At 52.3% G+C, this 57,671-nt stretch carries 43 protein-coding genes (1 of these 43 running past the window's edge); 26 read left to right on the top strand and 17 right to left on the bottom strand.

The window, feature by feature from the left end:
* The 7 genes from VGN67_RS06925 to VGN67_RS06895 all read left to right on the top strand — a co-directional run.
* A protein-coding gene (locus VGN67_RS06925) for a TonB-dependent receptor (protein WP_327486065.1) crosses the window boundary here: on the top strand, window positions 1-1,175 show its end. It extends 1,909 nt beyond the left edge of the window; only the last 1,175 of its 3,084 coding nucleotides appear in the window; the start codon falls outside the window, past its left edge; its stop codon occupies window positions 1,173-1,175.
* A gap of 54 nt (window positions 1,176-1,229) precedes the next feature.
* On the top strand, window positions 1,230-2,591 hold the full coding sequence (locus VGN67_RS06920; protein WP_327486064.1) for a RagB/SusD family nutrient uptake outer membrane protein: 1,362 nt from the start codon (window positions 1,230-1,232) through the stop codon (window positions 2,589-2,591).
* Window positions 2,592-2,885: 294 nt separating this feature from the next.
* Complete coding sequence (locus VGN67_RS06915; protein WP_327486063.1) at window positions 2,886-5,921, top strand: TonB-dependent receptor; 3,036 nt, start codon at window positions 2,886-2,888, stop codon at window positions 5,919-5,921.
* A 57-nt stretch (window positions 5,922-5,978) separates the two neighbouring features.
* Window positions 5,979-7,397, top strand: a complete 1,419-nt coding sequence (locus VGN67_RS06910; RefSeq protein WP_327486062.1) for a RagB/SusD family nutrient uptake outer membrane protein — start codon at window positions 5,979-5,981, stop codon at window positions 7,395-7,397.
* A gap of 32 nt (window positions 7,398-7,429) precedes the next feature.
* Window positions 7,430-8,242: a Calx-beta domain-containing protein gene (locus tag VGN67_RS06905; protein WP_327486061.1), complete on the top strand. Its 813-nt coding sequence runs from the start codon at window positions 7,430-7,432 to the stop codon at window positions 8,240-8,242.
* Between the two features lie 37 nt (window positions 8,243-8,279).
* Complete coding sequence (locus VGN67_RS06900; RefSeq protein ID WP_327486060.1) at window positions 8,280-8,771, top strand: hypothetical protein; 492 nt, start codon at window positions 8,280-8,282, stop codon at window positions 8,769-8,771.
* Between the two features lie 64 nt (window positions 8,772-8,835).
* On the top strand, window positions 8,836-11,202 hold the full coding sequence (locus VGN67_RS06895; protein WP_327486059.1) for a M43 family zinc metalloprotease: 2,367 nt from the start codon (window positions 8,836-8,838) through the stop codon (window positions 11,200-11,202).
* Window positions 11,203-11,325: 123 nt separating this feature from the next.
* On the opposite strand, the gene VGN67_RS06890 is transcribed toward VGN67_RS06895, so the two are convergent.
* The 4 genes from VGN67_RS06890 to nirB all read right to left on the bottom strand — a co-directional run bounded on the left by VGN67_RS06890 (window position 11,326) and on the right by nirB (window position 16,594).
* Window positions 11,326-11,997, bottom strand: coding sequence for a response regulator transcription factor (locus VGN67_RS06890; protein WP_327486058.1), 672 nt, complete (start codon window positions 11,995-11,997; stop codon window positions 11,326-11,328).
* A gap of 32 nt (window positions 11,998-12,029) precedes the next feature.
* Window positions 12,030-13,451, bottom strand: coding sequence for a histidine kinase (locus VGN67_RS06885; protein ID WP_327486057.1), 1,422 nt, complete (start codon window positions 13,449-13,451; stop codon window positions 12,030-12,032).
* A gap of 3 nt (window positions 13,452-13,454) precedes the next feature.
* Entirely contained in the window at window positions 13,455-13,808 is a 354-nt protein-coding gene (gene nirD / locus VGN67_RS06880; protein ID WP_327486056.1) for a nitrite reductase small subunit NirD, read from the bottom strand.
* 263 nt (window positions 13,809-14,071) lie between these two features.
* Window positions 14,072-16,594: a nitrite reductase large subunit NirB gene (nirB, locus tag VGN67_RS06875; protein WP_327486055.1), complete on the bottom strand. Its 2,523-nt coding sequence runs from the start codon at window positions 16,592-16,594 to the stop codon at window positions 14,072-14,074.
* A gap of 289 nt (window positions 16,595-16,883) precedes the next feature.
* On the opposite strand from nirB, the gene cobA reads away from it, so the two are divergent.
* From cobA to VGN67_RS06845, 6 genes are all read left to right on the top strand, one after another.
* Window positions 16,884-17,636, top strand: a complete 753-nt coding sequence (gene cobA, locus VGN67_RS06870) for a uroporphyrinogen-III C-methyltransferase (protein WP_327486054.1) — start codon at window positions 16,884-16,886, stop codon at window positions 17,634-17,636.
* Window positions 17,637-17,967: 331 nt separating this feature from the next.
* On the top strand, window positions 17,968-19,332 hold the full coding sequence (locus VGN67_RS06865; RefSeq protein WP_327486053.1) for an alginate export family protein: 1,365 nt from the start codon (window positions 17,968-17,970) through the stop codon (window positions 19,330-19,332).
* Between the two features lie 77 nt (window positions 19,333-19,409).
* On the top strand, window positions 19,410-20,726 hold the full coding sequence (locus VGN67_RS06860; protein WP_327486052.1) for a NarK family nitrate/nitrite MFS transporter: 1,317 nt from the start codon (window positions 19,410-19,412) through the stop codon (window positions 20,724-20,726).
* Between the two features lie 147 nt (window positions 20,727-20,873).
* Window positions 20,874-24,506 (top strand): molybdopterin-dependent oxidoreductase, encoded by a 3,633-nt coding sequence (locus VGN67_RS06855; protein ID WP_327486051.1) that lies wholly within the window; start codon window positions 20,874-20,876, stop codon window positions 24,504-24,506.
* Between the two features lie 84 nt (window positions 24,507-24,590).
* The gene (locus tag VGN67_RS06850; protein WP_327486050.1) at window positions 24,591-26,057 is read left to right on the top strand and encodes a rubredoxin domain-containing protein; all 1,467 of its coding nucleotides are present in this window, start codon (window positions 24,591-24,593) and stop codon (window positions 26,055-26,057) included.
* Between the two features lie 40 nt (window positions 26,058-26,097).
* Entirely contained in the window at window positions 26,098-26,568 is a 471-nt protein-coding gene (locus VGN67_RS06845) for a nitrate reductase associated protein (protein ID WP_327486049.1), read from the top strand.
* A 5-nt stretch (window positions 26,569-26,573) separates the two neighbouring features.
* On the opposite strand, the gene VGN67_RS06840 is transcribed toward VGN67_RS06845, so the two are convergent.
* Window positions 26,574-27,386: an XRE family transcriptional regulator gene (locus VGN67_RS06840; protein WP_327486048.1), complete on the bottom strand. Its 813-nt coding sequence runs from the start codon at window positions 27,384-27,386 to the stop codon at window positions 26,574-26,576.
* Between the two features lie 65 nt (window positions 27,387-27,451).
* Here VGN67_RS06840 and dinB point away from each other — a divergent pair, with 65 nt between their 5' ends.
* The gene (gene dinB, locus VGN67_RS06835) at window positions 27,452-28,591 is read left to right on the top strand and encodes a DNA polymerase IV (protein ID WP_327486047.1); all 1,140 of its coding nucleotides are present in this window, start codon (window positions 27,452-27,454) and stop codon (window positions 28,589-28,591) included.
* Window positions 28,592-28,600: 9 nt separating this feature from the next.
* Entirely contained in the window at window positions 28,601-31,540 is a 2,940-nt protein-coding gene (locus VGN67_RS06830; RefSeq protein WP_327486046.1) for a DNA polymerase III subunit alpha, read from the top strand.
* A 27-nt stretch (window positions 31,541-31,567) separates the two neighbouring features.
* Here VGN67_RS06830 and VGN67_RS06825 read toward each other — a convergent pair whose 3' ends face one another.
* The 3 genes from VGN67_RS06825 to VGN67_RS06815 all read right to left on the bottom strand — a co-directional run bounded on the left by VGN67_RS06825 (window position 31,568) and on the right by VGN67_RS06815 (window position 33,610).
* On the bottom strand, window positions 31,568-32,158 hold the full coding sequence (locus tag VGN67_RS06825; protein WP_327486045.1) for a molybdenum cofactor guanylyltransferase: 591 nt from the start codon (window positions 32,156-32,158) through the stop codon (window positions 31,568-31,570).
* Between the two features lie 114 nt (window positions 32,159-32,272).
* On the bottom strand, window positions 32,273-32,866 hold the full coding sequence (locus tag VGN67_RS06820; protein ID WP_327486044.1) for a bifunctional precorrin-2 dehydrogenase/sirohydrochlorin ferrochelatase: 594 nt from the start codon (window positions 32,864-32,866) through the stop codon (window positions 32,273-32,275).
* Window positions 32,867-33,001: 135 nt separating this feature from the next.
* Window positions 33,002-33,610: a hypothetical protein gene (locus tag VGN67_RS06815; RefSeq protein WP_327486043.1), complete on the bottom strand. Its 609-nt coding sequence runs from the start codon at window positions 33,608-33,610 to the stop codon at window positions 33,002-33,004.
* A gap of 277 nt (window positions 33,611-33,887) precedes the next feature.
* On the opposite strand from VGN67_RS06815, the gene VGN67_RS06810 reads away from it, so the two are divergent.
* Window positions 33,888-35,831, top strand: coding sequence for an ABC-F family ATP-binding cassette domain-containing protein (locus VGN67_RS06810; RefSeq protein WP_327486042.1), 1,944 nt, complete (start codon window positions 33,888-33,890; stop codon window positions 35,829-35,831).
* Window positions 35,832-36,000: 169 nt separating this feature from the next.
* Window positions 36,001-36,228: a type II toxin-antitoxin system MqsA family antitoxin gene (locus VGN67_RS06805; RefSeq protein ID WP_327486041.1), complete on the top strand. Its 228-nt coding sequence runs from the start codon at window positions 36,001-36,003 to the stop codon at window positions 36,226-36,228.
* Window positions 36,229-36,231: 3 nt separating this feature from the next.
* Here VGN67_RS06805 and VGN67_RS06800 read toward each other — a convergent pair whose 3' ends face one another.
* Together VGN67_RS06800 and VGN67_RS06795 are read right to left on the bottom strand one after the other, a co-directional pair.
* Window positions 36,232-36,810, bottom strand: coding sequence for a Uma2 family endonuclease (locus tag VGN67_RS06800; RefSeq protein WP_327486040.1), 579 nt, complete (start codon window positions 36,808-36,810; stop codon window positions 36,232-36,234).
* Window positions 36,811-36,889: 79 nt separating this feature from the next.
* Window positions 36,890-38,176: a M20/M25/M40 family metallo-hydrolase gene (locus VGN67_RS06795; RefSeq protein ID WP_327486039.1), complete on the bottom strand. Its 1,287-nt coding sequence runs from the start codon at window positions 38,174-38,176 to the stop codon at window positions 36,890-36,892.
* Window positions 38,177-38,414: 238 nt separating this feature from the next.
* Between VGN67_RS06795 and VGN67_RS06790 the strand changes: the two genes are divergently transcribed.
* Both VGN67_RS06790 and VGN67_RS06785 read left to right on the top strand, forming a co-directional pair.
* Window positions 38,415-39,704: a DUF5103 domain-containing protein gene (locus VGN67_RS06790; RefSeq protein WP_327486038.1), complete on the top strand. Its 1,290-nt coding sequence runs from the start codon at window positions 38,415-38,417 to the stop codon at window positions 39,702-39,704.
* A gap of 296 nt (window positions 39,705-40,000) precedes the next feature.
* The gene (locus VGN67_RS06785) at window positions 40,001-40,426 is read left to right on the top strand and encodes a hypothetical protein (protein WP_327486037.1); all 426 of its coding nucleotides are present in this window, start codon (window positions 40,001-40,003) and stop codon (window positions 40,424-40,426) included.
* Window positions 40,427-40,520: 94 nt separating this feature from the next.
* On the opposite strand, the gene ychF is transcribed toward VGN67_RS06785, so the two are convergent.
* Window positions 40,521-41,621 carry a redox-regulated ATPase YchF gene (ychF, locus tag VGN67_RS06780; protein ID WP_327486036.1) on the bottom strand — a complete coding sequence of 367 codons (1,101 nt, stop codon included), beginning with the start codon at window positions 41,619-41,621 and terminating at the stop codon, window positions 40,521-40,523.
* 125 nt (window positions 41,622-41,746) lie between these two features.
* Window positions 41,747-42,067 (bottom strand): DUF3276 family protein, encoded by a 321-nt coding sequence (locus VGN67_RS06775; RefSeq protein ID WP_327486035.1) that lies wholly within the window; start codon window positions 42,065-42,067, stop codon window positions 41,747-41,749.
* 265 nt (window positions 42,068-42,332) lie between these two features.
* Between VGN67_RS06775 and VGN67_RS06770 the strand changes: the two genes are divergently transcribed.
* The 3 genes from VGN67_RS06770 to VGN67_RS06760 all read left to right on the top strand — a co-directional run bounded on the left by VGN67_RS06770 (window position 42,333) and on the right by VGN67_RS06760 (window position 45,025).
* Complete coding sequence (locus tag VGN67_RS06770) at window positions 42,333-42,830, top strand: septal ring lytic transglycosylase RlpA family protein (protein ID WP_327486034.1); 498 nt, start codon at window positions 42,333-42,335, stop codon at window positions 42,828-42,830.
* A gap of 81 nt (window positions 42,831-42,911) precedes the next feature.
* Complete coding sequence (locus VGN67_RS06765; protein WP_327486033.1) at window positions 42,912-43,826, top strand: DUF58 domain-containing protein; 915 nt, start codon at window positions 42,912-42,914, stop codon at window positions 43,824-43,826.
* Window positions 43,827-43,876: 50 nt separating this feature from the next.
* Window positions 43,877-45,025 (top strand): hypothetical protein, encoded by a 1,149-nt coding sequence (locus VGN67_RS06760; RefSeq protein WP_327486032.1) that lies wholly within the window; start codon window positions 43,877-43,879, stop codon window positions 45,023-45,025.
* Window positions 45,026-45,267: 242 nt separating this feature from the next.
* Here the strand turns inward: VGN67_RS06760 and VGN67_RS06755 are convergent, their stop codons facing one another.
* Entirely contained in the window at window positions 45,268-46,737 is a 1,470-nt protein-coding gene (locus VGN67_RS06755; protein WP_327486031.1) for a thioredoxin-like domain-containing protein, read from the bottom strand.
* A gap of 72 nt (window positions 46,738-46,809) precedes the next feature.
* Between VGN67_RS06755 and VGN67_RS06750 the strand changes: the two genes are divergently transcribed.
* Window positions 46,810-47,583 carry a YdcF family protein gene (locus VGN67_RS06750; protein ID WP_327486030.1) on the top strand — a complete coding sequence of 258 codons (774 nt, stop codon included), beginning with the start codon at window positions 46,810-46,812 and terminating at the stop codon, window positions 47,581-47,583.
* A 33-nt stretch (window positions 47,584-47,616) separates the two neighbouring features.
* Here the strand turns inward: VGN67_RS06750 and pfkA are convergent, their stop codons facing one another.
* Complete coding sequence (gene pfkA / locus VGN67_RS06745; protein WP_327486029.1) at window positions 47,617-48,591, bottom strand: 6-phosphofructokinase; 975 nt, start codon at window positions 48,589-48,591, stop codon at window positions 47,617-47,619.
* Between the two features lie 279 nt (window positions 48,592-48,870).
* Here pfkA and VGN67_RS06740 point away from each other — a divergent pair, with 279 nt between their 5' ends.
* Window positions 48,871-51,360 (top strand): hypothetical protein, encoded by a 2,490-nt coding sequence (locus VGN67_RS06740; protein ID WP_327486028.1) that lies wholly within the window; start codon window positions 48,871-48,873, stop codon window positions 51,358-51,360.
* A 112-nt stretch (window positions 51,361-51,472) separates the two neighbouring features.
* Here VGN67_RS06740 and VGN67_RS06735 read toward each other — a convergent pair whose 3' ends face one another.
* Both VGN67_RS06735 and VGN67_RS06730 read right to left on the bottom strand, forming a co-directional pair.
* Complete coding sequence (locus VGN67_RS06735; RefSeq protein WP_327486027.1) at window positions 51,473-52,234, bottom strand: patatin-like phospholipase family protein; 762 nt, start codon at window positions 52,232-52,234, stop codon at window positions 51,473-51,475.
* A 74-nt stretch (window positions 52,235-52,308) separates the two neighbouring features.
* On the bottom strand, window positions 52,309-53,151 hold the full coding sequence (locus VGN67_RS06730; protein WP_327486026.1) for an MBL fold metallo-hydrolase: 843 nt from the start codon (window positions 53,149-53,151) through the stop codon (window positions 52,309-52,311).
* 299 nt (window positions 53,152-53,450) lie between these two features.
* Between VGN67_RS06730 and VGN67_RS06725 the strand changes: the two genes are divergently transcribed.
* Together VGN67_RS06725 and VGN67_RS06720 are read left to right on the top strand one after the other, a co-directional pair.
* Window positions 53,451-55,757, top strand: coding sequence for a GH92 family glycosyl hydrolase (locus VGN67_RS06725; protein WP_327486025.1), 2,307 nt, complete (start codon window positions 53,451-53,453; stop codon window positions 55,755-55,757).
* A 381-nt stretch (window positions 55,758-56,138) separates the two neighbouring features.
* Entirely contained in the window at window positions 56,139-56,549 is a 411-nt protein-coding gene (locus VGN67_RS06720; protein ID WP_327486024.1) for a phospholipase D family protein, read from the top strand.
* Between the two features lie 85 nt (window positions 56,550-56,634).
* Here the strand turns inward: VGN67_RS06720 and VGN67_RS06715 are convergent, their stop codons facing one another.
* Entirely contained in the window at window positions 56,635-57,456 is an 822-nt protein-coding gene (locus tag VGN67_RS06715) for a carbonic anhydrase family protein (protein WP_327486023.1), read from the bottom strand.
* Between the last annotated feature and the right edge of the window lie 215 nt (window positions 57,457-57,671).

The following is a 57,671-nucleotide window of genomic DNA, read 5'->3' as shown; positions in this document are numbered from 1 at the left end:
CTCTGAGCCTTCTGAAGCTCCGCGCCAGCTATGGTCTGACGGGTAATGCCGAGATTACCAGCGTTAGCCCTGCAGGAGTTACGTTCCTTAATAACTTTGCTGCAAGAGGCTTATACTCCGGTGGTTCGGGTTATGCGGGTGTACCGGGCCAGAGTCCTTCTCAGATCGAAAACCCTGACCTGCGTTGGGAACAAACGGCTCAAACAGACATAGGACTGGACTTCGGCTTTTTCGGGGGTCGCCTGTCCGGTGAAATTGACTACTACACCAAGAATACCCGTGACCTGCTCCTGAACGTAAACGTGCCGGGTACATCCGGCTTCCGTACCCAGCTCCGAAATGTAGGACGCCTCGAGAATAAAGGCTGGGAATTTGTGCTGAATACGCAGAACACAACCGGAGATTTCCAGTGGAATACTTCCCTGAACCTGTCGGGCAACCGGAACAAAATTCTGGACCTGGATGGTCAGATTATTACCGGCGGCTACAACAACCGGGCCATGGAAGGACAGCCCATCGGTGCGTTCTTTGATATTGAGTACGCTGGTGTAGATCCTAACAATGGTGATGCCCTCTACTATCTTAACAGCGAGCGCCCCGACGGAAGCCGTGACCGCACCACTACCAACGATCCTAATGCGGCTGAGCGGGTTATTATCGGAAACCCCAACCCTACCCTGATTGGTGGTTTGACCAACAACTTCTCCTACAAAGGTTTTGAGCTGAACGTGCTGTTTCAGGGACAAGGTGGCAACCAGATCTACAACGCGGGCGGTAAGTTCCAGTCGGCCAACGGTGACTTCTTTGATAACCAGACCCGCGACCAGCTGAACCGCTGGCGCCAGCCGGGCGACATCACCGATATACCGCAGGCCCGTCTGTTCGGTGCTAATGGTACGGCGGAATCGTCGCGTTACCTACAGAATGGTGACTTTGTTCGTCTGAAAACACTTACACTGGCTTACACTTTGCCGACCGCTATCTCAAGCCGGGCCAAACTGGAGCGCGTGCGCCTGTACGTAACCGGCCAGAACCTGCTGACGTTTACCAACTACACCGGCTGGGATCCGGAAGTGAATGCTGACTTCCTGGCAGGTAACATTGGCCTAGGTACCGACTTTTACTCCGCTCCGCAGGCCAGAACCATCATAGTGGGTATTAACCTGGGTTTCTGATATAAGGCGTAACCTGTTGTAAGCTTCTTCCAAAAGACTTTAACTATTTTCTCTATGAAATATAATTTCAAAAAAATACTTCCGCTATCGCTCGCTACAGCCCTGCTGCTTACCGCCTGCGATAGCCAGCTTGACCTGAATCCAGTAAATACCATTGACGCCTCCTCGGCCGTGGCTACGTCGGGTGACGTGGAGGCCCTGCTGGTAGGTGCTTACGACTCAATGGGTGATATTGACCTTTACGGTGGTAACATTGTACGCAATGCCGAACTGCTGGGTGACAACGGAGAAATATTCTGGGATGGTACCTTCGTAGCCCCGGATGAGATATTCCGCAAAAACTTGCTGGTAAATAACGATCAGGCCGCCTCCATGTGGCTGGACGCCTACCGTACTATTAATATTGCCAACACGGTACTGGCAAACCTGAGCGTAGTAACCGAAGCCAACCGTAACCGGGTGGAAGGTGAAGCCAAGTTTATCAGAGGCATGATGTACTTTGACTTGGTACGATTCTACGCCAAAGCCTGGACCGACGGCACGCCCGCCAGTAACCCCGGGGTACCTTTGATCCTGACCCCAACCAGCGAGATTACAGAGCAGTCGAAGGTGAGCCGCGATAACGTCGCGGCGGTGTATACCCAGGTAATCGCTGATTTGACCGAGGCTGAGGCCAAACTGCCCGTTTCTAACAGCTTTTTTGCTACCAAGAATGCCGCCGCCGGTATGCTGGCGCGGGTATACCTGAACCAGGGCCGGTACGCCGATGCTGCCACTGCCGCTACCCGCGTTATCAGCTCGGGCCGGTACTCACTGGTACCTACCGAAGATGTATTTGACGTGCGGGTGAATCAGAACGGCTTTAATACCGCTGAGGACATCTTTGCGGTACAGATTACCGACCAGGACGGTATCAATGAGCTGAACACCTTCTTTGGTGGAGCCAGCTACGGCGGACGCGGTGATATTCTGATTGAAGATGCTCACCTGGACATGTACCAGCCCGGCGATCAGCGTGCTGAACTGTTTTACGAAGATGGGGGTGGCGTGTATACGGCCAAGTGGATTAACCAGTACGGCAATATCAAGGTACTGCGCCTGGCCGAAATGTACCTGACCCGCGCCGAAGCGAACTTCCGTAACAATTCAGCCATTGGCGCTACACCTGCCGAGGACCTGAACCGGGTTCGCACCCGCGCCGGACTGGCTCCTATCGCGCCTGCCAACCTTACGCTGGCGGCAATCCTGAAGGAGCGTCGGCTTGAACTGGCTTTTGAAGGTCAGCTAGTCCACGACATCAAACGCACCAGAGGCACCGTAGGATCACTTCCTTTCAACTCTCCCAAGCTCATCTTCCCGATTCCACGCCGGGAGATTGATGCCAATCCAAACCTGACTCAAAACGAAGGTTACTGATTTTAAATACCTATATTCAGCACCACGTTCTACCCAAAACACCCCGGCAAAACCGGGGTGTTTTTATTTATTGCCAAAAACATAAACCAAAATCGCAGGTTTTACTTATATTTCACAGTCCGGTTCCCAATTATCTAGCTTTCATTTCGTTTTACCAATAATAAACCTGTTAGCTCAGGCGCAACAGGAGCGTGGGATTCCAGCGTACTTTACTATATGAATCGTCGCTGATTATTTATTTTTTAATTACAAATTATCTTCTATTCAAGAAAATACTTCTACAATCTATCTCCAATGAAGAAAATTGGTCGTTTTTTAGGACTGTGGATATTCCTATTGGGAATCCTGCACAGTGCATGGGCTCAGCAACGAGTCATAACAGGAAAAGTAACTTCAGCAAGCGATAATTCGGCCCTACCCGGTGTAAACGTAGTTCTGCAGGGAAGTACCACGGGGGTAAGCACGGATGCCGAAGGCAATTACCAGATTGGCGTACCTTCCGGTACCGTTACCCTGATCTTCTCCTTCATTGGACTCACGTCCCAGGAAATCACCGTTGGTCCCAACCGGAACGTCGTGAACGTGGAAATGACCGAAAGTGCTACCGAGCTGAATCAGGTGGTAGTAACGGGCTACAACCAAACCCAGCGTAAGGACGTCATCGGCTCTATTGTTTCCATTAAGAGTGATAAATTCAGGGATATTCCGGTCACGGGCATCGACCAGGCCCTGCAGGGGCAGGCCGCCGGGGTCCAGATCTCTCAGTCATCGGGTACACCCGGGGGGGGGATATCGGTCCGCATCCGGGGCAATACCTCAATCTCAGCTTCTAACCGTCCACTGTTTATCGTGGATGGCGTACCGGTTTACGACGGTCCGGTTTCCGGACGCGACTTTGGTGGCCAGAATGACAACGCCCTGGCGGCCTTCAACCCGAACGATATTGAATCCATTGAGGTACTTAAGGATGCCTCCGCCAAGGCGATCTACGGCTCACGCGGAGCCAACGGGGTGGTTATTATTACCACCAAGCGCGGCCGAAACAACCGTACTACCATAACCGCCGATGTACAGCGTGGCGTTACTGACATTGTGCGCCGCCCGCAGGTACTTAACGCTACGCAACTTCTGGAACTCCAGCGCGAAGCCGTTACCAACGCCGGTCAGGACCCCGACCAGCTGGGCCTGATACCCGGCGTAACCGACGGCGTCAATACCGACTGGGTTGATGCCATCCTGCGGCAGGGGGTACTACAGCAGTACCAGTTGTCGGCGGCTGGTGGCAACGACCGCACCCGCTTCTATATGAGTGGGAACGTGCGCGACGAGGAAGGCGTCCAGATCAACAACCGCTTTACCCGCTACAGCGGCGTACTTAACCTTGACCATAAGGCCAGTACCCGCCTGAACGTAGGAGCCAATGTCAACATAACCATGGCCCAGAACGACCGGGTAAAAGGAGATAACTTCCTGGATGGGGTGTACTCGGGGGCTATTAAAAGCCTTCCCTACTACTCGCCCTACAACGAGCAGGGTGAACTGTATGTACCGGGTAGCGCCAACTATCCCGGTTTTCCAAACTTCAACCCGGTAGCGCAGGCGCTGCTCCCCCGCTTCCGTACGTACGCGCTCAAGTTGCTGGCCGGTGTCAATGCCGACTACGAAATTATCCGTAACCTGCGCTTCCGTACCAAGTTCAGTATGGACTATAACAACAGCGAAGAAGATCAGTACGAGCCCTCGGGTACGGCCATTGGTGGTTTTCTGCCCAGCGTAGGGGGCCGGGGCTACGGGGTATACCTTACAGGTACTTCCTATACGCTCATTAACTCCAACGTACTGACCTACTACCTGACCCTGAACGACAAGCATCATTTCAATACATTGCTGGGTAATGAAATAATCCATTCGCAGGGTCGCTCCTCGTCGGTACAGGGCCGGGTGTTTCCCAGCGATGATTTTACCTATATAGGTTCGGCGGGGATTGTGGATGCCGGTAGCTCGGGCTTCGGACAAAACGGTCTGGTGTCTTTCTTCGGGGAAGTAAAATACGACTTTGACGACAAGTACCTCCTGGGCCTGACCGCCCGCTACGATGGTTCGTCCCGATTCGGACAAAACCGCCGTTACGGCTTCTTCCCGTCCCTGTCGGCGGGCTGGCGCATTTCGCAGGAAGAGTTCCTGAAATCAGTGGACTTTATAAATGACCTAAAGCTCCGGGGAAGTTTTGGCTTTACGGGTAACGAGCGCATTGGTAGCTTTGCTTTTCTGGGTACCTGGGCTAGTGTCACCTACAACGGTGCTTCGGGCGTGGGACCAGCCAACCTCAGTAACCCCAACCTGCAGTGGGAGCGAACGCGGGAAGCCAACATTGGCTTTGACGCTTCGCTATTTAATGGCCGCCTGTCGCTCATCGCGGATGTATACAGCAACCTGACCGACAACCTGCTCTTCGCCGAGCCCATACCCCTTACCACCGGTTTTGGAAGTATTCAGGGGAATATTGGTGAAATCGCCAACAAAGGAGTTGAATTTACGGTCTCCACAGTCAATGTGGACCGCGCCGTTCGCTGGACCACCGATTTAAATATTACCAAAAACATCAACAACGTAGTATCCCTGGCCAACCAGGACACCCTGTTCCGGGGCTACTCGGCCAATGGAGTTGGAGCCACCAACGCTATCCTGCAGGGACAGCCATTGGGTACCTTCTGGGGGCTGAAATACCAGGGAGTAGACCCGGCTACCGGCGACGCCATTTATGAGGATGTCAACGGCGATGGCCGTATTACGCCCGACGACGGTCAGGTCATTGGCACGGCCCAGCCCAAGTTCTTTGGTGGCTTTACCAACCGGGTATCGTGGAAAGGATTTGACCTGAGTGTATTTTTCCAGTTTATGTACGGCAACAAGACGCTTAACTTTACCAATACTACGCTGGTCAACACCGGAGCTGATATAGAAAACAACCAGGGAGTAGCCGCGCTGCGCCGCTGGCGTCAGGAAGGAGATATGACCGATGTACCCCGCTATGTATTTGGCAACACCTACAATAACTTCCACAGCAGCCGTTTTCTGGAAGATGGCTCGTATCTGCGGCTCAAGAACCTGTCGTTGGGGTACAATTTGCCAACCCGTTGGGTAAGCCGGGCCAAGCTCAATACCGTACGCATTTTTGCCTCGGGTACTAACCTCCTTACGTTTACTCCCTACTCGGGCGCCGACCCGGAAGTAAGTACTTTGGACGGGTCAACGGCTGCTCAGGGAATTGATTTCTTTACCTTACCCCAGGTCAAGACCATGCTGCTGGGTGCAACTATTACGTTCTGATAAAGAGCTACTTGATTGTAGCAGCCATTACCATACTCAAAGCTAATAATTACCTACATGACTATCCTTCCAAATACTATTATACCTAAGTGGCTACGCCGGGTCGGCAAGGTACTTGTCCTTGGGACGATACTGCTGTTTCCGGCTACCTCCTGTCGCGAAATTCTGGAACCCGAACCGGTAGACCTGCTCGTGGATGAGTTTGTCCTGAACGAACCCGCTGATGTACAACCCGTGCGGCTCGGTCTGTACAACGCCTTCCGGGGTATGGGGTCTCCCATAATCATAGCGGGTGACTTCACCGCCGACTTTATCCAGCATAACGGTACCTTTACGGTATACAATGAATTGGGCAATAAGCAGATTACATCGGCTAATGCCGCCGCGGCAGCCCTGTGGGGAGCCATCTATAATACGGTCTATATGGCCAACTTTATCGAGGAGCGCCTGGGTTCGGTTGCCGGAGTACCCGAAGCAACCCGCAAACTGGTACTGGCCGAAGCACGGTTTTTAAGGGGGTTTGCCTATTTTATCGGAGCCTATACCTTCGGTGGCATTCCTCGCGTAACCACCACCAACGTAGCCACCAACCGCAACATACCCCGGGCCAGCCGCGAGGATATCCTTCAGGCAGTATTGGCCGACTACCAGGCGGCCCTGGTCGACCTGCCCAACACCGCCCAGGACCGCATTACGGCTAAAACCTTCGCTACCAAAAATGCCGTACGCGCGGCTCTGGCTCGTTTTTACCTCTACCAGCAGGACTGGACCAAAGCGGAGCAGTTTGCCACTGAGGTAATCAGCAGTGGTCAGCAAACCCTGCCTCCGGCCTTTGCTGATGTTATTCTTACCGAAAATGACGACGAAACTATTCTGGAAGCAGCCTATGCCAACAACGCCAGCGACGACCCCGGTACCGGTACCTTCGGGCTAAACAATGTTCTGGTGGGACGCCGCGAGGTAATCCCTTCCAACAAGGTAATTCTGGAACTGATTTCGGCCCCTGCCGGGGAGCGGCGGCAAACCATAAGTTTTAGTTCTGATCAGCAGCGTGGCAACGACAACGGCTGGACCGTCCGGAAGTACGGCGCTCCTGACGACGCCAACAACAATATCCATATATTCCGGCTGGCCGAAATGTACCTGATTCGGGCCGAGGCCCGCGCCCGCCTGGGGCGAATTACCGGCTCCAACAGCGCGCAGGCTGACATTAATATACTGCGCACCCGCGCCAAGGCACCTACCGTAACGCTTACTACCCAGGAAAATGCCCTACTGGTCATTGAAAACGAGCGGGTGTATGAGCTGGCCTTTGAAGGACACCGCTGGTACGATTTGAAACGTACGGGCCGTCTGCAGGCGGTCATGCAGGCTTTCTCACCCAACTGGAACCAGAAATATGAATTGTGGCCTATTCCACAAAGTGAGGTACAGCGTAACCCCGCCCTGTCCGGTGCCCAAAACCCCGGATACTAAACTAAAGTCTGAATTTAGATAGACAGCATAAAATGAAAAAATTACATACATTCCTCGTATTCAGCTTCCTGGCGGGCATGATAGCACTGGCCTCCTGCGAAGAGCAGCGGATTCTTTTTGAGGGTCCTGCTTACGTACGCTTCACGGATACTACCCTTAATTTCAAAGAAAGCATTGGACGGATGGTTGAAGTAAAGGTCCACGTGGTGGGAAAGCCCCTGAACCAGTCGGTTACGGTCAATTACACCATAAGTGGTAACGCCCGCGAAGGCCGTGACTATATAATTGAAGGTACCAAAGGGACGGTCACGATTCCGGCCAACAAGTCGTTCGGAACCATTAATGTACGGCTTATAAATAATGCGAATAATATTCTTAATTCGCAGGAAATTATTTTTACGCTGACGAATGTCAGCAGCAATGAACTTCAGGTAGGTTCGGGCCGGGACAATATTATCGGTAAGCAGCTCCGCCTGACCATCCAGGACGACTGCCTGTTCAGTGGCTTCTACACGGGTTCCCGCCAGGGAGGCACCCGAACCGTCCCTAATGTTGAGATTACCAGCCAGGACTGCCGCGAGTACCTGATCTCCAACTGGAACATTGATATTTTTGATTTTAATGCCATTAAACCCACCTTGAACTTTATTGATAACGGCGACAATACGCTCACAATTCCGGCTCAGGTATCGTCCGAATTATCGACGCCTTATGATACCCTCCGGGGCAGTGGCATCTGGAATCCTCAGACCCGGGCTATTCTGCTCAATGTCCGGATTAAGGTACCCCTCAGTGCTACTAAAGATACCGTTATAACCGTACCATTCACCTTTACACCCCGGTAAGTCTGTTTGCTGGCTCCCTAAAACTACTATACCTACCATGAAACTACATAGACTCCTGTACATGGCTATTCTTACCTTGCTGATGGGAATGGCAGGATGCTCGGAAACAATTGAACCCAAGCCCCTCACCTACTCGCAACTGCTTACCGGCACCGAAAAGAAAGCCTGGTCGCTTACCTCTTTCCAGGTTATTGACGAAGGGGAAGAGTCAAGCCTGGTACCCGCCCGCAACCTTTTTAACGGGACCTGCGAGGCCGACGACCAGTATGTGTTTTATGCCAACAGTGAGCGCCGGTACGAGTTCACCAACGGAGCTTCGAAATGTGCTCCCAGTGAGCCGGACGTACTCCTGACCGACCAGTGGACTTTTACCAATGCCAATGCTACGCTCGAGTTTGCTTTTCCGCTGTTGAACGCCAAGTTGCCTTTCATTGTCAAGTCGCTGACCGCTACCAATATGACACTGGAAATTTATTTTGGAGATATAGACGCAAGCTACCGCTTCGTATTTACCTCCTCAACCCAGTAAACTTCGACTGAACTATATAAAAATAACGTAGGTACCTGATACCTGTTACCTGATCCCAAGGTCCATGAATCGTTTTTACGTCTACTTAGTATCAATTTTAGCGTTTCTCGTAGCCCTGCCGGCTGCGGCCCAGCAGGAGCCCTGTGCTACCATGCACATGGACAGCCTGCTACGGGCTAAGTACCCTCAGCTAGGTACGCTGGATGAATTTGAAAGGGTACTCCAGAACAAGATTGCCGAACGCCGGGAACTGGAAAAAAAGGGCCGCACAACCCTGGAAGTACTTACTATTCCAATTATTGTACATATTGTTCATAACGGCGAAGCTGTAGGGCAGGGTCGTAACCTGAGTATGGCCCGGGTGCAGGCCCAGATAGAAACCCTCAACGAAGATTTTCGGCGTATACCGGGTAGTCCGGGCTTTAATAACGACCCCCGCGGTGCCGACGTTGAAATAGAGTTTTGTCTGTCCCAGCTTGACCAGCAGGGCCGTACAATGGCTGAGCCGGGGATTAACCGAATTAACGGAAACCGTACCAACTGGACTCAGAACGATATTGAGAATGTGCTGAAGCCTACCACCATCTGGGATCCGGATAAGTACTTTAATGTTTGGGTACTTGAATTTGCCAGTACGGAGTTGCTGGTGGGGTACGCGCAGTTTCCGAGCCAGTCGGGTTTGCCGGGTATCCCCAACAACAGCCCGCGCAATACCGACGGCGTGGTAATTCGTTACCAGTCGTTTGGAAACGTACTGAAAGGCAATTTTCCCAACATGCCCGCTCCCTATAACCAGGGACGCACACTTACGCACGAGGTAGGTCACTGGCTGGGTCTTCGGCATATCTGGGGCGACGCCAACTGCGGAAACGACTTCGCGGACGATACTCCTCCCCAGGCCAGCGAAAGCCGGGGCTGTCCGATAGGGCGTACCAGTTGCGGCACCGTCAACATGGTCCAGAACTACATGGACTACTCCGACGACGCCTGTATGAATATATTTACAAAGGACCAGAAGTCCCGGATGCGGGCGGTAATGGACCTGAGTCCCCGGCGCAGTACCCTGGCGCGCTCTAACTTGTGCGGTATGCCTACTGCCGGTCCGCCGCGAGCTAATTTTATGGCCGAAAACCGGCAGATCTTACTGGGTGCTCAGGTTCGCTTTTTTGACCTTTCTTCAAACTTCCCCACCAGCTGGGAGTGGACATTTGAAGGCGGAAATCCCGGCAATTCTACCCAACAAAACCCCACGGTACAGTACAATCAGCCGGGGCGGTTCCGGGTGAAGCTGGTAGTTAAAAACAGCCTGGGCACCGACAGCCTGGTACGGGAAAACTACATAGAGGTGCTTAACGTGGGCCTCTGCGCGGAAATGACGAATTTTTCGGGTACCCGCACGCTTATCCGGGACACTACCCGCATCGGCTACGTGTCCGGCCATAACGGCAGGTTGGTCCGGGCGGTTTCAGAGAAATTTGATAACCAGCTTGGCTACACCACCATGACCAGCGCTTCCATCCGGTTTGGCCGGGCCTTTGCCAAAGCGGGAGCCGATACCGAATCTACGGTAACCGTAACCGTCTGGAACGCACGCGGTTTCCAGGGTGGTCCGGGTGCTATTGTGGAAGAAAAAGAAGTACCGCTGCGTACCATTCTGAACGACGTTGCCAATAACCGCGCCACCGAAGTAGGCTTTGACCGGCCGGTACCGCTGTTTGGCCTGGGGTACCACGTGGGCGTGCAGTTTGACTACGACGGTGATTCGGTAGCCATAGTTACAACCCGCAACGGTGAAGCCCTGAAAGGTACCTCCTGGGAACAGGCCGCTAACGGCGAATGGGACCTTTTCCTCCGCCGCACGGGATTGAACATCGCGCACGATATTACGGCCCGGGTAGGTATGAAGTCTTCGGTACAGCTGGCGCCCTCTACGCAGTTTATTGATCCGGGCGAGGCCGTGACCTTACAGGCGCGGGGCGCGAGTATTTATAGCTGGACACCCGCCACCAACCTTAATACCACCATTGGTCCGCAGGTGATAGCCCGGCCCAGCCAGACTACTACCTACTACGTCAAAGGAACGGGAGCAGATGTGTGTATTGACAGTGCGGCCGTAACTGTGTATGTACGAAGCAGCCAACCGGTCTTGGGCAACGAGCCCACGCCCGTGGCTTTATTTGATAAATCGGTGCAGGTAAGTCCTAATCCGAGCGATGGGCTGATGACCGTAGCCATGAAAAACGGGTGGCGGGGGCAGGCTAACCTGACGCTGTACAGCCCGACCGGCGTAGCCCTACTGCAGCGTACATTCCAGAAAGACACCGACACGGTATCTTATCCGGTTGATATCCGGCAACTACCTTCGGGTACCTACATTGTAGAAATAACCATCGGGGATGTAACGGCCCGTAAGCGGGTGGTGAAGTTCTAAACGGCCTTAGTACCCGCTGGAAGTTTTCATTTATTCTTAAACATAAGTCAGGGAAGGTACTTTTAAAAGTACCTTCCCTGACTGTTATTGAAGCATCTGATAAATATCCGGAAACCTGATTTATTACCCCTGGTCGCGTAGCGCTATGCTTACCAGCTCGGCGGTATTTTTTACCCGGGCTTTACGAATAATGCTCGCCCGCTGGTTGGCCACTGTATGGGGGCTCACGTCGAAGCGTTCGGCTATTTCTTTGCTGCTCATCCCCTTGGTCAGGCACTGTAAGATTTGATTCTCGCGGGGCGTAACTTTATTCCAGATGGAAGAAATAGCGCTGGTACCCCTACTGGTTTCGCTGGTGCGGAAGTTGTTTTTGGGTACTACCAAATGCCGGATAATGACCGAAGAAGCATTGGGCGGGTAGTATAGCTCACCGGCGGCTACGGTACGCACTGCCCGCAGAATCTCTTCCTGGTCGGTATCTTTGAGCAGGTACCCGGCCGCACCGTTCTGCACGGCATTCAGGATATAGTCGGGGTTATTGTGCATACTGAATACCAGTATCCTGACCTCCGGGTACAGCCTGGACACTTCTTTGGTTACCTCAATCCCCGACATACGTGGCATGGTAATATCCAGCAGCAATACGTCCGGAAGCGTAGCCGGAATCAGGTCGATGGCTTCGTCGCCATCCGATGCTTCTCCTACAATCGTAATGTCGGGTTCATCTTCCAGTAAATTCAGGATTCCCTTCCTCACTACGGAGTGGTCATCGGCGATTAGTACTTTAATTGGCATATTTTCGGTTGTGATGGAGTGTAGTTCCTGTATTAAATTTTAACCAAAATCTTTGTTCCTTTTCCCAATCGGGAAGCAATAGTCATTTCACCTCCCAACAAATCAGCCCGGGTACGCATGTTTTCAATGCCGCTGCCAACGAGGATGCGACCTTCTTTTTCTTTACCCCCTTCCAGGCTAAACCCTTCCCCCTCATCTTCAATAGTTAACTTAATTCTTCCCCGGCTCCGGTCCATCTTTACTACGATCCGGCTGGCCTGCGCGTGCTTGACGGCATTGTGCAGGGCTTCCTGTACAATCCGGTACAGCCCGATTTCGGTAGCGGGCGGTAAGCGTTTTTCTTCACCCGAACCTTCGTACTCAATCTGAATACCCGACGACGCCGCTACCTGGTCGGCCAGTAGTTGTAATGCGGCTTCCAGCCCAAAGTCACCCAGCACCGACGGCATCAGGTTAAACGACACCTGCCGGGTGGTTTGGATGGTTTCCTGAATCAGCTCCCGCAAGTCTTCAAACCGCTTTCGCTGCTTCTCTTCCGGAAAGGAGACCTGCTTCAGCTTTTCGGCGTGCAGCTTTACCCCCGTCAGCATTTGTCCAATGCCGTCGTGTAATTCCCGGGCAAAGCGACGCCGCTCCTCCTCCTGCCCTTCCAGCAAGGCCGCCGACCGTACTTTCTTTTCCGCCACCTGCAGCTGGTACTTTTCTTCGGTAGTCCGCAGCAGTTCCTGCTGGGTCGTTACCAGTACCTGATTCGTGGCGGCCAGGCGCTCGTTGGTATGCCGTAGCTCCTCCTCCGAGCGCGTCAGCATTTTTATAACCTCCTGCGTGTACCTCACCACGGGCCTAAAAATAAATAGTCCCTCAATCAACAAAATCAGCAGGGTACCCAGCCCCAGCAGCCACTCCATGCGCTGCAGGTACTGTACCCGCGCCAGGCTTTCGGCATCATACTGAAATACCAGCTCGTCCATTTGGCGCAGAAACGCCGGTTCCTGCGCCAGTACTATCCGCAAGGCCCCGGCTTTTTCCGCGGCGGTAGCCTCCCCATCGCTAATAGTACTGAACCCCCGGTATATTGACCCAAAAGTCGGTTCCAGCCGCCTGAACATACTATCCAATCGTGGACTTTTACGAACTACGTACCTCTTTTCCATTCGCAGCTCCCCGTTGCGCAGTTGCTCGTGGTTCTGGTGCCAGGTCTGTAGCAGGGTACTAAAATTGGCCCCGTCGGCATGGGCCAGTGACTGGGTGCGCAGCAAGGCCAGCTTGGTCAGCTGCTGACTCAGCATACGTTGTCGCCCCGCTACGTTCACCACTCTGCCGTCGTCGTTGAGGTCTGCCAGCGTTCGACGGACCAGCACCAGCCCGCTTACCGTCAGCAGAGCTACCATCAGGAGCGCTATTACATAAAACCGCGTAAGACGACGGGCTACCTGACGGTCCAGTTGCTGCATTCTTTACAAACCTACGTACACCAGCCCCTCCTTCACCAGGATTGGATAGGTGTTGATCTTATAGTCTTCCCCGGTCAGGCAGGAGCCATCCTGCAGGGAAAAGGTTTTCTTATGAAACGGACAGGCCACTTTTGGTTCTCCCTGCTGGCTGCCAATCATTCCCCGCGACAGCGCCATTTGCTGCCGGTGCGGACATTCGTTGTCGGTAGCGTACCATTCGCCCCGGCGGGCAAAGTGATAAATGGCAATCTGCCTGCCTTCTATCAGCGCGCAGGCTCCTCCGTCTTCGGGTACGTCTTGCTGGTGGCACGCCAGGTGCCAGGTAATCCGGTCTTTTATATCTAGTCTTGGTTCCATGAGTAGCTTGTTAGGTATTAGCAGTTAGGTGTTAGTTCTACGAAGTACTTACCTTCCTGGGTGTTATAAATTATTCATTATCAATAGTATATAAAAACCAAAAAGGTATCGCTCCTACGGAGCTTTTCTATAATGGATGCTATTATTTCTACTGAAGTTATACCCCTCCGGGGCCAGTACCCGTCATAGATTCAATAGCCTTGATAATAAAATTTAATTCTTCGTACCGTTCTTCATTATTCATTTTTCATTTTACATTACTCCTACACCCACTCCTTGGCGCGTATCTGGCCGCGCATGGGGTCAAACCGGATGGAGGGGTCCTTTTGCTCGGGGGCATTAACAAAGTGGGTAAAGCGTTTCTTGAGCTCCGGGTTGTCCACTACCTCTTTCCATTCACACTTATACACATTGACCAGCGTCTGCATTTCTCGCTCCAGCTCCTCGCCTATACCCAGTACATCGTCCACTACGACGGCCTTCAGGTACCTGATACCCCCTTCCATCTTATTGAGCCAGGTGGCAGTGCGGGTGAGCGGGTCGGCGGTTTTGATATAAAACATCAGGAAACGGTCAATGTAGCGGATACAGGTTTCCTTGTCCACATCAGTAACCAGTAGCTGCGCGTGCTGGGGCTTGGAGCCGCCGTTACCACAGACGTACAGGTTCCAGCCTTTCTCGGTAGCGATGATGCCAAAGTCTTTACTCTGGGCTTCGGCGCACTCCCGGATACAGCCCGATACCGCCGACTTGAGTTTATGGGGCGAGCGCAGCCCTTTGTACCGGTCCTCTACCTCAATGGCGAAGCTTACGGCATCCTGCACCCCAAACCGGCACCAGGTAGAACCCACGCAGCTTTTAACGGTACGCAGGGCCTTGCCGTACGCGTGGCCGCTCTCAAAGCCCGCCGCGATGAGTTCTTCCCAGATAATGGGCAAATCACTTACGTGTGCCCCGAAGAGGTCAATCCGCTGTCCGCCGGTAATTTTAGTATAGAGACCGTACTTTTTGGCTACTTCTCCAATGACAATCAGCTTGTCGGGGGTAATCTCGCCGCCCGGTATGCGGGGTACTACCGAATAGGTACCTCCCTTTTGGATGTTGGCCAGGAAGCGATCATTGGAATCCTGAATGGTAGCCCGGTCTTTTTCCAGTACGTTTTCGTTCCACAGACTCGCCAGCAGCGACGCGACCAGAGGCTTGCAAGTTTCGCAGCCGTCGTCTTTACCCAGGCCGGAAAGTACTTCGCTGAACGTCTTAAAGCCGTTCATCTTTACCATATCCAGCAGTTCCTGGCGGGTATAGTCAAAGTGCTCGCAGATAACGTTGCGCAGGTACAGGCCCTGCTCTTTCATAAGCCCCTGAATAAGGTCCTTGACCAGGGGCGTACAGCCGCCACAGCCCGTACAGGCTTTGGTAGCTTTTTTGATGCCGTCTACACTGGTATTTTTGTTTTCGGTGATTTCGTGGCAAATCATGGCCTTCGTTACGGCCTCGCACGAGCAGATTAGTGCTTCATCGGGCAGAGCCGTGACTCCCGCGCCCCCAGCCTCTTCGCCCCCCCGCGAACCCAGAATCAGGTCTTCCGGATCGGGCGGAAGTATGGTTTTGTTCCTGCAGGTCTGCAGCAGCATGTTGTACTGCTCCGCTTCACCCACCAGTATGCCTCCCAGTAGCTCTTTGCCGTCCAGAGTTACGTTAATTCTTTTATAGATACCCTTGGCTTTATTTTCGTAGCGAATGGTACGGCAGGCGGGTTCTTCCAGAAAGGGCTCCCCAAAACTGGCTACATCGGTCCCGATTAGCTTGAGCTTGGTCGACATATCAAAGGGTTTGAACTCTTTCTCTTCGCCCGTCAGGCGGGAAGCGACCACATCGGCCATTTCGTAACCGGGCGCTACCAGTCCGTAGATCATGTGGTGAGCCAGGGCGCATTCGCCGATAGCAAAAATGGTCGGGTCGGAAGTCTGCATAAAATTATCCACCACGATTCCTCCGCGCGGATGCGTATCCAGACCGGCCACTTTGGCCAGCTCGTCGCGCGGACGGATACCAGCCGAAATCACCAGCATGTCCACGTCCAGCGTAGTACCATCGGCAAACTGCATTCCTTCAATAGTGTCTGCTCCCGTAATCTGCTGGGTACTTTTGGCGAGATGTATCTGCAGGCCCAGGGACTCCAGCTGGCGCTGTAGGATACCCGAACCAGCCTCGTCGATCTGCCGGGGCATCAGGCGCGGAGCAAACTCCACCACGTGGGCTTCATCCAACCCCAGGTCCAGCAGCGCTTTGGCGGCTTCCAGTCCCAGTAGTCCACCGCCCAGTACCGCCCCCCGGCGGGCTTTCCGGGCGTGCGATTTGATCAGGTCCAGGTCCTCTATAGTACGGTATACAAAGACCCCTTCTTTTTCAACGCCCGCTATGGCCGGCACAAAGGCACCTGAGCCGGTAGCCAGCACCAGGTAGTCATAAGGTACTACAATTCCATGGTGCGACCGCACCAGCTTTCGCTGGCGGTCAATATCCACCACCGGGTCAGAAAGATACAATTTTATACCGTTTTCGGTATACCAGCTGACAGGAGCCATTTGCAGCTCCCCGGCCGTTTTTCCGGCAAAGTACTCGCTCAGGTGGACGCGATCATAGGCGGCACGCGGCTCTTCACCAAAAACGGTCAGCTCAAATTTTTGCTCATTTTTTGCCTTAGCCAGCAACTTTTCGCAGAATTTGTAGCCTACCATCCCGTTGCCTACTACAACGATCTTTTTGTTTGTGTTTCCGTTCATAGTTAATACTAACTATTAAAGTTGAATAACCCTGTTCTTTTATTACACTATTTAAATATTATGATGATTTGCCTCCCCTAAATCATCAATCAAATTTAAATGGTATTTTTTATAATTCCTAATGTTTTATTCTTCTTTATCGTGTTTTTTAAACCTAATTTTTGGAAAAATTATTGTTTTTTAAAATTACATCCATAAATTTGAACCAACCATTAGGCATAACCACAATTTACTATTCTTAGTATAATTCTAATATTCACCCTATATTATATAGAAGATGACAAAGCCAATGCTGACACTCGTGGGGGCGGGTCCGGGCGACGAAGAGCTGATAACCTTAAAGGGTATCAGAGCGCTGGGGCAGGCCGATGTAGTTTTGTATGATGAATTAGCCAATGCGGCTCTGCTCGAATACGCACCCGCCCCGGCCCTGAAAATATACGTAGGAAAGAGCGCGGGCAACGCTTCTTTTTCGCAGGAGGAAATCAATGCGCTGATTGTACGGCTGGCAACCCGAAAAGGGCACGTGGTACGCCTGAAAGGCGGCGACCCCTTTGTATTTGGCCGGGGACACGAAGAGCTGGAGTACGCTAAGCGATATGGTATAGAGTGTAAAGTAGTACCTGGTATTTCCAGTTGTATAGCGGTACCCTCTTCGCAGGGCATAGCCGTCACGCGCCGGGGCGTCAGCGAAAGTTTCTGGGTGATTACGGGTACTACCCGTAGTGGAGAAATGTCAGAAGACCTACAGCTGGCGGCTCAGTCGAAGGCGACGGTTGTGGTACTGATGGGTATGAGTAAGCTTGCTGAAATATGCGCAATGTATACCCGGTTTGGCCGGGGACATATGCCCATGGCTGTTATCCAGAATGGTACCCGCCCGGATGAGCGGTGGGTTGTGGGTCAGGCCTGGGAAATGCCAAGACTGGTCGCGGAACAAGGCGTGGGGGCGCCAGCGATCATCGTAATCGGCGAAGTAGTGGCTTTGCATCCGTCCTACGTGTCGGAGTACCTGCAGAGCCTTTCGGTAGCTGTTCACTAACAAAAAAAGCCGATCCGGTGTGGGGGCACCATGTGGATCGGCCTTACAGGGTTGTCTATGTTAAACACAAACGATTCAAAGAAAATGAAAAAATTCAGGTAAAACAAATCTTAGGCTCCGGCTCCGGGCGGAAGTAATTCCGCCAACCGACCCGACCCGTACTTCTGCCTTTCGGAAACAAGTACCTGCTCTCCTCCCTTTGGTCTGCCCGACCGGGTACTTTCCGAATCCCTGATCCGGCTTCTATAACCGGAACATGTACCGCACTTTAATACCGTTCAGACGTGGCCGCTCGTCTGTCCCTGTCACTACTTTTTTTCAATTCTCACTTATGCAAAAGGTATACAACATACTTTCAATAGGATTCCTGCTGACCAGCCTGCTCGTGGCGAAGGAATCAGCGGCTCAATTCAGCCTCACCGGACAACTCCGGACCCGCACCGAACTCCGCGATGGCTTTGGCGCTCCCTTACAAGTTGGCCAGGATGCAGCCCTTTTTACTTCCCAGCGTACCCGCCTCAACGTGGGCTACACCGGCTACCGTACCAAATTCTTTGCGGCTATTCAGGACGTGCGGGTATGGGGGCAGGATGCCTCCACCAACAACCGCATCACGAATCCGGCCCAAAACGGATTGATGCTCCACGAAGCCTGGGCCGAAATCAGCCTCCTGGACACAGCTTTCACCAAAACAGGTAATGATTTCTCTTTAAAAATAGGTCGGCAGGAACTCGTGTACGACGACAGCCGTCTGCTCGGCAATCTCGACTGGCTCCAGCAGGCCCGCCGCCACGACGCCGCCCTCCTGAAGTACAGCCACAACAGCTACATGGCGCACCTGGGGGTAGCATTTAATCAAAATGGCGAGTATAAAAGCGGTACGCTGTACAACGGTGTTCCGGTGGGATACCCGGCTGGTACCAACGCCATAGGTACTATGTACAAATCCATGCAGTACCTGTACCTGGGCAAAAAACTGAAGGCCGGTAACGCTTCCTTCCTGGTGCTGAAAGATGATTTTAACCAATATACCCTGACCGAAACCGGAGCCAAAGTACCTGCGCCAGGTACCTGGAGCCGGGTAACCCTGGGCCCCTACCTGAATACCCGGTTGGGCAAAAACCTTGGCCTGACGGCCAGTGCCTATATGCAGCGCGGCAAAGACAAGGATGGTACTAACCTGAAAGCCTATACCTACTCCCTAAATACCCTCTACTCAGCCAGCAAACGCTTCGCCATTGGTCCCGGTGTGGACTACCTATCCGGCAATAGGGCCGGCTCGGTGGGCAACCGTCGTTTTGACCCGCTCTACGGTACGCCGCACAAGTTCTGGGGCCAGATGGACTACTTCTACGTAGCCGATGGCTTCGGCAAAGGCGGACTGGTGGACTACTACCTGAGCAGTATCATCAAGGTTTCGTCCCAATTTTCAATCAACACGGACCTGCACGAGTTTGCCAGCGCCGCGGCCGTTACGGGCAGCGATAACAACCGGTTAAGCCGCAGCTACGGCACCGAACTGGACATAATCATGAACTATACCCTCACCCGGACTATAGGTTTCCAGGGTGGGTACTGTACCTTCTTTACCACACCTACGCTGGCGGCGGTAAAAGGCGTTACCGCCGCCCGCCGCAACGCCAACTGGGCGTACCTGATGATTAACATAAAACCTGATTTCCTGGCGAAGAACTAAGCCGGCTGTCCTCCCCACCGCTTGCTGGTTCGGCACCAGAGCTGAATCTATTTTTTAACCTTTAAACTGATCTACTCATGTCAGCTATACATAACAAACCACTCGAAAAGCTCAACATATTCAGCGTCCACGGCATTCAGATGAAGACCTTTCACCTGACCTGGGTAGCCTTCTTTTTCTGTTTCTTTGGCTGGTTTGGTGTCGCGCCGCTAATGAAGGTCATCAAAGACGATCTCGGCCTGACCAAAGAGCAGATTGGTAATACCATTATTGCCTCCGTAGCGGCTACCGTCATCGCCCGGGTACTAATCGGTCGCCTGTGCGATAGCTGGGGTCCCCGCAAAACGTACTCGGCGCTGCTGGCGATATCGGCTATACCCGTCATTACGATTGGTTTCGCTAAAAGTTACGAGGCATTCCTGCTGTTCCGTCTGGCCATCGGGGTCATTGGTGCCTCCTTTGTCATTACACAGTACCATACTTCGGTAATGTTCGATAAAAAGATTGTGGGTACGGCCAACGCCGTAGCCGGTGGCTGGGGTAACCTGGGCGGTGGCGTTACGAACATGCTGATGCCGCTCATCTTTGCGGCCTTTATCGGTCTGGGTTACTTACCGGCTTCGGCCTGGCGGTTGGCGATGGTGGTACCGGGCGTTATCCTGCTGGTGCTGGCGGTGCTGTACTACTACAATACCAAGGACACCCCCGCCGGTAACTTCGAGGAAATAGAAGCCAGCCATGTTTCTGCTTCGCCCAAAGCCAAAGGTACCCTGGCCCTGGCCGCCAAAGACCCCCGCACCTGGATTCTGTTCCTGGCCTACGGCGCCTGCTTCGGAATCGAAATTACCTTCGACAACGTAGCCGCCCTCTACTTCGCCGAGAACTTTGGTGCTACCCTGACAACGGCCGGACTACTGGCGGGTACCTTCGGTTTCATGAACCTCTTCGCCCGGGCCATGGGCGGCATTATGGCTGATAAAATAGGCAACAAGTACGGCATGCGGGGCAAAGGCATCCTGCTCGCGCTGCTGCTGGCCCTGGAAGGCATCGGTATTGCTTTATTTGCGCAGTCCGGTGAAATAGTCTACGCCGTAATTGCCATGCTGGGCTTCGCACTATTCCTGAAAATGGCCAATGGCGTTACCTACGCCATCGTACCCTTTATCAACCGCAAAGCCATGGGTTCGGTAAGTGGTATCGTGGGAGCCGGTGGTAACGTGGGAGCCGTACTGGCGGGCTTCCTTTTCAAATCAAGTACCATTAGCTATTCCGAAGCATTCCTTTACATCGGTCTGGCCGTAGCCGTGGTGGGTGCCATTGTAGCCCTGACCCGATTTGAGAAAGAAAGCGTGGAAACCGAGAAAGTCGGCAAAGCCGAGGTGGCGGTGGCATGACCTCACCGCAACGGGAGGCGCTCCTCCGGCGGACCGCCCCCAACCCTTCTCCTCCAAGGAGAAGGGCTATTTAATTAACTTACTGCTTATCCTCTCCCCCTCTCCTGACAGGAGAGGGGGCCGGGGGGTGAGGTAAACTTAAAATCTATGAATTCACAAACCACCCGACATAAAACCACTTGTTGCTACTGCGGTGTGGGCTGCGGAGTGGTGGTAAAGCAGGAGCCCAACGGACGCCTGACCGTAGAAGGCGATAAAGAACATCCGTCCAACCGCGGGATGCTGTGCTCCAAGGGTATGAACCTGCACTATACCGTCATGGACCAGTCGGACCGGCTGCTGTACCCGCAGATGCGCCTCAACCGCTCCATGCCGCTGCAACGCGTTAACTGGGATACCGCTCTGGAACGTACGGCTGCGGTGTTTCGGGCACTTATTCAGAAATACGGCCCCGACTCCGTAGCATTTTATGTATCGGGACAATGCCTGACGGAAGAGTACTACCTGGTCAACAAGCTCATCAAAGGATTTATTGGCTCCAATAACATTGACACCAACTCCCGGCTCTGCATGAGTTCGGCGGTGGTGGGCTACAAGCTGACGCTGGGTGAGGACTCGGTACCGGTATGCTACGATGATATTGAGGAGGCCGATGTTTTCTATGTGCAGGGAGCCAACCCGGCCTGGTGCCACCCCATTATCTGGCGGCGCATTGAGGCGCATAAGGCGGCCAATCCGGCCGTAAAAATCATCTGTATAGACCCCCGCCGCACCGACACCGCCCGCTCCTCGGACCTGCACCTACCCATTCGCCCGGGTACTGATATAGTACTCAACAATGCCATCGGCCGTCTGCTGATAGAGAAAGGGTATATCCATGAGGAATTTATCGTCAACCATACCGACGGTTTTGCCGCCTACCGCGAGCAGGTGATGCAGCGAACGCTATCCGAAGCCGCTGACCTCTGCGGGGTACCGGCGGAAGACATCGAAAAGGCCGCCGATTGGATTGGCCGTTCAAAGGGTTTCCTGTCACTCTGGACTATGGGGATGAACCAGTCGGTAATAGGGGTTAACAAAAACCTTTCGCTCATTGACCTGCACCTCATCACGGGGCGCATAGGTACCCCCGGCAACGGCCCCTTCTCCCTGACCGGCCAGCCCAACGCCATGGGGGGCCGCGAGGTAGGTGGTCTGGCTAACATACTCCCCGGTCACCGCGACGTTACCAACGCCGCCCACCGGGCCGAAGTAGAGCAGTTCTGGAATACACCCGTTCACATCGCGGCAAGGCCCGGCCTGACGGCGACCGAGATGTTTGAGGCACTGGCTGATGATAAGCTGAAAGCCATCTGGATTATCAATACCAACCCCATGGTGAGTATGCCCGATGCCAACGCCGTAGAGAACGCTTTGAAAGGGGCTCGGTTTGTGGTGGTGCAGGACGTATCCAGCCGGGCCGATACCGTGCAATTTGCCGACGTGGTACTTCCAGCCGCCGCCTGGCTCGAAAAAGAAGGTACCATGACCAACGCCGAGCGCCGTATCACGCACCTGCCCAAGGTACTTGATGCCCCCGGCGAAGCCCTGCCCGACGCCGAAATCATCTGGCGATTTGCTCATAAAATGGGCTTTGGCGAAGCCTTCAACTACACCAGTGCTTCGCAGGTATACGAAGAGTACACCAAAATAACAGCGGGTACCAACATAGACGTAACGGGCGTGAGTTACGAGGTACTCAAAGAGCTCCGTAGTGTGCAGTGGCCATTTCGGGAGGCGGCCGGAGGAGCGCCTCCCGCCGCTGCGGAGGAAGGAAGGAAAGGAGAAAGGGAGGAAGGGTTAAAAGGAGGAAAGGCGGAAGGTGATTATTTCGTAACAGGTAATGAGCAGAGTTCTGTGGGGACGAAGCGGCTATTTGCCGATAAGGTATTCTATACCCCCAACGGACGGGCGCAGATTCAGGCTGTACCGGATGAGAATAAATCCGAAGCTACCGATGCAGATTTTCCACTAGTACTGACTACCGGCCGCATCCGTGACCAGTGGCATACCATGACCAAAACGGGCCGGGTCACCAGGCTCAACCAGCATACGCCTAAGCCTTTCCTGCAGATTCACCCGGAAGATGCCAGAAACCGGGAGATTAAGGAGGGGCAACTGATAGTAGTAAAGGGCCGACGTGGGGAGGTTCGGGTGAAGGCCCAGCTTTCTGAAGACGTACGGCCGGGCGTATGCTTCCTGCCTATGCACTGGGGCAAAATCCTGAACAGCAACCTGGGCCGGGCCAATAACCTGACCAGCTCGTTGGTAGACCCTCGTTCCAAAGAACCCGATTTCAAGTACTCGGCGGTACAGGTAGTACCTTACTGCAAACCTGCCGAGAAAATCATCGTGATCGGAGCCGGTTCGGCTGGCTTGGGCTTTATCAACGCCTACCGAGCTATCAATCAGGAGGACGAGATTCACGTATTTTCCAAAGAGATTTATCCTTTCTACAACCGGGTACTCCTGCCCGACTACATCAGTGGGGCCCAGCCCTGGGAGCAACTGGTAAAGCTGCGCGAGGAGCAGTTTGCCGAGGCCAATATTACAGTACATAAGGGCGTGGGCATCGTCCATATTGACCGGAAAAATAAAGTAGTGACCGACACCGAGGGACGGGAACATAGCTACGATAAACTCCTGCTCGGTACCGGTAGCCGGGCTTTTATGCCGCCGGGCGTACCCCGTATGGAGGGTATTTTCAACATGCGCTCGCGCCTGGATGCCGACTCGCTCCTCCCCTTCCTGCAGCAGCCCAATCCGCACGCGGTTATTGTGGGAGGTGGTTTGCTGGGGCTTGAACTGGCCGCCTCTCTTCGTCAGATTAACGTAAGGGTAACGGTTATCCAGCGCATCAGCCGGTTTATGGAGCGTCAGCTCGACCCGCTGGCCGGTGAACTGCTGTACCAGGAGCTGGTGGACCGGGGCATTGAGGTATTTTTCAATGACGAAGTTCAAACCTTTCAGGGTACTGATAAGCTGGAAGGCATTCAGCTAAAATCCGGCCGTCGTCTCGACTGCCAGGTGGTAGTTATTGCCATTGGTACCATACCCAACATAGAACTCGCCCGCGAAGCCGGACTGGAATGCAACCGGGGCGTGGTGGTCAATGATTACCTGCAAACCTCCGACCCTTCTATTTTTGCCGCTGGCGAAATAGCGCAGTGGCGCGGCCAGATGTGGGGAATCACGCTGGCCGCCGAGCAGCAGGCCGAAGTGGCCGTCGGCTATATTCTGGGTGATATTACGACGCCTTACAAGGGAAGTGTTTCGATGAATATCCTCAAAATGGAAGGCCTGCACCTGTGCAGTATCGGTCTGGCCGAGGCCCCTCCCGACGACCCCGACTATGAGGAGATTGTCTTTATTGATAAATCGCAGCGCTACTACAAAAAGTGCATCGTCTACCGCGACAAGCTCGTAGGAGCCATTATGGTGGGGGATAAGAACGAGTTTCAGGAGTTCCGTGACCTAATTGCCAACGGCGTGGAACTATCGGAGAAACGCCTCCAGCTGCTACGCTCGGGCAAGCAGGCCGACCCGGTGGAAGGAAAACTGGTCTGCTCCTGCAACAACGTCGGCCAGGGCAACCTCGAACGGGCCATCCAGGCCGGATGTACCGATTTCCAGCAGTTGTGCAGGCAAACGGGCGCCGGTACCGGCTGCGGCTCCTGCCGCCCCGAAGTACGTAGTATTCTGGAAAAAATGAACGAACCCGTACTGATAACAGGTACCTAAGGCAAAGGCCAGGATAAGGTGAAGACACTTCACTCATCCACTCATTCACTCATTCACTCATTCACTCATTCACTCTTTAAGCCCATGCGTGATTACTATAACGTAAAGATAAACATACCTGGCGGCATTGTATCGCCGGGTACGCTGCACGAAATCCTGTCGATGGCTTATGAAGCAAAGGTGAGAAAGGTGCGCTTTGGCTCCCGTCAGCAGCTGCTGATGACGGTCCACTACGAAGACATGCGTTTTCTGGAACAGGACCTAAAAAAGAAACAGATTAACTACGAGCTGAACACCGAAAGGTACCCCAACATTATCAGCTCCTACTGCGCCGAAGAGGTATTCCGGACGGGGCAGTGGCTGAGCGAAAGTGAGTACCATACGGTACTGGATGGTTTCGACTACCAGCCCCTGCTGAAAGTCAACCTGTCGGATTCCAGCCAGAGTTTTACCCCGTTTTTTACCGGAAACTTAAACTTCATAGCCTCGGAAGTACCCCACTTCTGGTACCTATACGTGCGGCCCAGGCAGACTAATCTGGTATTCCGCTGGCGCGAGCTTATTTACACCAATGATATCAGCCGTCTGGCCCGCTGTGTAGAAGATGCCATGCTGACGGAGGGCCATCGGGAGGAGGAGTCGCTGTACCGGTCCGTTACGGGGCAACGTACCTTTATTACTCAACCCGCGACCGGCGAGGTAGAACTTCCGGACTTTACCCTGCCCTACTACGAAGGCTTCAACCGCTACGGCCCCCGTACGTGGCTGGGCCTGTACCGCCGCGACGAGCAGTTTTCCATCCGGTTTTTGCAGGAAGTATGCGCGCTTTGCCTGAAAACGCGCATTGGTGAAATTTGTATTACGCCCTGGAAATCCCTGATAATAAAAGGAATTGAAGAAAAAGACCGTACGCTGTGGAGTAAGGTACTGGGTCGGCATAACATCAACGTCCGCCATGCGGCCAGTGAACTGGCCTGGCAAACCGAAGACCATACCGACGAAGGTACCCGGCTAAAAAACTACGTAGTGCGCTATTTTGACAAACACGATACCCGCACCTTTGGCCTGTGCTTCGGTGTACAAACGCGCCCCAAGTCGGAGGTATTCGGCTCGGTACTGGTACGAAAGCGCCCCCTGCTTCAGATTGGTCAGCTGTCACTTTTCAGCGTGTACGACATTTATTTTACCGAAAACTTCAACCCCAACAGCCGTACCTACTACCTCTTTGAGAAAGGCCTGCTGCGGCTGCACGTACCGGGCCAGCTCGAGCGACTTTGCCGCCGGTTCAGCGCCCGTAGTTCCATGGAGAGCCGGGAAGCCATACGGTTTGAGGGCGAAGAACCGGTAAGTACTCTCCCATCCGGGGTACTTGCCCACCAGTGCCTCCACTGCTTCACGGTCTACGACGAGCGTTTTGGCGACGTACTTAATGACATACCCGCCGGAGTCTCCTTCGACCAGTTGCCCGACCACTACGCCTGCCCCACCTGCGACGCCCCCAAAGCAGACCTGCTGCTGGTTGAGTTAGGAAATGCAATGGAAGAAGTGTGACATTAGAGAAATAGTTTTCATATTTTAGCAAAGAGAACCAATGAACGCAATAGCCATCGACACCTACTTTTTCCGGTTTGAAAGCGACTTTGTGGATACCTTCCGGTGTATCCCGATGATCGTCCGCTACAAGCTCGATACCTGCGGCATTAAGCTGAAACTACCCGAATGGGTGAAGCTAAGCGTGGAGGAGAAAGAGCAGCTGGCCTACCTGCCCTGCCACAGCGAAGCCGAAATAGCCGCGTATCGTAAGTACCTGCAAGACCTCGTCCTGCGCCGGACCGGACACGAAGCCAGCCAACTACCGCCCGTAGAAGCAGCCTGGGAGGTACTTCATGAAGTACCCGACGAAGTACAGCAAAAAGCCGTGGAGTGGGAATGCGCACCCCTGACGCTGGAGCAGTGGTTGCGGCTGGATACCCTGCATCGCTTCGCGCTGGTCAAACTGAGCCGCTCGGGACACGAAGGCAAAAACTTCCCCCGCGCGCTACGGGAGTTTGGGGTTGGATAGGTGTATCACCTCCTCATCCCCTTCATTTCCCTAATCTCCCTCCCGACCAGCGTCATCAGTTTCAGGAGTTGTTCCATATTCGATTCGGCGGAGGGTATCTCGCGGCTCTGGTAGCTGTGGAATTTCCATATTTCCAGTACCTCCTCGGCCCGTACCGTGTAGGGTTCGTAAAGCATATTATACGACCGCAGCAGCAGGCCTCCGTCCGGCTGTACCGTTACCTCCTTGAACACGAAGTCCTGGTCGCCTTTCAGGATCAGGATGCAGGGCGTACCGGGCCTGATGCTTTTCCAGTCCTCTACGTACTGCCCTACCACATCGCTGCCTTCGGGAATGGGCAGCATTGAGTCGCCGGTGATGGGAAACATGCGATAGGTGTGGCCCTGGGGCAGGTTGGGCAGGCTGAACCGCGGCAGGGCCGCCAGGTACTCCGGGTCGGCGTAGCCGCTGCGATAGCCCGCCTTCGCCTTCACCGGTACGTACTCTACATTTTCCCGGTTCTCCTTATCAACTGTGATGGCCAGCACCCGGATCTGACTACCCGTCATGTACACGTCGTTGCCTGCCTCCAGCTCCCGCAGTTTCAGCTCCGACAGCCGCGACAAATCTATTTTCAGCAGACTATCCACGCTGATTTTAAAGAAGTCCGAGAATTTAAGATAATCCTCCGGCTGCGGTGCTTTGGTCTGTCCGTTTTCCAGCGCGTTCAGCTTGGAACGTGTCAACCCCAGCTGCTCGGCCAGCGCTTCCTGACTTAACTTCCGACGCTCCCGCAGAAACTTAATGTTGGCCCCAAAAAAAACTTTTTGCGGTTTCATATAGTCTTTGTTATAATTACGGTCAACACTTTGACACGATTAATGTCAAAGGTACTAAAATAAAGATGGAACGCCAAATCGTACACTGCGACTTAGACACCTTTTTTGTGTCGGTGGAACGGCTCCTCAACCCCAGCCTGGTGGGTAAGCCCATGCTGGTGGGAGGAACGTCCGACCGCGCCGTGGTGGCGTCCTGCTCGTACGAGGCCCGGCGCTTTGGCGTGCATTCGGCCATGCCCATGCGGCTGGCCCGGCAGCTCTGCCCCGAAGCGGTGGTAGTGCGGGGCGATATGGAGATGTACTCAAGGTACTCGGGTATGGTGACCGAGATCATCTCGGAGCGGGCGCCCCTGGTCGAAAAAGCCAGCGTGGATGAGCACTACCTGGACATTACCGGGATGGACCGTTTTTACGGCTGCTGGCAGTGGACGCAGGAGCTGCGTCGCCGCATCATGCAGGAAACGGGGCTGCCCATTTCTTTTGGTCTTTCGGTCAATAAAACCGTGTCGAAGATAGCGACCGGAGAGTCCAAGCCCTGCGGGGAAAAGCGGGTGGAAGGCGGCAGCGAAAAAGCCTTTCTGGCCCCCCTGTCTATCCGCAAGATTCCCATGATTGGTGAAAAGACTTATATGCAACTGAGGAACATGGGTATTTCGCGGGTAGCTACCCTGCAGCAAATGCCGCAGCTTAGCCTGCAGAAGGTACTCGGTGCCCACGGCAGTACCATCTGGAAAAAAGCCAACGGCCTGGACGACACCCCCGTAGTACCTTATCACGAGCGCAAGTCTGTCAGTAAAGAGCATACGTTTGAAAAAGATACCATTGATATGCACCGGCTACGTAAAAGGCTGCTCCTTATGATAGACGAGCTGGCTTTTGACCTGCGGCAGGACCAGAAACTCACCAGCTGCCTGACCCTGAAAATCCGGTACAGCAACTTCGATACCCACACCAAACAGCTGCACCTGCCCTATACCTGCTCGGAGCGGCTCCTGTACGAGCGCACCATGGAACTGTTCGGGAAGCTGTACACCCGGCGCATGCTCATCCGGCTCATTGGTGTCCGGCTCAGCGGACTGGTCAGCGGCCATCACCAGGTACATCTGTTTGAGGATACCGAAACAGAACTAAACCTATCCCGGGCACTGGACACGATACGGTCCAGGTACGGGTTCCGGTCCGTTACCCGGGGCATTTGTTTATAAAGTAAATCTATGCTGCTCAATGTACACAGCTATTACAGCCTCCGCTACGGCACCATGAGCCTGGATGAGCTGGTGCAGCAGATGCTGCGGCACGGCTACGATACGGCGGTCCTGACGGATATTAATAATAGTACCGGCACGCTGGACTTTATCCGGACCTGCCGGGAGCAGGGGCTCAACGGCCTGGCGGGTATGGAGTACCGCAACGGCGACGAGTTGCTCTATATCGGTATAGCCCGGAACGCCAAAGGCTTTCAGGAGCTCAACGAATGGATGACCCGGCATAACGAGAAGCAGAGTATCCTGCCCGAAACACCCCCGCTGTTTAACCACGCTTACATAATTTATCCCTACGGCAAAAAAGAAGTAGAGCAACTACGGGAGAATGAGTACCTGGGCATCCACCCCCGGCACCTGAACCTGATCCGTCTGGAGCCCCGTTCCCGCCGGGAGCGCTATGTGATGTGGTACCCCGTGAGCTTTCAGGACAAAGCAGCGCACCAGCTGCACCGGCAGTTGCGGGCTATTGAGCACAATCTGCTCATTTCCCAACTGGAGCCCGGGCAGGTAGCTCCTGCTTCGGAGCGGTTCATTGCCAAAGGTACGCTCATGCAGTACTACCAGGAGTTCCCGGAAATTATCCGCTCTACTATTCAGCTGCTGCAGGGATGCTCGTTTGAATTTAACTTTGAAGAAGTCAAAAACAAAAAAACCTTTACCGGCAACGCCTACGACGACCGGCTGCTGCTGGAGCAGTACGCGCTGGACGGGCTGGAACGCCGCTACGGCAAAGATCATAAAGAGGCCCGGGAGCGGGTCCGGAAGGAGCTGGGCATTATCGACAACCTGCACTTTTCGTCCTACTTCCTCATCACCGACGATATCTGCCGCTACGCCACCCGGCGGGGATTTGCCTACGTGGGGCGCGGCAGTGGCGCCAACTCCGTCGTAGCCTACTGCCTGGGGATTACCGACGTATGCCCCATCGAGCTGGACCTGTACTTTGAGCGCTTCCTGAACCCCCTGCGCAAAACCCCGCCGGACTTTGACATTGATTTCAGTTGGAACCAGCGCGACCAGATGTACGACTACATCTTCCGCCGCTACCAGACCGGCCACACCGCCCTGATGGGCGCCATCAGTACCTTCCGGTCGCGCTCCATTATCCGGGAGCTGGGCAAGGTATACGGTCTGCCGAAGGAGGAAATAGACCGGCTGGTCCACGAGCCGGAGAATCTGCTTAATAAGAATGAAATCACGGAATTAATTCTGTCGGTGTACCACCGGATGGCCGACTTCCCCAACCAGCGGACCATCCACGCCTCGGGGGTACTTATATCAGAGCTGCCCCTGACCTGCTACTCGGCCCTCGACTATCCGCCCAAGGGCCTGCCCACGGTGCAGTTCGATATGTACACGGCCGAGGCCAGCGGCTTCGAAAAGTTCGACATCCTTTCCCAAAGGGGTATTGGCCACATCCGCGACTGCGTGCAGCTGGTAGAACAGAACCAGAGCGTGCGGGTGGATATTTCTCAGCCACGTCAATTTTTCAAGGATGAAAAAATCGCGGAACAACTCCGCTCCGCCGACACCATCGGCTGCTTCTACATCGAGAGCCCGGCCATGCGGCAGCTGCTGACCAAGCTGCGGTGCGACACCTACCTCACGCTGGTAGCAGCCAGCTCCATTATCCGGCCGGGTGTCGCCAGCAGCGGCATGATGAAGGCCTACATCGAGCGTCACCACAATCCGCAGGCCGTACAGTACCTGCACCCGGTCATGGAGCAGCAGCTCAGCGAAACCTACGGGGTGATGGTGTACCAGGAAGATGTCATGAAAGTCGGCCACCACTTCGGCGGGCTGGACCTGGCCGATGCTGATGTTCTCCGTAGGATTATGTCCGGTAAGGGGCGTAACCAGCAGAAGCTGGACGAGATTCAGGACCGCTTCTTTACCCACTGCCGGGCCAAAGGGTACCCCGAAGAGCTGACCCGGGAGGTATGGCGGCAGATGGAAAGCTTTGCCGGCTACTCCTTTAACAAAGCCCACAGCGCCTCCTTCGCCGTGGAGAGCTACCAGAGCCTGTACCTGAAGACGTACTACCCGCTGGAATTCATGGTGGCCGTACTCAACAACTACGGGGGCTTCTACAGCCGGAAAGTGTACGTCAACGAGGCCCGCAAAGCGGGTGGTACTATACAGCTTCCCTGCGTAAACCAAAGCCACTATCAGACCACCCTGTACGGCCGGGAGGTATACCTGGGCTTTGATTGTCTGCTGAACCTGGAAGGAAAACTCGCCCGGACCATACCACTGGAACGCCAGCAGCGGGGCGACTACACCGGCCTGGAAGATTTTAGTACCCGCACCGGCGCAGGGCTGGAACAGCTCATTATTCTGATCCGCTGCGGGGCCTTTCGGTTTACGGGTCAGGGCAAGAAGGAGCTGCTGTGGGAAGCACACCTGCTGCTGTGTGGTACCCGGCCGGACCAGGGTACTTCTTCGCTATTTGAAGCCAGCAGTCCCTCGTACGTACTGCCACCCCTGGAAACCTCTACGGCAGAGGACCTCTACGACGAGATTGAGCTGCTGGGCTTTGCGGTCAGTGATACGGCCTTTGCCCTGACCCGAAGTACCTATCGCGGGGAGGCCTTTGCCCGTACACTCGGGGGGCAGGAGGGCAGGGTAGTACGTATGGTGGGGGAATTTATCTGTGACAAGACGGTCCGGACCAAAAACGGTACGTACATGAAGTTCGGCACCTTCCTGGACTGCTTCGGCGATTTCTTTGATACGGTACACTTTCCGCCTTCGCTGAAGAACTATCCGCTGCAGGGTAGCGGTATTTATCTGATTGAGGGAAAAGTGGTACTGGATTTTGGCTGTCCGGCCCTGGAAGTGAGCCGGACGGCTAAGATACCCCTGAAACCGGACCCCCGAAGTATCTAAGTACTTACCCCAGCCGCACCGCGTTACTCAGCTCCTCCCCAATCGATCTCCTGGTGAATTGTAGTTGCCAAAAGCTGGTAGAAATTCTTTCGGCAAGGCCATTTCTCCCGTAAACCCTTCTTCTAGTACCTGCTTGAGTCCGTGGTGAGCTAGCTCTTCCTTTTGAATTTTTTCAGAAAGATGGGCCAGAAGTTGCGCCGAGTAAATCCCCGGTAGCGGTTGCCTCTGGTTTTCATCCCGGAATACCCAGGCGGTAAAGTGGGAGTTGGCTTTATAAAAAGTAATTAGGTTCGACAAAACATGGAGGGTCATGTCGGGCATATCGCAGGGTAGTACCAGCCAGTCGTGGTCAGGGTAGCGTTGGTGCACGGTGAGCAGACCTTTCAGGGGACCACCAACGGGAAGGTCAGCATCCGTAACCAATGCTGCCGAAGAAGGCAGCACCGCCCTGTACCCTTCCAGCTGCGCCTGCCGCACCACCACGGTCACAGGCAGGTACAGGCTCGCCAGTAACCTGGCCGCCCGGGCCACCCACGCCTCCTGATTATCTGTCAGCAAGCCTTTATCCTGCCCCATCCGGCGGCTTTCTCCCCCACTAAGTACCAGGCCGTGTAGCATGTATTTGAATTGTCGATTTGTATTTAAACGCAGAGGTACGGGGAGTGTTTATGCAGAGTTTCGCAGAGCCCTATTCGAGATTATTTTTCCGCACTTCATTCCTCACTCTTTCGCTCATTCACTCTTTCGCTCTTTACTAACCAGTACCTCCGTGATACGGTTTAGCTCCTCTACTTTATAGGCAAAGTCTCCCCGCAGCAGGTCACGTACTTCTTTGAGCTGTTGCATGGCGGTTTCGAGGTCGTCGGGAAGGGCGTCGGTCAGTACCTCGCGCAGACGTTTGGCCAGCGTGGGCGACATGCCGTTGGTAGAAATGGCTACCTTTAGGTTTCCTTTTTTTACAACGGACGAAAGATAAAAATCGCAGTAGTCGGGCGTGTCGGCTACGTTGGTCAGAATATGCCGGGCGCGGGCTACGCCTTTGATGCGTTTGTTCTCTTCTTTATCGTTGGTAGCTACTATGACCAAATCCTTTTCGTCCAGGTCGTGGTCTTCAAACTTTCTTTCAATCAGAGTGACCCGGCTTTTTTCACCGGCCATGATACGAATCTCCTCCCGAATTTCGGGTGATACCAGCGTAACGGTGGCCCCGGGCGCATTGTCCAGAACCGCCGTAATTTTTTCCAGTCCCACGTAGCCGCCGCCCACTATCAGGGTATGCAGGTCGTCGTTATTGAGTTTCAGGAAAATGGGAAACAGGTTATTCATTTTGGTCCGTGCGTTTTACTATTGGATAAAACTACAACATGTTTTAATGAAAATATTCCCGTTTCCCATTTAATACCTCTTTTTATGGAAGTACTCAGAGTACCTGCGTCCTGCACTTATGTCTGTGTACAACTACTACTTTGGCTCTTCGGTGCGGGTAAAATCCAGTTTTGAATTGTCTTCGAATTTAATGCGCCAGATGGTCTTGCCATTTTCTTTCACGATTTCCCAATTGGAATATTCAGCCTTATAGGCCGGAAACAAATCCTCGGCACCATACGCTTTTTTCAGGCCGTAACCCGGCGTCTGGCTGCTCCCGCAGGCATCGTAGCGACGGTAGTTACCACTGGCGGCGTAAAAGGCAAACGTTTTTTTCTGCGTGTCAAATACCACGGTACCTTTCCGGTACCCCAAAATCTGGTCGCGGCAGTAGGTACTGGTCTTGGTCCAGTAAAAATACTGTTCGGCGTCCCCGTCAGCGTTTACAAACCGGTATCCGGTAGCTATTTCGTTGGCGTTACCGGCGTAGCTCCCGTCATAGTTGTTGTATTGGGTCATCGAAAATGACCCTACCTGCCAGTACCCCCCTACCAGTTCGGCGGGTACTTTGGAGCGTGGATAGTTTCCAAAACCTCCCGGCTCGAGTGGCGACCCCCGGCCATCGGTTTCTTTACAGTTTAGTAACAGCAGGCTGCACAGGCCCAACACCAGGGACAAATTCATCAGAGAAAGTACTTTTTTCATGGCTTGTTAGAATAAATGATGTAAACAATAGGTAGTATTTCCGGGACAAAAATGTTACGCTGGCTTATTCTTCCCAAGGTTTACCTGCATGAGTTGTGGCTTTTAGACTACGAATCGGCCAAAAATGCTATTTAATTGAAGGAGGGAATTGCCAAGCCTGAGCGGGCTATCAACTAGCTGGTCCGCTTTACCAATTATTGAATGATTTCCGGAAACAACTACGGATAATTCCTGACCGGACTCACTGATTTTCACAGTTTCGCCGTACCTTTGCGGCATGATTGCAATAACCAACCTCGACTACTTCCTTGGCGACCGCGCGCTTTACGACAGCGCCTCGCTGCATATTAAGCCCAAGCAGAAAATAGGCCTGATCGGTCTGAACGGAACGGGCAAATCGACCCTGCTGCGACTCATCATTGGCGAGTACCAGCCCGACGGGGGCAGTATTTCCAAGTCGGGCGACTGTACCATTGGCTTCCTGAACCAGGACCTGCTCTCTTACCAGAGCGACGACTCTATTTTGTCGGTGGCCATGCAGGCCTTTGAGCGGCAGAATCAGCTACAGGTACAGATGGATAAAATCCTGCACGACATGGAGCACAACTACCGCGACGAGCTGGTAGATAAGCTGGCCCGGGTGCAGGAAGAGTTTGAGGCCCTGGATGGCTATACTATTCAGTCCAAAGCCGAAGCTATTCTGGAAGGACTGGGCTTTACGACAGATGACCTGCAGACACCCCTCCGGCAGTTTTCGGGAGGCTGGCGTATGCGGGTGATGCTGGCTAAGCTGCTCCTGCAGAAACCCGCGCTCCTGATGCTCGATGAACCTACCAACCACCTGGACCTTCCCTCGATCCAGTGGGTAGAGAAATACGTACAGAACTACGAAGGAGCTGTGATTGTGGTTTCGCACGATAGGGAATTCCTGGACAATGTGGTAGATACCATTGTGGAAGTTTCGGGTGGCAAACTGAACCTGTATTCGGGTAATTACTCCTATTACATAGAAGAAAAAGAGCTCCGGAACGAAATTCAGCGGGGCGCCTACGAAAACCAGCAGGCCAAGATTCGCCAGACAGAGCGTTTTATCGAGCGCTTTAAGGCGAAGGCCAGCAAGTCGCGTCAGGTACAGAGCCGGGTGAAGTCGCTGGAACGCATGGATTTTGTGGACGAAGTACTGGACGCCAACGCCCGCGTACACTTCCGGTTCCAGTTTACGACCCAGCCGGGGCGCCACGTACTGCAGCTGGAAGATGTCTCCAAAGCCTACGGCGAGAAAGTGATTCTTGACCATACCAACATCAGTATGGAACGGGGAGATAAAATAGCCCTGATCGGGGCCAACGGACGGGGTAAGTCAACGGCCCTTCGGGTAGTAGCCGGTACTGAACCCATCGAAGGGGTGCGGCGGCTGGGCCATAACGTATCGTTTACGTTCTACGCCCAGCACCAGCTGGAGTCGCTGAACGTGGAACATAACCTCATCGAAGAGCTGAAATACGCTAATCCCACCAAGACTGAAACCGAACTAAGGACGGTACTGGGTTGCTTCCTGTTTTCGGGAGACGATGTTTTCAAGAAAATTAAGGTACTATCGGGAGGGGAAAAGTCACGCGTGGCGCTGGCGAAGGTACTTCTTTCGCAGGCCAACTTCCTGCTGCTTGACGAACCTACCAACCACCTCGACATGCAGTCGGTGAATATTCTGATTCAGGCGCTGCAGCAGTACGAGGGCAGCTACATAGTCGTATCGCACGACCGGTACTTTGTGGAATCCATTGCCAATAAAATCTGGTACATTGAAGACCATCAGATTAAAGAGTACCCGGGTACTTACGAAGAATACACCATTTGGCTGGAAGAACGTGGGCTGCAATCGGCGGTAAGTGAAAAAGCGGTGGTTAGCAGTGCGCCGCCTCAGGTGAAAAATAACACACCAGCGACTCAGGAGCCAAAGAAAAGTACCTCTAATAATCATGAAAATCAGAAGGCCCTGAAGCAGGCTCAGAAGCTGGTGGAAGAACTGGAAGTAAAGATTACGGAGCTGGAAAAACAGAAGAAGGTACTTGAAGCCAAACTGGCCGACCCGAGCTCCTACCACGAAAAGGAAATTTTGACCAAACTCAACGACGATTACGCCACTACCAAGAAAAAGCTGGCTGATACCACCGAAGCCTGGGAAGTAGCCATGCTGGAAGTAGAGGAACTGGCGGGGTAGTTTTGGAAGGAGAAAAGGTACTAAAGGAGAAAGGGAGGAAAGTAACGAGCGCCTGTATTTGTACAGCTTTCGAAGCATAGAAACAAAAAGCCCGGAGGGGCGGTACCTTAGTAGCAGTTAAGCATAGATATGAAATTTTCAGCCCCGGAGGGGTGACACCTCAGCACCAATGAATTGCCAACTTTGTAAAGAAGGTACTACCGAAGCAGGCCACGTAACTGTAACGTTAGAACGAGGTAGTTCCCTGATTATCATTAAGGAAGTACCTGCTCACGTCTGCACGAACTGTGGCCACTACTACCTGGATGCTGACATTGCCCGTCAGGTATTACAAAAAGGAGAAGAGGCCGTTCAGAAAGGTGTCGAATTGGAAGTCATCAAACTACAGGCTGCCTAGCCCCTACACCAGATCCTCCGTCTGGGCGTAGATGTCCTGCATGGTCAGCGTGAGCCCTACACTGGCCAGTTCAATGCTCTTATCAATAACATAAGCTTCCGAGGCCAGCATCCAGATACCCTCGTCATTCTTCCGGAATACTTCCGCGGCTACCGCGCGTGAATTGATCAGTACGTACTCTTTCAGCGTGGAAATGCTGCGGTAAAAATGGAATTTCTCTCCCCGGTCGTAGGCTTCGGTACTTTCCGATAGTACCTCCACAATAACCACCGGATTCAGGATAGTATCCTTTTTATCATCCAGGTACTCATTTTTGCCGCACACCAGTAGGAGGTCAGGATAGGTGTACAGCCCATTCGCCGGAATATGTATTCGCTGGTCGCTGGAATAGGTACGGCAGGATTTACCCCTAAAAAACGAGCCGACTTCAATGGAAAGATTCTCTACAATCCGGTTGTGATTATGACCGGCTCCGGCCATGGCAAATATTTCGCCCTGGAAGTACTCACTTTTGTAATCGGCTTCGCGTTCCAGTTCCAGGTACTCTTCCTGGGTATAATATTTCTGAGGTTGTGCGGTCATAGAATCAGCTGTTTTATCAAAAATAAGCATTTATGTTTAAAATTGGCGGCCTGCACCTTTTGTGGTTTAAAATTACTCATCAACGCGTCAGGCGATAAAGCAGTAGTGCTGAGCGCTGAATCAGGGCCGGGTACTCTTTCAGATTAATGGTTTCACCGGGGGCGTGGGCTCCTTTGCCCGAAGCACCCAGACCGTCCAGACTATCCAGGTACTTAGCCACGTAGGAAATATCGCCCGCTCCGCGCGAACCGGGATCGCCCGCTTTTACAGCACCCAGACCCATATCACGACTAACCTGGTCCAGTACCTGCAGGACTCTGGCGTTACCGGCCGTAGGCTCCATGGAAGGTATACCATCCGTAAACAGGATCTCAGCGCGGGTACCCGGCAGGCTCTGTGTTACTATTTCCTTCATTTTGGTCCGGGCGGCATTCTTCTGCGCTTCGGTCAGGAACCGCAGGTCACCCGTTACCAGGGTTTTCTGCGAAATAATATTGGTCTTGCTCACCGCTTCTCCTTTGTCCTGCGTACGATCATAGGTTACTTCCGTACCACCCACAATCACCCCCGGATTGAACGTCAGGTACTTCTCCTGGCTCAGTTGCTCACGGAACGAGTCCAGAATACGGGCCGCCTCGTAAATAGCCCCGTAACCGGCATTTTTAGAAAATATACCCGACGAGTGGCCGGTGTTGCCGTAGGTAGTGAGCCGCCAGTCGTTGATACCCCGGCGGGCGGTGGTAGCGATGCTGAAACTCTGGGCCCCCTCGTACCCCAGGGCAATATCGTGTTGTTTGGCGCGCTCAATAAAATCTTTCCGGCTTATACTGGTGGGTTTACCGCTGCTTTCCTCGTCACCCGTAAGATATACAGTGATGGAAGTACCTTCCAGCAGCCCCTGCGCGTGCAGCGCTTTGAGCGCCGCCACAATCATGACATCGCCGCCCTTCATGTCATTAACGCCCTGGCCGGTAGCGGTGGAGTCGTTGAGGCGGGTGAAGGGCGTAAACGGCATGGATTTCTCAAATACCGTGTCCAGGTGGCCAATCAGGAAGAGCTTTTTGCCTTTGGTACCTTTGCGGTAGGCAACCAGGTGCCCGGCCCGGTTAAGGGAGTCAGGCAATGACACCCACTCGGTCGTAAAGCCCAGGGCCTTCAGTTCTTTCATAAAAATATTCCCCACCTGACGTACCCCCTGCTTGTTTAACGTGCCGCTGTTGATATTCACTACCTCTTCCAGCAGTTTTTCGGTCAGGCCCATATTAGCCCTAACGTGCTCCATAATTTTCTTCTCTACCGTACTTAATGATTGGCCGGTTGCCCCCAGAGAAGCCATTGTTAGCAGAATAAGTAGTAGTTTTTTCATTTACTTTCAGACGGGAAATAGTTTAGGTACTTTGCCTTAAAAATCAGCATTAAGGTACTGTTTTATTGGTAGCATTTAATAAAGTAGCCCGACACTTATTGCTCCCCAATTGTTAGGCATGGTAATTTTTACTTCCAAAACTTAAACAGCGGATAGGATATTAGAAGGAGTAGGATGAATCGTTGCTTTGTTAGGCGGCTCTTCTGTTCTCCCGTACCTATTCCCAACTTAGTAGTTCATGAAGCGTATTATAGCTCTATTTTTTAGTGTAATCATTGCGCAGGTAAGTCTGGCCCAACCTACCGCCGAGGTAGTACTGGACGACTACATCTACAGCGAAACCATTAAAACGGCCTTTTTGTATCCGGCGGCGGACCAACCCGAAGACCCGCGCCGGTTTCTGTCTCCGGCTATTCTGCCCCTGGCGGCCGAACGTCCCTTTGTACTCGAATTCGACGACCTGACGGCCGACTACCGGGGCTTCCGGGCCAAGATTATTCACTGCAATGCCGACTGGAGCCGCTCGGTCCTGAATGATATTGAATACACCTTCGAATACAACGATTACCCCATTACTAAATTTTCGCAGTCGTTTAGCACCAAGGTACCTTACTACCACTACCGTTTTGAGGTACCCCGGGTCAAGCTGTCCGGTAACTACGTGCTGGTGGTGTACTCCGAGCGGGAACGAAAGCCGGTGCTTTCCCGGCGGTTTATGTTGTATGAACCCAGGGTAAATATTACGGCCCAGGCGCGTTTTTCCCAGGGAATTCAGGAGCAGTTTTCGCACCAGCAGATTGACTTCAGCATTGACTATAAAAGCTACCGCCTCATTTCTCCGCAAACCGACCTGAGGGTAGTTATCCGCAAAAATTTCCGCTGGGACAACGCTAAAAGCGGATTCAAGCCAACCAATGTACGCCCCTTTGACCAGGTACTTGAATATCAGTTTTTTAATCTGGAGAATACCTTTCGGGGCGGCAATGAATTCAGGTACTTCGACAGCCGTACCCTGGCGGGCCGGGGCTTTGGGATTTATGAGATTGAGCGGTTGACGGAGTTTACGCGCCTGATTCTTTCCCCCGACCAGCCCCGTTCCAACGGAGCCTACATGCAGATGGATGACTTCAATGGCCTTTACATTGTAGACCAGCGCGAGTCCGGCAACGGAAGCGTGGAAGCCGACTACACTCCCGTTGTGTTTACTCTGAAAATACCCGAGGTACCCGATGCCACGCTCTATGTCAACGGGGCATTTAACCTATGGCGCCTCAACGACCTCAACCGGATGACCTACAACAGCGAGCTACAGGCCTACAATGCGGTTATTCTGCTGAAGCAGGGAGTAGTTAATTATAACTATACCGTAGTAGAAAATGCTTCCCGTACTCCGGACGAATCCCTCGTGGAAGGCGACTATGTCTCCACCGAAAATGACTACGATATCCTGGTTTATTTCCGGCCACCGGCGGCTCGCTCAGACCTGTTGGTAGGGTACCGGACGGTCGAGTGGAACCGTCGGCGGTAGATTTGCATTGCATTCGCATTGCATCTTTACAAGAAGGCCCGATTTTTTTATTTTTTTTCAGCGAGCAACTACCTTCCATAAAACTCTTTTTCCCCTAAGAACACTAGTTTTTTGTAACTGGAGCTTTCTCTGGAGCCAGAGTTGGAGAAAAAAGCATAATTTATTCTAAAACATGCTCATAATAGGAAATAACTATGTCTTGCAATAATTAAAAAATTAATACGAATAGTTATGTTTTATGCGTTATAGTTTTAGATTTGTAACCAGATTAAGAACAAAATAAAAAGAAAGAGGCTATGAATAAATACATGGAACCAAGTCAGTACCTTACCCCCAATTTATATATCTCCAGAAATGAGTCTGAAATAATAGATTGCCTGGTGGACCACCACGAAATGCCCCGTGATTTTGAGGAAAGCAAGGTTATTTCCTTCTTTGCGGGCAAGGATTTCCACCTGGTCCTTTATTTTCCCCAGTTAAGTGACCGCGGTTTCCAAATGTTTGTAGTCCGAGATTTTTCAGTACATGTAGATGAGCTATTTGCTTTGCGTGAATTATTCGGTCGTCTTATTGAGGATGGGCACAATATGCGGCAGATGAAAAAGGCGCAGTACCGGGTTGACCACCTTATCCACATGGCGCGTACTTTCCGGGCCATGATGCATAAGGAACTGGCCCATATGGAGGAAGATCCCCGGCCGGATTCATTCAATAGCTTTTAATCTGCTTATTTCTAACAGGCAAAGGATATAAAACAGGAAAGGCGCGGATTCTCCGCGCCTTTCCTGTTTTATATGGCAGATACTATTCTTCGCTCTATACATTAAAGCGGAAGTGCATAATGTCCCCGTCCTTTACAACGTATTCTTTACCTTCCACGGCCATTTTACCGGCCTCTTTGATTGCAGCTTCGGTCCGGTACTGCTGGTAATCGGGTAGTTTGATAACCTCGGCCCGGATAAAGCCTTTCTCAAAGTCGGTATGAATAACGCCCGCGGCCTGCGGTGCTTTCCAGCCTTTTACGATGGTCCAGGCCCGTACTTCCTTTACCCCGGCGGTAAAGTAGGTAATCAGGTTCAAGAGACTGTAGGACGCTTTGATGAGCTTGCTCAAGCCCGACTCCGTGAGTCCGAATTCCTCCAGAAACAGCTGATGTTCCTCCGGATCTTCGATTTCGGCAATCTGTGACTCAATGGCGGCACAAAGCACGACCACCTCGGCTCCTTCGGCGGCTACGGCAGCTTTCAGCTTTTCAGAGTACTCATTGCCCGTTAGCATAGAAGCTTCGTCAACGTTGGCCACGTAAATAACGGGCTTCGCCGTGAGCAACTGCAAATCTCCGATAGCCGCTCTTTTATCTTCCTCCGATGCCTCCACGCTGCGGGCGTTGCGGCCCGCTTCCAGCGCGGATTTATACTGCTTAAGTACTTCCAGTTCAACTTTAGCCCGGGCATCGCCTACCCGCGCGGCTTTGTCGATTCGCTGAAGCTTTTTATCGACCGATTCCAGGTCTTTGAGCTGCAGCTCGGCATCTATGATTTCCTTATCAAATACCGGATCAACGCGGCCCTCTACGTGGACCACGTTCTCGTCCTGAAAGCAGCGGATCACGTGCGCGATGGCATCTACTTCCCGGATATTGGCCAGGAATTTATTACCTAATCCGGCACCCTGACTGGCCCCTTTAACCAGTCCGGCTATATCCACAAACTCCATGATTGTGGGTAGTACTTTCTGAGGCTTCACCAGTTCGGTCAGCACTTCCAGGCGCTCGTCGGGTACGGTTACTACGCCCACATTGGGTTCTATAGTACAAAACGGATAATTGGCCGCTTCGGCCTTGCCACTTGATATGGCGTTAAATAAAGTGGATTTCCCTACGTTCGGTAATCCTACAATCCCACATTGAAGACTCATTGCTTAGTTGGTAATCAACAGTTTGATAAATTTCACGCAAAATTACCATTTAAAGCGCGAAAAACTAAAAAGCCTTCGGATTCCATGTCCGAAGGCTGCCATTTCTTGCCAATACGACTAGATGCTTACTCCCACTTCAATTCAGTGCTTCCAATGCCATCCAGCTCATCGGCTTTTGCCTCGTACTGAGAAAAGTCGAAATCTGGCATAAGCTCTGTCTTGACGTGATCAACTGATTCTTTCAGCGCATCAATGAACTTGTCAAAATCTTCTTTGTACAAAAACATCTTGTGCTTTTCGTACGTGAAGCCATCTCCCTGCGGATGGCGGCGGCTTTCGGTAATGGTAAGGTAGTAATCGTTGGACCGCATCGAGCGAACATCGAAGAAGTAAGTACGTTTTCCCGCTCTGACCCGTTTGGAGTAGATTTTCTCTCTGTCTTCCACTATGTCTAGGATTTATGGTTAATCAAACGCTAAAATAGAAAGTTTATTGTTTTCCACAAAAAGTTTAGAAACAATAATGCTGCCATCTAAATCATAGATTATAAATTTTTAAACAAAGTTTATAACAAAACACAAAAATTTTAGGACCGTAAGACTTCTTTGCCTTATATTTGGAGCATTGCAGTAGCGCTTACCAAGCCGAACTACCTGATTATCTGTATTCTACAGAACCTGTTCGGCTATTGTTTCACTTAACCCTCAAGGTATGAAATCTTATTTGTTCCTGCTTTTTATTTGCCTCCTATCTATCTGTTCAACGTCGTTAAAAGCCCAGGCGGACCTGGGAGAAACCCAACAAGGACGCGCTTCTTTCTACTCCACCACATTTGACGGTAATAAAACCTACTTCGGAGAGATATTCAATAGCCAGGAATTAACGGCTGCCCATCGTTCCCTGCCGCACAACACCATGGTGGAGGTAACTAACCTAACTAATAAACGTTCGGTTATTGTACGTATCAATGACCGGGGACCTTTTACAAATAACAAGAACCGCCTGATTGATGTTAGTAAAGCAGCCGCCGGTAAACTGGGCCTCATTGGCCAGGGCGTAGCAGAGGTGGTGATCCGGGTTATTGGTATGGAAGGTATGGTGCTGTTGGCTCCCCATGAAACGGTGCTGAAAAGTACGGGTGAGATTGTATCCACGATCTTGAAAAAGGCCGTAAAGACCACTGCCAGCGGTACCAGGATACCAAAGTAGTACCAGAGCTTACACTACGGGGGTAAATACTGCGTTTTATTTACTTAAAAGAATAAACTTTACCTGAACCCCCGCTCAAGTATGAGTATGCGCCCCCTGGACCTGGCCCGAATCCGCGAATATGGTAATCTTGAATTCCTGGCTAAACAGCTTGTTGAGGGCTTTATAACGGGTCTGCATAAGTCTCCTTTTCATGGCTTTTCGGTGGAGTTTGCAGAACACCGCCTGTACAATACCGGCGAAACTACCCGGCACATAGACTGGAAGGTATACGCCAAAACCGATAAGCTGTTTGTAAAACGCTACGAAGAGGAAACCAACCTGCGCTGCCACCTCCTGCTGGACACGTCCTCGTCCATGTACTATCCCGAGCCTAACTACGGCAAAATTACCTTTAGTATAATGGCGGCGGCCAGCCTGTCGCACCTGCTGCAACGCCAGAAGGATGCCGTGAGCCTGTGTACCTTTTCGGACCAGATTGAAGTCCAGACGCAGGTGAAGTCTACTCCGTCGCATGTCCATAAAATCATGATTGAGCTGGACAATCTCCTGCAAAAGCCCCGCCCTCTGAAGAAGACATCAGTAGCGGAGGTTATTCACCTGATTGCCCAGAAAATACAGAAGCGCTCACTGGTGGTTATTTTCAGCGATATGTTTGATAATATTGAGCATAGCGAGCAGCTGTTTTCGGCGCTGCAGCACCTGCGCCACAACCTGCACGAGGTCCTGCTCTTCCACGTAACCGACCGCCGTACCGAGGAGGAATTTGCCTTTGAAGACCGCCCCTACGAATTTATTGACCTGGAGTCCGGTGAAAAGGTAAAAGTTCAACCCCACCAGGTCCGTGACCACTACAAGCAGTACGTCAAACAATTTTATCAGGACCTGAAACTTAAGTGCGGTCAGTACAAGATAGATTTCATTGAAGCGGACATAGCGCAGGGTTTTGACCCTCTTTTAACCGCCTATCTAGTAAAGCGTTCTAAAATGAAATAATTTTTAGGAACTTTGGGTTAAAGTTGATTCATCACTCAACAACCCTGCTCATGAAACGCTCCTTTTATTATTTTCTCTCAGCAATTGTCCTCTTGCTCACGCTGGACGCCTGCAAGTCAGCCAAAAAATCGCTCCGCCGCGGCGACTACGACGAGTCGGTATACCGGGCCGTGGACAAACTCAAGGATAACTCCCGCCACACCGCCTCGGTGGATATTCTGAAAGAGGCTTATCCGCTGGCCCTGCAGCAGCACCTCGATGATATTGCCCGCTTTGAAAAATCCGTTGAGCCGTTTCACTGGGAGCCGGTGGCCGAAGCCTATACCAGCCTCAACCGCCTGTACGACGCCGTCCGGAGCTGCCCCAGTTGCAACCGCCTCCTGACCGCCCGGAGCTTCTACGACGAAGAAAAAGAAGCCCGGCAAAACGCCGCCTCTGACCGTTACGAAGAAGGAGAGCGACTGCTTACGCAGGGAGGGCGTGAAAATGCCCGCCGGGCCTTTGAGCATTTCGAACGCGCCGACGGCATAGTACCTAACTACCGAAATGTTACCGCCAAACTCGACGAGGCCTACGAGCAGGCTTCTTTTAAAATAGTGGTGGAGCAGGTGTCGGTTAACTCCCGCACTTACCAGCTTAGCAACGAATACTTTCAGGACCGCGTCAGCGAGTTCCTGCAAACCAACCGCCGCCTCAACAAGTTTGTGCGCTTTTATTCTCCCGAAGAGGCCACCGATGTAAAACTCCGCCCCGACCACGTCATTACCCTCCGGTTTGATGATTTTGTAGTAGGCCAGACCCTGGTCGAAACAAAAACCGAAACCCTTATCAGCAAAGACAGCGTGAAGGTAGGTGAAGCCACGGTAGCCGGCAAAAAGGTACCTGTCTATAATAAGGTAACTGCCAAGCTGAATCGTAACCGGAAAACGGTTCATTCCAGCGGGGTACTGGACATGCAGATTCAGGATTTTGGCAGCCGCCGTATGGTGTACCAGGAGAAGTTTCAGGGCGAATATAACTGGTTTTGTGAGTGGGCCAACTTTAACGGCGACGAGCGTGCGCTTACCACCGAGCAAAAACGCATGAGTAACATCCGCGAGCTGCTACCTCCGCCCCCTCAGCAGTTGTTTGTGGAGTTCAGTAAACCCATCTACGACCGCCTCACCAGCAAGATACGGAACTACTACGCCCGGTACTAATCAAAGAGTGAATGAGCGAAAGAGTGATGCGTATATTTGGCTTTTATTGTGTAAAGCTAAATGGAGCAGGCGCTGGTTTGATTGCGTAAAAAAGCCCCGAAGGGGCGAAAGCGTAGTAGCAAGACGTGGAGGTTAGGTATCAGCCCCGGAGGGGCGATACTCCTTCAATAAGATCTCTACAAGTACCTTTAGCAAGAAAGGGAGCCCTGCGGCTCCCTTTTCTCTTTTTAATACTCCAATTCTTACTTCCCGCTTTTCGAAACGCCGGTCGTGGCGGTTTTGGCGGGCGTTGCGGTAGCCTCCTTGTTCTTCCGGTAGAAATTATAGAAATCGTCGAGTTGCTCAATGGGCATCCGCCGGGCTATGATTTTCTTGTTTTTATCAAGTACATAAATAGTCGGCGTGGAGAAAACATCGTACTGCGTGCGGTAGTCGGTCTGGTTGGCGTAGTCATAGCCGTGCAGCAGTTCGCCGAGTTTGTAGGTACTTATGTATTTTTTCCACTCTTCGGGGCTTTGCTCCGTGGCTATGGCCAGTACTTTCACGCCGGTCGCTTTATTTTTATCATAAAACTCCTTCAGCTTGGGAGCGGCCTCCTTACAATGGCCGCAGGTCGGAGAATAAAAGAACAGCACGGTATAGTCGGCTTTGATGCCGTGGATGCTCAGGGGCTTACGCAGGGTATCCGAAATGGTCAGGTTAGGGATTATTTTATTGACCAGCAGCGGCTTCATACTATTAACGCGTTCGGCTATACGGCGGCGACCATCCTCCGAAACCCCCATTTCACCGCTGAGGTAGTACTTCTCGGCCATGTGTACAAATACGCCCTCGGTACCCACTATCTTAGCGTTCTCGTACTCGGAGGTAACGTAGAAAATAATATACGACTTCATATCCTTATTAGCCGCTGCTTTTTTAATCAACGCATCGGCATCACGGATAATAGAATCAGGTACCTGTACGACCAGTTCTTTCATGTAGCGCTCCAGCTTGGGCAGCATGAAGGGCGTCCGGAGCAGACGGTCATCCGAAAAATCGAAGCCGTCCCAGTAGTGGGCCTTGTAGTAGTTAAACACCCACACCGAGTCAGACTTACCATTGGGCAGTTTGGGAGCAGGCGGAATTTCCGGTTCAATGGATGCTTTGAGCAGTTTTCCGGTAAAGGTACCGGCATTATCGATCAGAAACTTTCTCTGATAGTCCGTAAACTGTTTCTGAGCATCGGCGATTTTTTGGTCCGAAGCGGCGGCATTGGCACCACCGGCGGCTTTTTCCCGGTTGAGGCTCTCGACCCCTTCCATGATCCGGCGCAACTCGTTTTGGTAAGTATAAAAGAGCTGGTTTTCCTGAGAACCCTTCACTACCATGTTTTTTACAATGTTGGAAGTATCCGTCTGAAACGAGAACCGGGTTTCCTGTCCGGAATAAACCAGCTCTACCCAGCGGCGCTGGCCCGGCAGTAGTACCAGGTATAGCCCCCCCGGCAGCGGTGTATTGCCCTCAAATACCATGCGACCGCTGGCATCGGCGCGGGCGGTGTCTTTGGCAAAAAACTGTTTATTACTGTAACTGTAATGTCCCAGAATACAGGAGGTATCTTTCAGGCCGGTGAGGGTAGCTTCAATCCGGTAGCCCTGGGCTGAGGCCGACCAGCCGGTACCCAGCAGCAACGCGGTGAGTATCACCCCACCAGTAAACCCTTTTTTCATACTTTTACACGTAATTGTTTCTTTACGCAAATTTAACCTCAAAACGACACAACTTACAGGATCGTACCTATAATGTTCTATTTTCTATCGAAATCCCTCGACTTCCTGCTGATGCCGTTCAGTTTGGCGCTTCTCCTGCTGATTTACGCTCTCCTATCCAAAAAGAAATCCCGCGCCCGCGGGGCCGTTGGAGCAGCCTTACTGATTTTGTACCTGAGTGCTAACAGCTACCTTGTGAGCCGGGCCTACAACTGGTGGGAGTACCCCTATCAAACGATTGCCTCCGTCCGGCAGACCTATGACGTAGGAGTGGTACTTACGGGGGGAATGATTTCAGTACCGACCCTAAAGGCCGACCATCCCAGCTTTGGCAACCACGCGGACCGTTTTCTGCAGGCCTACCTGCTGTACAAAGCCGGCAAAATCCGGAAAATTCTCATCAGCGGCAGGGACCATCCGGCCTTCATGGCCCGCAACCTGGGCGACGGGCAGCTGGCAGCGGCCCTGCTGGTACAGTGGGGAGTAGCCCCCGGCGATGTACTGCTGGAAGGTACTTCCCGGAACACGCGGGAAAACGCACTGAATTCGGCGGCTATTCTGAAAGAAAAATTTCCCGGGGGCAAGTACCTGCTTATCACCTCCTCTTTTCACCTGCGTCGTTCTCTGGGTTGTTTTGAAAAAGCAGGGATCAGGGCGGCCTCCTTTCCGTCCGATTTTTACGGCGGAGACTTTACGCCCACGGTCAGGCAACTACTGGTACCCGACCCCGAAGTACTTGGCTATACGCACCTGCTCTGGCACGAGTGGGTCGGGTATGCCGTGTACAAACTGATGGGGTACTGCTAAAAAAACCACCCGTCGGGGTGGTTCTGGTCTTGCTTAAATACTTAAAATCTTGACCATTCGAAGCAGGTCCTCGTTGATCGGCTTGGGTAACCGGATGGTATCTTCGAAGGGCGTATATACCAGCTCATTGTTTATGATTCCGGCCATCACGTTTTTTTGTCCGGCCAGGAGGCCTTCCAGCGCACCCAGGCCCAGACGACTGGCCAGAATGCGGTCGTAGGCCGAGGGAGAGCCTCCGCGCTGGGTATGCCCCAGCGTAGTCACCCGCATGTCAATGTCTTCCTTGATCTGACTCTTGATTTTATCCGCTATTTCAGAAGCACTTCCTTCTTCCTCACCTTCGGCCACTACTACTATGGAGGAAGCCTTGGAACGGAGCCATCCCTGACGCAGGGTTTCGACCACCTCCGATATGGGCGTAAGTACTTCGGGTACCATTACCAGTTCGGCGCCTCCGCCAATACCTGACTGAATAGCGATATAGCCGGAGTCGCGCCCCATTACCTCAATAAAGAAAACCCGGTCGTGAGAACTGGCCGTGTCGCGGATGCGGTCAATGGCATCCAGTGCCGTATTAACCGCCGTATCAAACCCAATGGTATAGTCGGTTCCGTAGAGGTCATTATCAATAGTACCTGGTGCGCCTACCGTAGGTATTCCGTACTCGTTGTTGAAGATCATCGCCCCCGTAAAGGTACCATTTCCCCCGATAGCGATCAGCCCTTCAATACCGTGCTTCTGCATTTGGTCGTAGGCCAGCCTGCGTCCCTCCGGTGTTATGAATTCCTTACTCCGCGCCGACTTTAATATAGTACCTCCCCGCTGTACAATATTACTTACCGAGTGGGAGGACATCTGAAATATATCGCCGGCAATCATGCCGCTATACCCTCTTCTTATTCCAAAAACTTCAATTCCGTGATACACCGCTCCCCGTACTACTGCTCTGATACAAGCGTTCATACCAGGTGCATCTCCCCCCGAAGTAAATACTGCAATTCTTTTCATGTATGATGGTCAGGTTACTACTATGCTAAATTAAAGGGCTGCGTCAGAAAATTCTCTGTTTTGACACAACGGCCGCAAATTTATTGGGTATTTTGTTAAAAAATGTGAACAACAATCGTTTTTTAGTTAAAATACCTCAAAGGAAGCCTTAAATATAATACCTCAAACATACGGCAATCCTTCTATATTTGTGGCAGTTAACCAAAATTTAACCTGAGGAAAGTAGTCTTTAAACGTTTAAAAAGCGGAGAAGAAAGACCTATCCTACTCTGTATCTGCATGAAAAATATTATTTCGTGGCAACGACTCTGGCCCCACCTGGTAGCTGTTCTGGGCTTTGTTCTGCTCTCGCTCCTGTATGCCTCTCCGGTATTGAACGGAAAGCGCCTGAACCAGTACGACGACATTCAGGCCCGCAGCGCGGCCCGGGAGCTTGTCCAGTACGAAGAAAAAACGGGTGAATGGTCGTCCTGGACCAATAGTATGTTTGGGGGTATGCCCGCCTACATGGTCGTAACCGACTACCCCGGCAGTATCTCGACCAAGCTGGGCCGCGCTGTTAACTGGCTGCTGCCCGCTCCGGCCAATTACTTTCTGCTGACGATGATCAGCGCGTATATACTGCTGCTGGTACTTGGCGCTAACGGCTGGTTGTCGGCCACGGGAGCGGTAGCCTATACATTTGCCTCCTATTATACTACCAGCCTGGAAGCCGGGCACGTTTCCAAGATTCTGGCCCTGGGTTATGCTCCGGGGGTAGTGGCCGGGGTGTTGCTGGCTTTCCGAAAGCACTGGCTTAGCGGAGCAGCCCTGACGGCCCTGTTTTTTTCGCTGGAATTATACGCCAACCACCTCCAGATTACCTACTACCTGGGCATTGGACTGGTAGTACTGGTAGTGATGGAAAGTGTGGCACTGATCAGGCGCGGACAAAGTCGTCAGTTGCTCTTTATTCTGGGGGGACTGGCGCTGGCAGCCGTGGTGGCCATTGGTACCCACACGACCCGCCTCTGGAACACCTACGATTATACCAAAGAAACCATCCGGGGTAAGTCGGAACTAAGTACCCCCACCAGTACCGGCTCCCAGACACCCGCTCAGGATGGTCTGGACAAAGAATATGCTTTTCAGTACAGCTATGGCATATTCGAAACCTTTACGCTGCTAATACCCCACCTGTACGGAGGGCCATCGCAGGGGGCACTGGACGAAAAATCTGAAACCTACAAAACGTTGATAAACCGCGGCGTAGATGCCGCCAACGCCCAGAATTTTGTGCAGGCCCTCCCCCTCTACTGGGGCGACCAGTACTCGACGGGTGGCCCGGCTTACGCGGGAGCCATTATATTCTTCCTTTTTGTGCTGGGGCTTTTTATTGTGAAGAGTCACTTGAAATGGTGGGTACTGGGGGTAACGCTCCTGTATATAATCTGGGCCTGGGGTAAGAACCTGGCCGGAGTAAACTACCTGTTTTTCGACTACTTCCCCATGTTTAACAAGTTCAGGGCCGTTACCATGATCCTGAATCTGGTACAGCTACTGCTGGTGATTCTGGCGGCCCTTAGCCTGCGGGACCTTTCCCAGAAACGAATTACCTCCAAGGAGTTGGCACGTCCGCTGGCCCTGAGTGTCGGTTTTACGGCGGGGTTTTGTCTGCTGCTGGCGCTCGTACCAACCCTCTTCTTTACTTTCCAGGGCGCTTCGGACCCCCGGTTTATCGATAGCCTGACCCAAAGTACCCAAAATCGTCCTTTTGCCGAGGAAATAGGCCGGGCTATAGTGCAGGACCGGGCCGGTATGCTCCGGGGCGATGCCTTCCGGTCGGCCATATTTATTCTGCTGGCGGCGGGCCTGATCTGGCTGTGGGTAAACGAAAAAATAAAGTCCCGGCTGGTATACCCGGCGCTGTTGCTGCTGGTGATAATAGATATGTTCGGGGTAAGTAAAAGGTACCTTAACAACGACGACTTTGTAAGTAAGCAGGCGGCTCAGTCTATTTTTACGCCCACCCAGGCCGACCAGCAAATCCTGCAGGACCCTGACCCAAACTTCCGGGTGCTGGATGTCCTTCGTAATACCTTTAATAACGCCGAAGCTTCCTATTTTCACAAGTCGGTAGGTGGGTACCACGGTGCCAAACTTCGTCGCTACCAGGAACTGATTGAAAACCAGATTGCCAGGCAGAATTCCAATCCGGGAATCCTGAACATGCTCAATACCAAATATATTATTACCCAGGACCAGCAGGGTACTCCCGTTGCGCAGGCAAATCCGGAGGCGCTAGGCCACGCCTGGTTTGTGGATCAGTACCTACTGGTACCTAATGCCGACGCCGAAATGAAGGCGCTGGACACGATTCAACCCCGCCGTACCGCCGTCCTGGACAATCGTTTCGCGGGTCAGCTGCAAGGGTTGACCATCCGGGCCGACACCGCCAACAGTATCCGGTTGGTTAGCTACAAGCCCAACGAATTGGTGTACGAAAGTAGGGCCACCAGTGACCAGTTAGCGGTGTTTTCGGAGATATACTACAATGTACGGGATGAATGGAAAGTAATCATTGACGGACAACCCGCCGAAATGCTGCGCGCCAACTACGTACTTCGGGCCCTGCGGGTACCGGCAGGCCAGCACACTATTACCTTCCGCTTCGAGCCGGTATCGGTCAGTACGGGTTTTGTGCTTGACCTGACCAGCTCTATCCTGCTGCTTGGACTCATTGGAGGGGCACTCTTCGTGGAGGCCCGGAGGAAAAGAACCGAAAGTTAAGTTTTTACCAATTACACAAAAAAGGCCGGTAGCTTACCGGCCTTTTTTATCGGGGCTGTCCCAACCAAACTACCAGCTGATTCTCCCAGGGTAGGATGCCAAAAAAAAATGATTAAACTCCAACCAGAGCGGGTGTTTCTTCGAGGAGTTGTCGGGTATGCAGGTACCCAAGTTTAAACATATCCTGCGCCTTCCGCAGGTCAAATACCTGGTAGTCGCAGAGTTGGGGGGGTTCTATCAGCAAGTGACACTTCACAAACCGTTCTTTAGTTCGGTTATGCACGGCCATAATCAGACTACGCATTAGTACATCGCGCGTTCCACACACGTGTTCTTTGACGGGGAAAGGGTTGCAGTGGATACCAATGATATAGTCCACTTCGTGTTCTATTGGCTCAACGGGAAGGTTGTTCAACACCCCGCCATCAACCAGTTGCCGCCCTCCTACCTCGAGGGGTTCAAAGATACCGGGCAGGCAGCAGGAAGCCAGCACGGGCCGGGCCAGTTCGCCCGTCCGGTAGTACACGGTTTCACCGGCGCACACATCCGTTGCGTTTACTACCAACGGTATTTTCAGGGACTCAAAAGAGTTTTCGGGAATGTACTTGCAACACAGATTTTCAACCCGGCCGATTCGGAGCAGACCACTGCCCCCAAAGGCCGGACGTATGTATCGGATAAAGCTGCTCTTGATTAGTATTTCAAGAATTTCATCAGGAGAATACCCGTAGGCCAGCATGGCCCCTACTATCGCCCCCGCACTGGTACCACTTATTATGTCAGGTTTGATTCCGTGTTCTGTTAATGCTTTTACGGCTCCAAGATGCGAAATGCCCCGGGCGCCGCCTCCTGATAATACTAATCCTACTTTCATATATGCGCTTTCTGTGACACCCTTATATCATGTAATAACCGATAAATAACGCCGAAGGTTTAGGGGACATTGTATCAGAGAAATTGACTAAGTGTACCGCGCTCGCTGATGCGTACTCCTTTCTCAGTTTGCTCCACCCGGGCGGCTTCGTAGGCAGCGTCGTGTTCAAAGAATAAGATACATTCCTCATCCACCGCGCGCCGCAGTACGCTTTCTTTTTCCTGCATGGTCAGGAGCGGCCGTACGTCGTAGCCCATTACCCAGGGAAGCGGCACGTGGGCCGATGAAGGTATCAGGTCGGCCAGGTAGATAATCGTCTTCCCGTTGTAGCGAATAACGGGCAGCATCATCTGCTCGGTATGCCCGTCTACCTGCATAAAACTAATATTTTCGAACGGAGACACCTGGTTATCTACAAACCCCAGCTGTCCCGAATCCAGAATCGGAAGGATATTTTCTTTCAAAAATGAGGCTTTTTCGCGCGGATTCGGCTCAGTGGCCCACTCCCAGTGCGCCTCGTTGGACCAGTAGGTAGCGTTGGGGAAGGTCGGTTCGAGGCGGGAGCGGGTCCCGTCGTACTTCACGGCTCCGCCCACATGGTCAAAATGCAGGTGCGTCAGCAGTACGTCGGTTACATCTTCGGGGGCAAATCCCGCCTTTTTTATGGACCCCAGGAGGCTGGCGTCGCCGTGCCGGTAGTAGTGGCCAAAGAATTTTTCGTCCTGCTTATCACCCAATCCGGTATCAATCAGGATTAGCTGGTTACCGTCTTCTACCAGCAGGCAACGCATAGCCCAGGTACACAGGTTGTTTTCGTCGGCCGGATTTTGCTTATTCCAGAGTTGCTTGGGTACTACCCCGAACATAGCGCCGCCGTCGAGTTTGAAAAAGCCGGTATCAATGATGTGTAGGTTCATGAATAGTAGGTTAAAGCTGTAGGCCGTAGGCTTATTAACTTGCTTATTTTCGCATTGTTACAAACAAAAAAACTCCTTTTTGACCCCGAGGTACCTGAGCTAAAGCGCCAGGGAACGAGGAGTAAAAAAACACCGCGCCCCCGGTGAAGTACTCATGGTAACCCGGTGGTAAAAAATCAAACCCCAAGAAAACTAAAAATGGGCAGAATTCCACACCGGCACCCGCAGGTACTTCATCAGGGTAAATGCCCCAGGCGGCAGTCTTTCCTTTATCAACCGATACTTTACCCAACTACCGCATGAAGTGTTTCGTTTCCGGCTTTTCGCTGCTGCTACTGCTTACCACCTTTACCTCCACCGCCCAAAAGGCACCGGTTTCCTACGTCAATAACCTGATAGGTACCGCCCCTGCCGCCACCGAAAGCGCCCGCCGCCACAGCGAAGGAGCCAGCGAACTGAGGGGCCAAACCCTGCCGTCGGTCGGTACCCCCTACGGCATGACCCAGTGGTCGCCCCAGACCCGCGCCACCGAAACCAAGTGTGTAGCCCCCTACTACTATACCGACACCCGCTTACAGGGCTTTCGGGGTACCCACTGGCTCAACGGCTCCTGCGTGCAGGACTACGGCAGCCTTACCCTTATGCCCTTGTCGGGTACTTTGAAAGTAAAACCCGAGGAACGCGCCTCCGCTTTCCGCCACGCGACCGAAGTAACCAGCCCCGCTTACTACAAGGTACAGCTCAACGACTACGCCATTACCGCCGAACTGACCGGCACCGCCCGCTCGGGCCTGCTTCGCTTTACGTTTGAAAAAGAGGGCGAAGCCTATATTCTGGTGGAGCCCAACAGCGACGAAGGACAGGGGTACATTGAGGTGTTTCCGGAAAAGGGGGAAATAGTGGGCTACAATCCGGTGCACCGCATTTATCAGGGTTCGGGCCAGCCGGCGGGTTTCAGCGGGTACTTTGTTATAAAATTCGACCGCCCCATTACGCAGTCAGGTACCTGGCTGAACGGTGCCATCCGGGCGGGTCAACGTACCGCCCAGGGACAAGGCCAACGGCAGGGCGTAGGGGCTTATGTGGGATTTGGTACCCAGAAGCAAACCGTAGTAGCGCGGGTAGGTACTTCCTTTACGAGTATAGAAGGAGCGCGTCGCAACCTGGAAGCCGAACTAGGTACCCGTAGTTTGGAAGCAGTACGTAAGGCCAATGAAAGTACCTGGAATGAGTCGTTGGGAAAAATGCAGGTGAAAGGGTCGGAGGAGGACAAGACGCTGTTCTATAGTACCCTCTACCGGACCAAGCTATCGCCGCGCCTGTTTTCGGATGTGGATGGCAGCTACCCTTCTTTTGCCGGAGGTACTTCTATTCAGAAAGCCAAAGGCTTCGACTACTACTGCGATTTCAGTCTGTGGGATACCTTCCGGGCCTCGCTGCCCCTGCACACCCTGCTGGACCCCGGCAAAACCGCCCACATGATGCAGTCGCTGACCCGCAAGGCCGAGCAGGGCGGCTGGATGCCCATATTCCCCTGCTGGAACCAGTACACCGCCGCCATGATCGGCGACCACGTACTATCCGTCATGGCCGATGCCTACGTAAAAGGGGTTCGGGATTTTGACGTAAAAACAGCCTACACCTACCTGCGCAAGAATGCTTTTGTAGCCAACGCTGACCCCAAAAGTTACGAAGCCGGGCAAGGTCGCCGCGCCCTGGCGTCTTACCTGCAATATGGGTACGTACCCCTGGAAGACCCGGTGCGGGAGGCCTTTCACAAACAGGAGCAGGTATCGCGCACGCTGGAATACGCCTACGACGACTACTGCCTGTCGGTGCTGGCTGCCGGACTTGGACACAAAGACGATGCCGCCCAACTACAAAAACGCGCCCTGAACTACCAGAACGTCATTGACCCCGGCACGGGCTACGCCCGCGGCCGCCATAACGACGGTCGCTGGATTACCCCCTTTGACCCTTTCGCGAAACGCGCCTCCTTTATTACCGAGGGGTCACCGGCCCAATATACCTGGTTTGTACCCCACGATGTCGCCGGTCTTAGCCGGATTATGGGTGGCAAGGAGCGTTTCCTGAGCAAACTGGACACGCTATTTGAGCAGGGACACTACTGGCACGGCAACGAGCCCAACCACCAGATTGCCTACCTCTACGCCTACGCCGGACAGCCCTGGAAAACCCAGAAATGGGTACGTAGCATTATGCGGGAAGAGTACTCCACCAGCCCCGGTGGCCTGAGCGGCAACGAAGACGGCGGACAGATGTCGGCCTGGCTGGCGTTCAGCATGGCGGGCCTGTACCCGGTATGTCCGGGTAGCCCTACCTACGTGCTGGGAAGTCCGGTTCTGGAAGAGATACGATTTAATCTGGACAATGGAAAGAAATTTACTATCCGGGCGCAGGGAGTATCTGACCAGTCTCCCTACATTCAGTCGGCTACGCTGAATGGTAAGCCTTTCACCCGCACCTACCTGACGCACGAGGAAATCCAGCAGGGAGGTACCCTGGTACTACGCATGGGTACCCAACCTAACCAGCAGTGGGGCGCTAAGCCGGAAGACGCGCCGCCGTCGTTGTCGGGGAAGTAGGTATTTGAGCTTTTGGTTTTCGCGGCTGCGCGTCCCGGTTAAAAATACTATTTGAACAAGCCCTCGCCGGGCCGCACCCGATTACAACTAGGGGTGAGCGGAAGTACTTGTGAGTAATGAAGTCTTGGTGAACTTCGCATTTTGTATTGTTGAAGGGTTGAACAATACAAAATGCGAAGTTCATAGTTTGTATGGCCGGAGGCAAGAATATTTGTAGCTTTATTTATAAAGTACTTAAAGTCAAAATCTTATAAATAAAACGGCCCAGTTTTTGGAATTCTTCAAGGAAAAAGCAAAATTTAACGTTACACGAAAACCTTCGTATAATTACTAGTTAGCAGCAACCTTTGCGGTTAGTATTAGAACGCACATATATTGACAGTGATACAACACAAACTAAAACTGACTTCTGAATTTAGCTTAACACTCAAAGAGTGTAATGAACTTTGGGTTGCTGTTGCTTTAATCTCTGACTTTGGTTTTGACTTTCTTCAAGAGCATTTGAACAAAAAAGCAACCCAGCATTATCTTGTTGGTATAGGATTACCAACATCGCCAAGAGTATTATCGCAACTGAAACAGTTGGAAACAGAAAATTGTAACAGTAAAATCCACCATGACCAAGACAAGTTTTTTCATCCAAAAGTTTATATCATCAAAACAGGTAAAAAACTGACTGCTTATGTTGGTTCTGGTAATTGTACTCAAGGCGGACTTGACAAAAACTTAGAGTTGACCATAAAAATTGATGACGAGGCTTTTTGTAATAATTTACTAACCTGGCTACCATAGATCAAAATTAAAAAAACGCTTCGGATTAATCCGAAGCGTTTGACATTTTATTATAACAATCTCCTTAAGGTTTTTATACTACCATTTATTTCATGGACTTGAGCACTCTTCTATTGTTAAGGGATTGGGTAGGACGCGCATTGTCGTTGTAGAAGTTAGCAAAAGTCTCCAGCTGTTTCCTTGATGCTTTAACAGGTTCTGTAAAAATTATCCAGTTTATGCCAACTGTGCAGGGAGGGGTAGTCAATGACCCAATGTAGGTATAGTGAACCTGCGAAGGGGGAACATAATCTGACAGGGTGATTTCCACATCGGTTAAAACTTCATTCCCCTTTTCAGAAGGAATTTTTGCAAGAACCTTTTGCAAAAATTCATTGGATTGAGCAGCCTCTTCAAGAAAGATTGCAATAACTACGAGGTTACTGGTCCCTTTTTCCTGATGCACCAGGTGCATTTCCATTGGGTAAGTTTTTCCATTTATAGTATGCTCAGATGGATAATGAAAGTGGAACTGCCGGAATTGATATCTTTTCCCTTCCACAGCAATATAGCTGTCCTCTGTACCCTGAACCTGGATTGTATGCCCATTATCCACGATCTTCATAGCAAAAGGTTCATATTCATAATCAATAGCTGCCAGGTCTGCTTCAATTATATCATTAGTAACTATATTAACGGGCGATTGAACTGCACTCTCACATTCACTACCGGCCATCTCTTCCCAATTGGTGTTTTCATAATTCCAGGTTTTATTCTGCTGTTGATTTGCAAGAGTGTCACTTTCAGGTGTTTGCCCATCGTTACCGGGTTCCTGATTGTTATTTCCACAAGAGGCCAAAGATCCTAAAAGGAACAGGCTCATTACAGCACAATATATCAATCTACAATTTATTTTTAATATTTTCATTTATTGCGAATTTTAATAAATTATGAATTTAAGCATTTAAAATTATTAGTATCCGATTGATATACGGATCTAAATTAAGAACCTGTTTAAAAATGCTTAATCATTCGGTTGATGCTTGACAAATAGACGAATGCTTCGTGTGATTTAACGCCACATTCATAGTCTTTACTGAGGCGTCTCGACCAGTTCATCCAAGCGAAAGTTCGTTCTACTTT

The sequence above is a fragment of the Telluribacter sp. genome (assembly GCF_035998675.1).
Classification (GTDB): domain Bacteria; phylum Bacteroidota; class Bacteroidia; order Cytophagales; family Spirosomataceae; genus Telluribacter.
Note: the sequence above shows the minus strand (reverse complement) of the source record. Positions and strands in the feature narration are given on the sequence as shown.

Excerpts from the sequence above, each read along its gene's own strand:
- pfkA (WP_327486029.1), bottom strand. The coding sequence starts at position 48,591 with ATGAAAAGAATTGCAGTATTTACTTCGGGGGGAGATGCACCTGGTATG.
- VGN67_RS06820 (WP_327486044.1), bottom strand. The coding sequence starts at position 32,866 with ATGAATAACCTGTTTCCCATTTTCCTGAAACTCAATAACGACGACCTG.
- VGN67_RS06740 (WP_327486028.1), top strand. The coding sequence starts at position 48,871 with ATGAAAAATATTATTTCGTGGCAACGACTCTGGCCCCACCTGGTAGCT.
- VGN67_RS06805 (WP_327486041.1), top strand. The coding sequence starts at position 36,001 with ATGAATTGCCAACTTTGTAAAGAAGGTACTACCGAAGCAGGCCACGTA.
- VGN67_RS06755 (WP_327486031.1), bottom strand. The coding sequence starts at position 46,737 with ATGAAAAAAGGGTTTACTGGTGGGGTGATACTCACCGCGTTGCTGCTG.
- VGN67_RS06825 (WP_327486045.1), bottom strand. The coding sequence starts at position 32,158 with ATGCTACACGGCCTGGTACTTAGTGGGGGAGAAAGCCGCCGGATGGGG.
- VGN67_RS06760 (WP_327486032.1), top strand. The coding sequence starts at position 43,877 with ATGAAACGCTCCTTTTATTATTTTCTCTCAGCAATTGTCCTCTTGCTC.
- cobA (WP_327486054.1), top strand. The coding sequence starts at position 16,884 with ATGCTGACACTCGTGGGGGCGGGTCCGGGCGACGAAGAGCTGATAACC.
- VGN67_RS06750 (WP_327486030.1), top strand. The coding sequence starts at position 46,810 with ATGTTCTATTTTCTATCGAAATCCCTCGACTTCCTGCTGATGCCGTTC.
- VGN67_RS06840 (WP_327486048.1), bottom strand. The coding sequence starts at position 27,386 with ATGAAACCGCAAAAAGTTTTTTTTGGGGCCAACATTAAGTTTCTGCGG.
- VGN67_RS06895 (WP_327486059.1), top strand. The coding sequence starts at position 8,836 with ATGAATCGTTTTTACGTCTACTTAGTATCAATTTTAGCGTTTCTCGTA.
- VGN67_RS06725 (WP_327486025.1), top strand. The coding sequence starts at position 53,451 with ATGAAGTGTTTCGTTTCCGGCTTTTCGCTGCTGCTACTGCTTACCACC.
- VGN67_RS06730 (WP_327486026.1), bottom strand. The coding sequence starts at position 53,151 with ATGAACCTACACATCATTGATACCGGCTTTTTCAAACTCGACGGCGGC.
- nirD (WP_327486056.1), bottom strand. The coding sequence starts at position 13,808 with ATGGAACCAAGACTAGATATAAAAGACCGGATTACCTGGCACCTGGCG.
- VGN67_RS06790 (WP_327486038.1), top strand. The coding sequence starts at position 38,415 with ATGAAGCGTATTATAGCTCTATTTTTTAGTGTAATCATTGCGCAGGTA.
- VGN67_RS06910 (WP_327486062.1), top strand. The coding sequence starts at position 5,979 with ATGACTATCCTTCCAAATACTATTATACCTAAGTGGCTACGCCGGGTC.
- dinB (WP_327486047.1), top strand. The coding sequence starts at position 27,452 with ATGGAACGCCAAATCGTACACTGCGACTTAGACACCTTTTTTGTGTCG.
- VGN67_RS06900 (WP_327486060.1), top strand. The coding sequence starts at position 8,280 with ATGAAACTACATAGACTCCTGTACATGGCTATTCTTACCTTGCTGATG.
- VGN67_RS06735 (WP_327486027.1), bottom strand. The coding sequence starts at position 52,234 with ATGAAAGTAGGATTAGTATTATCAGGAGGCGGCGCCCGGGGCATTTCG.
- VGN67_RS06715 (WP_327486023.1), bottom strand. The coding sequence starts at position 57,456 with ATGAAAATATTAAAAATAAATTGTAGATTGATATATTGTGCTGTAATG.
- VGN67_RS06850 (WP_327486050.1), top strand. The coding sequence starts at position 24,591 with ATGCGTGATTACTATAACGTAAAGATAAACATACCTGGCGGCATTGTA.
- ychF (WP_327486036.1), bottom strand. The coding sequence starts at position 41,621 with ATGAGTCTTCAATGTGGGATTGTAGGATTACCGAACGTAGGGAAATCC.
- nirB (WP_327486055.1), bottom strand. The coding sequence starts at position 16,594 with ATGAACGGAAACACAAACAAAAAGATCGTTGTAGTAGGCAACGGGATG.
- VGN67_RS06770 (WP_327486034.1), top strand. The coding sequence starts at position 42,333 with ATGAAATCTTATTTGTTCCTGCTTTTTATTTGCCTCCTATCTATCTGT.
- VGN67_RS06860 (WP_327486052.1), top strand. The coding sequence starts at position 19,410 with ATGTCAGCTATACATAACAAACCACTCGAAAAGCTCAACATATTCAGC.
- VGN67_RS06830 (WP_327486046.1), top strand. The coding sequence starts at position 28,601 with ATGCTGCTCAATGTACACAGCTATTACAGCCTCCGCTACGGCACCATG.
- VGN67_RS06800 (WP_327486040.1), bottom strand. The coding sequence starts at position 36,810 with ATGACCGCACAACCTCAGAAATATTATACCCAGGAAGAGTACCTGGAA.
- VGN67_RS06845 (WP_327486049.1), top strand. The coding sequence starts at position 26,098 with ATGAACGCAATAGCCATCGACACCTACTTTTTCCGGTTTGAAAGCGAC.
- VGN67_RS06810 (WP_327486042.1), top strand. The coding sequence starts at position 33,888 with ATGATTGCAATAACCAACCTCGACTACTTCCTTGGCGACCGCGCGCTT.
- VGN67_RS06885 (WP_327486057.1), bottom strand. The coding sequence starts at position 13,451 with ATGCAGCAACTGGACCGTCAGGTAGCCCGTCGTCTTACGCGGTTTTAT.
- VGN67_RS06865 (WP_327486053.1), top strand. The coding sequence starts at position 17,968 with ATGCAAAAGGTATACAACATACTTTCAATAGGATTCCTGCTGACCAGC.
- VGN67_RS06915 (WP_327486063.1), top strand. The coding sequence starts at position 2,886 with ATGAAGAAAATTGGTCGTTTTTTAGGACTGTGGATATTCCTATTGGGA.
- VGN67_RS06905 (WP_327486061.1), top strand. The coding sequence starts at position 7,430 with ATGAAAAAATTACATACATTCCTCGTATTCAGCTTCCTGGCGGGCATG.
- VGN67_RS06920 (WP_327486064.1), top strand. The coding sequence starts at position 1,230 with ATGAAATATAATTTCAAAAAAATACTTCCGCTATCGCTCGCTACAGCC.
- VGN67_RS06855 (WP_327486051.1), top strand. The coding sequence starts at position 20,874 with ATGAATTCACAAACCACCCGACATAAAACCACTTGTTGCTACTGCGGT.
- VGN67_RS06795 (WP_327486039.1), bottom strand. The coding sequence starts at position 38,176 with ATGAAAAAACTACTACTTATTCTGCTAACAATGGCTTCTCTGGGGGCA.
- VGN67_RS06785 (WP_327486037.1), top strand. The coding sequence starts at position 40,001 with ATGAATAAATACATGGAACCAAGTCAGTACCTTACCCCCAATTTATAT.
- VGN67_RS06890 (WP_327486058.1), bottom strand. The coding sequence starts at position 11,997 with ATGCCAATTAAAGTACTAATCGCCGATGACCACTCCGTAGTGAGGAAG.
- VGN67_RS06815 (WP_327486043.1), bottom strand. The coding sequence starts at position 33,610 with ATGAAAAAAGTACTTTCTCTGATGAATTTGTCCCTGGTGTTGGGCCTG.
- VGN67_RS06765 (WP_327486033.1), top strand. The coding sequence starts at position 42,912 with ATGAGTATGCGCCCCCTGGACCTGGCCCGAATCCGCGAATATGGTAAT.